Origin of the sequence: Halopseudomonas pertucinogena (genome assembly GCF_014646575.1) — a bacterium.
Classification (GTDB): domain Bacteria; phylum Pseudomonadota; class Gammaproteobacteria; order Pseudomonadales; family Pseudomonadaceae; genus Halopseudomonas; species Halopseudomonas pertucinogena.
The window spans coordinates 1-56,501 of record NZ_BMNN01000003.1 but is presented as its reverse complement, the minus strand read 5'-3'; the positions used below and the strand labels follow the sequence as shown (position 1 = coordinate 56,501).

Here is a 56,501-nt window from a genome sequence, read left to right as displayed (position 1 = left end):
CGCGCGGGAGCTGGGCATGGAGCCGCTGCCGGGCGTGCCGGTGGTGGAGATGCCGATGCGCTTCGTGTTTTCCCGCAAATCCGGGTTTGCCGAGCAGCTCAGGGCCGATCTGGATGCGGCATTCGATCGCCTGCAGGCGCAGGGTGTGGAGCTGGATGTGACCCGACAGCAGGCCGAATAGGGAGCAGACGGGCGGGCGCCCGTCTGCGGCTGGGTCAGCTGCGACGCAGTTGCAGCGTGGACAGGGTGCGCTCGCGCACCTGTTTCAGCAGCTCTGCATCTTCGACCAGGGACTGGCCGTAGGAGGGAACCAGTTCCTTCATCCGCTTCTGCCATTCCGGCGAGGACATGCGATCACCGAAGCAGCGCTCCAGTACATCGATCATGGCCTGCACGGCGGTGGAAGCACCCGGCGAGGCGCCCAGCAGGGCGGCCAGAGTGCCATCCTTCGCGGCGACGATCTCGGTACCGAACTCCAGCTTGCCGTGGCCCTTGGCGTCCTTCTTGATGATCTGCACGCGCATGCCGGCGTTCTGCAGGGTCCAGTCCTCCTCCCGGGCATCGGGGAAGAAGTTGCGCAGCGAGGCGACGCGATTGCTGTGCGACTGCAGGGACTCGCTGATCAGATAACGGGTCAGGTCCATATTGTCGCGACCGACCGCCATCATCGGCGCCAGGTTATTCGGCTTGACCGAGGTGAACAGGTCCAGCACCGAGCCCTTCTTCAGGAACTTGGTGGTGAAGCCGGCAAAGGGGCCGAACAGCAGGGCGGGCTGGCCATTGATGATGCGGGTATCCAGGTGCGGGACAGACATCGGCGGCGCGCCGACCGCGGCCTTGCCATAGACCTTGGAGTGGTGCTGCTCGACGATTTCCGGCTTCTTGCACACCAGCCACTGGCCGCTGACGGGGAAGCCGCCGTAGCCCTGGCTTTCCTCGATGCGGGATTTCTGCAGCAGGGGCAGGGCTCCGCCGCCGGCGCCGAGGAATACGAAGCGGGCCTTGAACACCTTGTCTTCGCCGCTCTGCTCATCCCTGACCGTGACGTGCCAGTAGCCATCGCCGTTCTTGCGCAGGGCCTTGACCGAATGGCTGAGCTGCAGCTCGAAATTATCCAGGGTGGTCAGATGGCGGATCATGTTGCGGGTCAGCGAGCCGAAGTCGACGTCAGAACCATATTCGACGCGGGTAGCGGCGATGGGCTGGTCGGTGGCGCGCTGCTGCATGACCAGCGGCATCCATTCGGCGAGCTGCTGCGGGTCCTCGCTGTACTGCATGTCCGCGAACAGGTGGTGGGCGCTGAGCAATTGCTGGCGCTTGCGCAAGAAGGCAACGTCCTTCTCGCCCCAGACGAAACTCTGATGGGCGGTCGGGTTGATGAACTTGCTCGGAGTGGGCAGGATCTGCTGCTCAACGAGGTAGGACCAGAATTGCAGGGTCACCTCGAAGTTGGCGTTGATCGACAACGCACGGCTGATGGTGATGTTGCCATCATCGGATTCGGGAGTGTAATTGAGCTCACAGTAACCGGCGTGCCCAGTGCCGGCATTGTTCCAGCCATCCGTGCTCTCGTGAGCAACGTGATCCAGACGTTCGACCAGGGTAATGGTCATCTTGGGATCGAGCTGTTTGAGCAACATTCCGAGCGTGGCGCTCATGACGCCACCACCGACAAGCAATACGTCTACTTCTTTTGCTGTCATTAACATGTCGCCTCTTGCAAAAAACTGGGCGTATCATACCCGTTTTATTTCGCCGCGTGTCATTGGGTTTGGATCTATTCAAACGGGTGTTTAAAGGGGCCGGGACCAGGGGACGCTCACGCGTCCCAATCGCCCCGAGGTCGGGGCTCCTACAATAAAAGCGCAACCCATCACGGAACCCCGGCTGTGGGAGCGCCGACCGCGGCGCGATTGGCGTGCGAAGCGCGCCCGGCGAGGCCGCTCCTGATCAGTCCTCCAGCCCCAGCTTCTTCAGCCGGTATCTCAGGGAGCGGAAGGTGAGGCCGAGGCGGCGGGCGGCGGCGGTCTTGTTCCAGCGGGTTTCTTCCAGGGCCTGGGTGAGGGCCTTGCGCTCGATGTCGTCGAGGAAATCCTCCAGCGAATCGATCTGCGTCAGGTCGGTTTCGTCCCCCGGCACCGGGGCCGGACTGAGCTGGATGTCATTGACGGTGATCTCGTCGTTGTCGCACAGGGTGAACGCCCGTTCGAGGATATTCTCCAGCTCCCGCACGTTCCCCGGGAAGCGGTAGTTGCTCAGCAGCTCGGTGCAGTCCGGGTGCACCCTGGGCGGTGGCAGGCCTGCGCGCTCGGCCAGGTGCTGGAGAATGTGGTGGATCATCAGCGGAATGTCCTCCCGCCGCTCACGCAGCGGCGGCACCCGCAGTTCGATCACGTTGAGCCGGTAGAACAGGTCCTGGCGAAAGCGGCCCTCGGCCACTTCCAGCGCCAGGTCCTTGTGGGTGGCGCAGAGCAGCCGCACGTTGACCGGCTGCTCCTGCTGGGTGCCGACCGGGCGCACGGCCTTTTCCTGAATCGCCCGCAGCAGCTTCACCTGCATCGCCAGGGGCAGGTCCGCCACCTCGTCGAGGAACAGAGTGCCGCCGCAGGCCGCCTGGAACAGGCCGGGCTTGTCGGCCACGGCGCCGGTAAAGGCCTCCTTGCGGTGGCCGAAGAACTCGCTTTCCATCAGCTCTGACGGAATGGCTCCGCAGTTGACCGGCACGAAGGGGTAGCCGGCCCGCGGTCCCAGTTCGTGAATGCGCCGGGCGACCAGCTCCTTGCCACTGCCGGACTCGCCACTTATATAGAGCGGCGCCTCACTGCGGGCGAGCTTGGCGATCTGCCTGCGCAGCTGGGCGATCGGTGGCGAGATACCGAGGATGGGGTCGTCCCCCTCCGGATTGCCGGGGGCGTCGGGCCGGCGGGTCAGGCGCAGGGCGCTGTTGACCAGCTCGCGCAGGCGCTGCAGTTCGACGGGCTTGGTGACGAAGTCGTAGGCGCCGGATTTCAGCGCGCTGATGGCGGTGTCCAGGCTGCCGTAGGCGGTGATCATCGCCACCGGGGTGTTCGGGCAGTGCTGCTGGATGTGCCTGACCACGGTCAGGCCCTCGCCATCGGGCAGGCGCATATCGGTCAGGCAGAGGTCGAAGTGCTGGCTGGCGAGCAGCTCCAGCGCCTGGGCCACGGTGGTGGCGCTGCGGGTCTGGATATTCATCCGCCCGAGGGTCATGTCCAACAGTTCGAGGATGTCGGGCTCGTCGTCAATGATCAGTGCCAGTGGTCTGTTCACCGGGTGCTCCATGCGGTCTTGCTGAGGAGCACCATCATACCAGCCGTTTCGGGTGGGCGAAGACTATGCGCATGCAACTACCCTGAGGGTCCGCTCTCCTGTACTCCAGTCTGGCCTGATTGCTCTCGCAGAGTTCCCGTGAAATATACAGCCCGAGCCCGGTGCCCGATGCCTCGGTGGTGAAGAACGGCTCGAAGATCTGGCCTACGTGGCGCTCGTCGATGCCCGGGCCGTGGTCGATCACTTCCAGCGTGGGCAGCTCGGTTTCCGCGCTTTCGTAAAGTCTGATGCGAATACTGCGTGGCGTTCCCGGCTCTCCGCTGTAGCGGAAGGCGTTCTGGCACAGGTTGTTGAGCACCTGGTTGAGCTGGTTGGGGTCGATGCGGGTGAGGATGCCTTCCTTCTCGAATTCGCATTCGATGCGATCGGTGGCGGGGTTGGCCAGCGCGAAGTCGCTGACGAACTGGGCGAGCCAGATGGTCAGGTCCACCAGTTGCGGTTCGCTCTGGCGCCGGCGGGACAGTTCCAGCACCGTTTCGATGACCCGGTTCATGCGTCGCGAGTGCTGCTGGATGATGTCGGTCAGGCGCCGATCCTGTTCGTGACACTGCTCCGACTCGCCCAGCAGCTGCGCGGCGTGGGTGATGGCGCTGAGCGGGTTGCGGATCTCATGGGCGATGCTGGCGGTCAGACGCCCCAGCGAAGCCAGCTTGAGCTGCTGGGCTTGCTGCGCCACCACGGTATTGTCGTCCAGAAAGATGAGCGTGGATTCACTGGCTTCGGCCGGCAGACGCTTGAAGCTGGCCATCAGCTCGACGCCGCCGACGTGATTGCGAAACGGCAGCGCCCGGATCGACGGATTGATCTGCCACTGGCGCAGCCGCTGGTCCAGTTCCGGTGCCAGCCGATCCAGCTCCATGCCGCGGATCACCGGTTTGCCGAGCATCTGTGCGGCGGCTTCGTTGGCCAGCCATACTTCGTGACCCTCGCCGACCACCATGATGCCGGTGCGCATGCGCTGGATGATCAGCTGATTGAGCTTTTCCATGCTCGCCAGGCTGGCAGCGTGCTGCTGGGCCAGGTTCTCGGTATGCCGCAGACTGCGGCTCAGGCGCTGAACGAACAGCGCCACGGCAAAGTAGATGCAGCCGAGTACACCGACCTGCAGATAGCTCTGGCTGATGGAGGGGTTGGACAGGCTGAGAAAGAACGTCAGATAGATCAGCGCCAGACTGGCCAGCGCAGCCAGCAGCTGGCCGATGCGTCCGTGCAGCAGGATATTGCCGGCCGCCACCGGAATGATCAGCAGGTTGCCCAGGCCGCTGGCAGCTCCCCCGGCGGCGTAGAACAGCACCGCCAGCAGGAAGATATCCAGCGCTGCCAGCACGAACAGGTGCACGTCCCGCTTGCCCCTGTGCAGCAGCAGCGCGATGACCACGTTGATGATCAGGTAGATCCAGCTGACGCTTTCGTACAGCTCCGGATTGCGCAGGTCGATGAGGCCGTCGCGCAGGGCCGAGCTGGTCAGCAGGGTAAGGAAGAAGCCCAGTACCACCCGGTAGATATTGTAAATACGCAATATTTTCGGGCGTTGGAAGTCAACAGTATCAGTGGCGTTGTTCCACATCGCGGTGCTCGCTGCAGCAGTACCATTTGTCGTCCTGACGCAGCGCAAGGTTTTCCGGCAGGTGCAGCTGGCACTGGGCACAGCGAACCATCCTTGGTGCACGGGGTGGGGGAGCGCTGTTGCGCCTGCTCGTCTGGGCGGCCTGCCAGCGCCGCCACAGCACCCAGGCGGTGTAAACCAGCGCCAACACGATTAGAAGTCTGATCAGGCCCATGAATACGAGGTGTCCTTGGTTTGTAGAGCCGGTAGTGTATCCCACCCCGGCGATGTGCCAAACAGCCATCGCGCTTCGTTGCGACGGCAGGGCGCTTGATCGACAATATGCCATACGAGAAACAGGAGATTGCCGATGACTGCCAGTGTGCGAATTGTATTAGCCCAGCTCAACCTGCAGGTGGGAGATATCCGGGGCAATCTGCAGCGGCTGATCGATGCCGCCAACCACGCGCGGGATGATCAGCAGGCGGATGTGATCCTGTTCCCCGAGCTGGCCCTGTGCGGCTATCCGCCGGAGGACCTGCTGCTGCGCTCGAACATGCAGCAGCGCATCGAGCAGGCGCTGAACGAGCTGGCCGAGCGGGTGCCGGACATTCATGTAGTGGTGGGTTACCCGTGGCAGCAGGACGGGCGCAGCTTCAACCGCGCCGCCGTGCTGGCAGGCGGGCGGATCGTCGTCACCTACGACAAGCAGAAACTGCCCAACTACAAGGTGTTCGACGAGAAGCGCTATTTCGCCGAAGGCAGCGAGCCCTGCGTGGTGGACATCAAGGGAGTGCCGGTAGCGCTGAGCATCTGCGAGGACATCTGGCATCCGGAGCCGATGCGCACGGCACGGGAGGCCGGCGCACGTCTGATGCTGTGCATCAACGCCTCGCCTTTCCATATGGGCAAGCAGATCGAGCGCGAGGATACCCTGCGCGCGCGCTGCGCCGAAGGCGGCATGCCGATACTCTACGTCAACCAGGTCGGTGGCCAGGACGAACTGGTGTTCGACGGCGGCTCGCTGGCCATGGCCGCCAACGGTGACGTTGCCCTGCGTGCGCCCGCGTTTGCTGAAGGCTTGCATGTAGTGGATGCGACCCTGGAAGGCCAGTCGGTGACGCTGCAACAGGGGCATCTGGAGCCGTTGCCGGAGCTGGAGGCGAGCATTTACGAGGCGCTGGTGGTCGGCGTACGCGACTACGTCACCAAGAACGGATTCAAGAGCGTGCTGCTGGGGCTCTCCGGTGGTCTGGATTCATCACTGACCATGGCGGTGGCGGTGGATGCGCTGGGCGCGGACCGGGTCGAGGCGGTGATGATGCCCTATCACTACACCTCGGAAATCAGCATCCATGACGCAGCGGAGCAGGCAACCAATCAGGGGGTCACCTACCGGGTGCTGCCGATCGCGCCCATGGTGCAGGCGTTCATGGATACGCTGGCACCGGTATTCGCGGGCACCGCAGCGGACACCACCGAAGAGAACCTCCAGGCCCGCTGCCGCGCGGTGCTGCTGATGGCGCTGTCGAACAAGAGCGGTGCGCTGGTGCTGACCACCAGCAACAAGAGCGAAGTGGCGGTGGGTTATTCGACCCTGTACGGCGATATGGCCGGCGGCTTCGATGTGCTGAAGGACGTGCCCAAGACCATGGCCTACCGGCTGGCGGAATACCGCAACACCCTCGGCCCGGTCATCCCCCAGCGCGTCATCGACCGCCCGCCGTCAGCGGAACTGGCCCCGGGACAGAAGGACGAGGACTCACTGCCGCCGTATCCGGTGCTGGATGAGATGCTGCGGCTGTATATCGAGCATGACCAGTCCGCCCGGGAAATCATCGACGCCGGCTTTGACGAGGCGCTGGTGACGCGGGTGCTGGGGATGGTGGATCGCAACGAATACAAACGCCGCCAGGCACCGATCGGGCCGAGGGTGACGCAGCGGGGGTTTGGCAGGGACCGGCGGATGCCGATCACGGCGAAGTGGGGGGTGGAGTAGGTAGTCGGAGTCGGAGCCGCGGGCCTGCCCCCTCTCCCCAGCCCTCTCCCGCGAGGGGAGAGGGGGCAGGGCCGTGCGGGTTGAGACTGTTCGGTAATCCTGCTGCCGGAAAACATGCCGGGTATCCCAGGAGTCCGGCAAGTAAGTCACCTCTCTCCCCTTGCGGGAGAGGGCCGGGGGAGATGGGCAAGCCCTCTGCAAAGAGCTGTCAGTCAAACAACCCGAACGTCAACCGGCTCCAGATAGAGCGCTTCGGCTTCTCATCTTCACGCTGAGGTGCGCGCAGGTCGCGGGGCAGGGCGGCTACGGCGTTCTGGTACTGCTGTTCCATTTCCCGCTCCATCTGGGTCTCGCGGTTCATGGAAGGCGGGGTCAGCACCTTGTCCAGCAGGCCGACGGTCATCGACTCGAGCCAGCCCGCATCCCGCTGGGCAGGCTCCACATGGTGCCGGAACTCGCCGTCTGCCAGGCTTGGGTGATCCGGGTAGTTGGTCTGCAGGGTCAGCAGGGCGTTGTCGGCCAGGTCGTCCATGGCCAGCCGGCGATAGGCCTCCACCATCAGCGCCAGGCCGTCGGCCACGGCAGGGGTCTGCTGGAAGTTCTCGACGATGTAGCGACCGCGGTTGGCGGCGGCCACGTAGGCGCCGCGCTTGAGGTAGTAGTGGCCGACGTGGGCGTCGTAATCCGCCAGCAGGTTGCGCAGATACACCATGCGCAGACGGGCATCAGGGGCGTACCGGCTGTTCGGGTAGCGGCTGACCAGCTGGGCAAACTCGTTGAAGGAGTCGCGGGCCGCGCCTGGGTCGCGACGGGTCATGTCCAGCGGCAGGAAGCGTTCGAACAGGCCGCGGTCGCGGGTGAAGGAGGTCATGCCGCGCATGTAGTAGGCGTAGTCCACGTCCGGATGTTGCGGATGCAGGCGGATGAAACGGTCAGCCGAGGATTTGGCGGCCTCCAGGTCCATGCTCTGGTAGTAGGCGTAGATCAGCTCCAGCTGCGCCTGTTCGGCGAAACGGCCGAAGGGATAACGCGATTCCAGGGCCCGGAGGGAGTCGATTGCCATGCTGTAGTTGTTGGCATCCAGGTTGCGCTGGGCGAGGGCGTACAGCTCCGATTCGCTGAGCGACTCATCCAGAACGTTGGCCTTGTTCGACGAGCAGGCTGCCAGCAATACCAGAACGCTTACCAGCAGTAGATGTTTTATCGACATATGTAGACATCCGGAGGGATGGCCGCCCGCTGTTGCCCGGACAGCCGTCCTGTTATAGTTGGATCCTGTTGCCGGACGCGCCATGCGCCCGCCAGAGAAGCCGTATTTAACCACAGCGTCGAGCCGAAACCAAAAGGGATTGCGTGTCATCTCTGCGCCTCGGCGCCTGCCAGTGAGCCATTGATGCCAGAACGAATCCGCCTGTCTGCCCAGGTCACGCCCGAGAGCGGTGGTCAGCGACTTGACCAGGTTGCAGCCCAGTTGTTCCCCAGCCATTCACGTTCCCGCCTGCAGGGCTGGATAAAGGACGGCAGCCTTACCGTTGACGGAAAACAGATCCGCCCGCGGGACATCGTCTACGGCGGCGAGCTTCTGGAGCTGGACGCCGAACGGGAAGCCCAGGGCGACTGGCAGGCGCAGGATATCAAGCTGGATATCGTCTACGAGGACCACGCGCTGCTGGTGATCAACAAGCCCGCCGGGCTGGTGGTACACCCGGCGGCGGGGCATCAGGACGGCACCCTGCTCAATGCACTGCTGCACCATGCGCCCGAGCTGGCCAGCGTGCCCCGGGCCGGCATCGTGCACCGGCTGGACAAGGACACGACCGGACTGATGGTCGTAGCCAAGACCCTGGAAGCGCAGACCGATCTGGTCATCCAGCTGCAGAATCGCACCGTCGGCCGCGAGTATGAATGCGTGGTGGTGGGCGTGATGACCGCCGGCGGCAAGGTCGATGCGCCCATTGCCCGGCACGGCACCAACCGGCAGAAGATGGCGGTGGTGGCCGGGGGCAAGCCGGCGGTCAGTCATTATCGGGTGATCAGCCGTTTCCGCGCCCATACCCATGTGAAGGTGAAGCTGGAAACCGGCCGTACCCACCAGATCCGGGTGCATATGAGCCACATCCACTATCCACTGGTGGGCGATCCGACCTATGGCGGCCGCCTGCGCATTCCGCCGGGGGCATCCCCCGAGCTGCTGGCGATGCTGCGCGAGTTTCCCCGTCAGGCGCTGCATGCGCGGCGTCTGGAACTGGAGCATCCTGATGATAATCGACCGATGCGCTGGGAAGCCCCGCTGCCGCAGGATATGGTCGAGCTGCTGGCGCTGCTGCGCGCCGATGGTGAGCTGGAAGAATGAAGGATTTCTGGTTGACGGCCGACTGGCCTGCGCCTGACCGGGTAAAGACCTGCGTCACCACCCGCCAGGATGGTTGCAGTCAGGGCCGTTTCAAGGGATTCAATCTCGGTACCCATGTGGGTGACCACCCCCATCACGTGATGGCCAACCGGGCCGAGCTGGCGCGGCTGACCGGCTGCCGGCTGGCCTGGCTGGAGCAGACTCACAGCACCGACGTGGTGGAGGCTGCTCCGGGGCTGGTGGAAGAGGCGGATGCCGTCTGGACCAGCGAGACCGGTGTGGCCTGTGCAGTGATGACTGCCGATTGCCTGCCGGTGCTGTTCTGCAACCGGGCCGGCACCCGGGTGGCCGCGGCGCACGCCGGCTGGCGCGGGCTTGCCGGGGGGATTCTCGAAAATACCGTTGCGGCGCTGGGGGTGGAACCCGACGACCTGCTGGTATGGCTCGGTCCGGCCATCGGGCCCGAGGCCTTCGAGGTCGGGCCGGAGGTCAGGGATATCTTCGGCAGTGCGGCTTCGGCCGATTGCTTCAAGCCGTCGCCGCGGCCGGGACATTACCTGGCGGACATCTACCAGCTAGCCCGGCTGCGACTGGCGGCCATGGGCGTGGAGGCGGTGTACGGCGGCGGCCTGTGCACGGTCAACGACTCGGTGCGCTTCTACTCCTACCGTCGCGACGGCCAGACCGGACGCTTTGCTTCGCTGATCTGGCTTGATCAGGCGACAGAAAATTGACGCAGATCAGTATCTGACCCCTTGAAAGCGCGGAAATAAACCTCATCTATCCTTCATCTGAATGAATCTTGAAGGATGAAATCCCATGCGTATCGATCGCCTCACAAGCGCTCTGCAAGTGGCCCTGTCAGATGCCCAGTCAATGGCTGTGGGACGGGATCACAACCAGATCGACCCCTTGCACCTGATGCTGGCTCTGATCGAGCAGCAACAGGGCTCGGTCCGGCCGCTGCTCATGCAGGTCGGCTTTGACACCAACACCCTGCGCCAGCAGCTGAGTACCGCACTGGACCAGCTGCCTACCATCAGCAACCCCACCGGGGATGTGAACCTGTCCCAGGATCTTGCGCGCCTGCTCAACAAGGCGGATGCGCTGGCGCAGAAGCGCGGCGACCAGTTCATTTCCAGTGAACTGGTGCTGCTGGCGGCGATGGACGACAGCACCCGGCTGGGCAAGATCCTGCTGGGGCAGGGCGTCTCCCGCCAGGCCCTGGAAACCGCTATCGACAACCTGCGTGGAGGAGAGGCCGTGATGGATGCCAATGCCGAGGAGTCCCGCCAGGCGCTGGACAAGTACACCGTAGACCTGACCAGAAAGGCCGAAGAGGGCAAGCTCGACCCGGTGATCGGTCGCGACGACGAGATCCGTCGCACGGTGCAGGTACTGCAGCGTCGCACCAAGAACAACCCGGTGCTGATCGGTGAGCCCGGCGTGGGCAAGACCGCCATTGTCGAGGGGCTGGCCCAGCGCATCATCAATGGCGAGGTGCCCGATGGCCTCAAGGGCAAGCGTCTGCTGTCGCTGGACATGGGCTCGCTGATCGCCGGTGCCAAGTTCCGCGGCGAGTTCGAGGAGCGCCTGAAGGCGGTGCTCAATGAGCTCGGGAAGCAGGAAGGCCAGGTCATTCTGTTCATCGACGAGCTGCACACCATGGTCGGCGCGGGGAAGGCCGAGGGCTCGATGGACGCCGGAAACATGCTCAAGCCGGCACTGGCCCGTGGCGAACTGCATTGCGTGGGTGCCACTACCCTGGATGAATACCGTCAGTACATCGAGAAGGACGCCGCGCTGGAGCGCCGCTTCCAGAAGGTTCAGGTGGACGAGCCCAGCGAGGAGGACACCATCGCCATTCTCCGTGGGCTGAAGGAGCGCTATGAAGTGCACCACAAGGTGGCGATCACCGACGGCGCCATCATCGCTGCGGCCAAGTTGTCGCACCGTTACATCACCGACCGTCAGCTGCCGGACAAGGCCATTGACCTGATTGACGAGGCCGCCAGCCGTATCCGTATGGAGATCGACTCCAAGCCGGAGGAGCTGGACCGCCTGGATCGCCGGCTGATCCAGCTCAAGGTGGAGCAGGAGGCCCTGAAGAAGGAAGAGGACGAGGCGGCGCTCAAGCGGCTGGAAAAGCTCAAGGAAGACATTGCCCGGATCGAGAAGGAATATTCCGATCTGGAGGAGATCTGGAAGGCCGAGAAGGCCGAAGTGCAGGGCACCGGGCAGCTGCAGGAGAAGATCGAACAGGCCAAGGCGGAGCTGGAATCGGCGCGGCGCAAGGGTGACCTGGCGCGCATGGCTGAACTGCAGTACGGGATCATTCCGGATCTGGAGCGCAGTCTGCAGATGGTCGACCAGCACAAGAAGGTCGAGAATCAGCTGCTGCGGACCCGGGTGACCGATGAGGAGATCGCCGAGGTCGTATCCAAGTGGACCGGCATTCCGGTAGCCAAGATGCTTGAGGGCGAGCGGGACAAGCTGCTGCGCATGGAAGAGGCGCTGCACAAGCGGGTGATCGGCCAGCATGAAGCGGTGGTGGCGGTATCCAACGCCGTGCGCCGCTCCCGTGCCGGACTGGCGGACCCGAACCGGCCCAGCGGCTCGTTCATGTTCCTCGGGCCGACCGGGGTGGGCAAGACCGAGCTGTGCAAGGCGCTGGCGGAGTTTCTGTTCGACACCGAGGATGCGATGGTGCGCATCGACATGTCCGAGTTCATGGAGAAGCACTCCGTGGCGCGGCTGATCGGGGCGCCGCCCGGCTATGTCGGCTATGAAGAGGGCGGTTACCTGACCGAGGCGGTGCGCCGCAAGCCGTACTCGGTGATTCTGATGGACGAGGTGGAGAAGGCGCACCCGGACGTGTTCAACATCCTGTTGCAGGTGCTGGAGGACGGTCGCCTGACCGACAGCCAGGGCCGTACGGTGGACTTCCGCAACACGGTGATCGTGATGACCTCGAACCTGGGCTCGGCACAGATCCAGGAGCTGGTGGGAGATCCGGAGGCCCAGCGCGCCGCGGTGATGGACGCCCTGAGCCAGCACTTCCGCCCCGAGTTCATCAACCGGGTGGACGAAGTGGTGGTGTTCGAGCCGCTGGGCAAGGATCAGATTGCCGGCATCGCCGATATCCAGATGCAGCGCCTGCGCCAGCGCCTGGCCGAACGGGACCTGGACCTGCAGCTGAGCGACGAGGCCGTCGACAAGCTCATCGCCGTAGGTTACGACCCGGTATACGGCGCCCGGCCGCTCAAGCGCGCCATCCAGCGCTGGATAGAAAACCCGCTGGCCCAGCGGATACTGGCCGGCGACTTCGCGCCCGGCGCAGTCATCCAGGCGAAGGTGGAAGGGGAGGAGCTGAGCTTCAGCGCCCTCTGATCGACACTCCCAACCCTCGCAAGTGCCATGGAAGGCCGAGTTCCACCTCGGCCAGCGGCGGTCAAGGCAAGCCCGCTGATGTCGAGATGGAACTCGACACTCCCACCCCTCGCAGATGCCATGGAGGGCCGAGTTCCACCTCGGCCAGCGGAGGTCGGACGAGCCCGCCGGTGTCGAGATGGAACTCGACACTCCCACCCCTCGCAGGTGCCATGGAGGGCCGAGTTCCACCTCGGCCACCCGGGTTTGGGATGAGCGTCCCAGTTCTGCGCCGGGTACGGTCTCTTTCTGTGATGCAGTCCCTGTCATAACCCGGCGCCGTTGCTAGGATTCGCGGCACTGAACGGTACGGATATCTCTCCCATGAATCCTCATTCCGGCGACTTTCGTGGCTGGTACACCTCCGGCAAGCTCCCCCACTTCGATGCCCCCGGCACCATCCAGTTCATCACCTTCAGGCTGGCTGACAGTCTGCCTTCCCACATCCTGCGGGAGATGAGGAAGGAGGTCGACCGGTTGCCCGAGGGCCTGCGGTCTGACGCTCTGCGTGTGCAGATGGAGAAGTATCTTGATCAGGGATACGGCAGTTGCGTGCTGTTCCATCCCGAAATGGCCGCTACACTGCAGAGCGCGTTCCAGCACCACGCGGGCCGGCGTTACGAACTGCTGAGCTGGGTCATCATGCCCAACCACGTTCACATTCTGATCAGGCCGAGCTGGTCACTGCCGCGCATCGTCCAGGGCTGGAAAAGCTGGTCGGCGCGCTGGGCGCTGCTGAATGCAGCACGGCTGGAGCTGGCGCTGCCGGTGGGCGGGTTCTGGATGCGTGGCTACTGGGACAGATACATCCGTAACGAGGACCATCTGGCATCCGCGCTGGACTACATACACCAGAACCCGGTCAAGGCGGGCCTGTGCGCCTCAGCCGGGCAGTGGCCATGGTCGAGTGCCTGTCGCGAGAACGCAGTAACCTGAGCAGCTCGACTCAGGGACACGATTTCAGCCACCTGAGAACACCCTCTCCAGCCACCCGTCCGCTGGCAAAACAGGCGGTCAGCAGGTAGCCGCCGGTCGGCGCTTCCCAGTTGAGCATTTCCCCCGCGCAGAACACGCCGGGCAGGCTCCGCAGCATGAGATTGTCATCCAGCGCCTGCCGGTCGATGCCGCCGGCGCTGCTGATGGCCTCATCCAGCGGGCGGGTGCCTTCCAGCGGCACCCTCAGTTGCTTGATGCCGCCGGTAAGCCGGGCCGGGTCGAGCATCTGTGCCTTGTCCAGACGCTCATGCAGCAGGGCGACCTTCAGCGGATCGAGACCGGCGCGCTTGCGCAGGATGCTGGACAGCGACTGGCCCTTGCGGGGCTGAGCCAGCAGCATGGCCAGCTGCTCCTGGCTGCGATCCGGCGCCAGATCCAGTTGCAGCTGCGCCTGACCGTCACGGGCAATCAGCTCCCGCAGCGGCGCTGCGAGGGCGTAGATCAGGCTGCCTTCCAGGCCGTCCTCGCTGAGGATGGCTTCGCCGCGTCGCTGCAGGCACTCGCCCCGGGTGGTCGTCACCGTGGCAGTGACCGGTTTGAGCGGCGCGCCGGCGAAGCGCTGGCGCAGATGCTCGCTCCAGGACACGAGGAAGCCACAGTTGGCCGGCAACAGTTCGCTGACCGTAACGCCCTGTCGGCGCAGGATATCCACCCAGCTGCCGTCCGAACCCAGGCGCGACCAGCTGCCACCGCCCAGCGCCAGCACCGTGGCGGCCGCCTGCAGGTGGAGCGTACCCGTGGGGCTGGCGAGCTCGAGCCGGCCCCGGTCATCCCAGCCCAGCCAGCGATGCCGCGTGTGCAGTTCGACGCCGGCGTCGCGCAACCGTCTGAGCCAGGCGCGCAGCAGCGGGGCAGCCTTCATGTCGGTGGGAAATACCCGACCGGAAGTGCCGACAAAGGTGTCGATGCCCAGCTCATGGATCCATTCGCGCAGGGCCGGGCCGTCCATCCGCTGCAGCCATTGCCCGACCCAGGGCGCCGCCTCCCGGTAGCGCCCGAGAAAGGCCTCGGCGCCTTCCGAATGGGTGATGTTCATGCCGCCGACCCCGGCCAGCAGGAACTTGCGGCCGACCGATGGCATGGCATCGAACAGTGCGACGCGCCGCCCGGCCAGTGCCAGGGTCTCGGCGGCCATCAGGCCGGCGGGGCCGCCGCCTACAACGGCAATCAGGGGCTTCTGGGGGGAGGGTGGGGTCGGCATGCAGGGGGCTCCGGGCAGCGTGGCGCGCGCAGTGTACCGCAAACGCCGGTTAACAAGTCGACACTACAAGAAATGCCCCGGTGGGTTTAGAATCCAGCTCCTTTTGGCCGCGACACTCTGTCGCGTTACCGACGTTGTATGCTCCAATCCTGTGGTTGGAGACTTGTCGAGGAGTCGCTATGAGCGAAAAGCTGGATAATCTGGTCAGCCTGCTGGCGCTGGAGAAGATCGAGGAAAACCTGTTCCGCGGGTGCAGCGAGGATCTGGGTTTCCGCCAGCTGTTCGGTGGCCAGGTGCTGGGCCAGGCGTTATCCGCCGCCAGCCAGACCGTCGCACCCGAGCGCCGCGTGCATTCCGTGCATGGTTACTTCCTGCGCCCGGGGGACGCGCAGCTGCCGATCATCTATCAGGTTGAGTCCCCCCGCGACGGCGGCAGTTTCACCACCCGCACGGTCAGCGCCATCCAGAAGGGCCGGGCGATCTTCACGCTGATGGCGTCCTTCCATGGCGACGAGCCGGGCGCCTCGCACCAGAGCGATATGCCGCAGGTTCCCGGCCCCGAGGGGCTCAAGAGCGAGCTGGAGGTGGCGCTGGAGAATCAGCACATGCTGCCCGAGGCAGTGCGCGACAGCGTGCTGTGCCCCAAGCCCATCGAGATCCGCCGGGTCAATGGCTACAACCCGTTCCACCCGCGCGCCGCCGAGCCGAAGCAGTACATCTGGTTCCGCGCCGATGGTGCGCTGCCGGATGACGATCATCTGCACCGGTACCTGTTCGCCTACGCCTCCGACTTCAACCTGCTGAGTACCGCGGCGCTGCCCCATGCCATTTCCACCTGGTCGCCGCGCTGGCAGGTGGCGAGCATCGACCATGCGGTCTGGTTCCATCGTCCGCTGCGCATGGATGACTGGCTGCTGTATGCGATGGACAGCCCATCTGCCAGCGGCGCCCGGGGCTTCTCCCGCGGGCTGGTATACAACCGCGCTGGCGAGCTGGTGGCCTCGGTGGCGCAGGAGTCACTGATGCGGGAACGCAGGGACGGTATCTGACATGCAGATGCAGGGGTGGATCTTCGATCTGGACGGAACCCTGACCGTCGCCCAGCATGATTTTCCGGCCATCCGTCGGGAGCTGGGTGTGCCTCTGGACGAGGATATTCTGGAATACCTCGGCCGGCTGCCGATTGCCGAGCGGGAGCGCCTGAATCGCCAGCTGGATGATATCGAGCTGCGCCTGGCCCGTGAGGTCGAGCCGGCGCCGGGGGCGGCGGAGCTGATCCGCGAGCTGCATCGGCGCAACGTGCGGCTGGGCATCCTCACGCGCAATCTGCACTCGGTGGCCATGGCCTCGCTGGAGCGGATCGGGGTGCTCGACTGCTTCGATCCGCAAGCCATTCTCGGCCGCAACGACGCGCCACCCAAACCGGCCCCGGACGGCATCCATCAATTGCTGAACGAGTGGAAGGTCGCCCCGTCGGAGGCGGTGATGGTCGGTGATTTCCGCTTCGATCTGGAGGCGGGCAGGGCCGCGGGCTGTCATACCTGTCTGGTACTGGAGGACAACCCCTGGCCGGCGCTGACGGATGTTCATGTGCCGGACTGCCACGCACTGCTGGCGAGGCTGCCCGGCTGAGGGGTGCCTTACATGATCAGCCGCATGGACAGGTCCACTGCCTTGATGTCTTTGGTCAGGCTGCCGATCGAGATGTAATCCACGCCGGTTTCGGCAACGCTTCGCAGGGTCGCTTCGGTGATGCCGCCGGAGGCTTCAAGCTTCGCCCGGCCGGCGGCGATCTCGACGGCGGTGCGCATGTCCGCATGGCTGAGCTCGTCGAGCATGATGATGTCGGCGCCTGCTTCCAGGGCCTGACGCAGCTCCTGCAGGTTCTCCACTTCCACCTCCACCGGTTTGCCCGGCGCCAGGGCGCGAGCCTGATCCACTGCGGCCTGGATGCCGCCGCAGGCGGCGATGTGGTTTTCCTTGATCAGGAAGGCGTCGAACAGGCCGATGCGGTGATTGTGACAACCGCCGCAGGTGACGGCATACTTCTGGGCCAGCCGCAGGCCGGGCAGGGTCTTGCGGGTATCCAGCAGTTTTACCGAGGTACCTTCGACCAGATCGGCAAAGTGTCGGCTGCGGGTCGCGGTGGCAGACAGCGTCTGGATGAAGTTCAATGCACAGCGCTCGCCGCTGAGCAGCCCCCGCGCCGGGCCGGCAAGTTCGCAGAAGGGCTGGTCGGGCTGCAGCGGGTCGCCATCGGCGGCCAGCCAGGTTACCTTGATCGCCGGGTCGACCTGACGGAACACTTCATCCGCCCAGGCGGTGCCGCACAGCACGGCCGGCTCGCGGGAGATGATGGTGGCCCGGGCCTGGCGGTCGGCGGGGATCAGCGCCGCGGTGATGTCGCCACTGCCGATATCCTCTGCCAGCGCCCTGCGCACCTCCTGTTCGATGGAGGACTGAAGATGTTCGAGGGTGATATTCGGCATGGGGTGGCTCCGTTACGGTCATTGGCAGGGCGCCAGTATACTCGAAGCACCGCGCGCCACGAGGGTGGCGATGCGCCCACCCATTCAGGCGAAGTGTGAGCCAGTGCAAATAAAAAACCATCGCTGCTGTCGAATCCTTGAAAGCATGTATACTTCCACTATATTTTTGACGCCATAAAATCGTCACATGGATGCGACACTCTCCTGTGACGCTATGGATTGCTGAGGAGACGGCAATGGCCAAGGATCACAACGTGGTTTCCCTTGCTGCGGTCGGCAACGCCGGACGGCGAACCGGTCCGGAGGTTCGTGGCTCCCTTAACGCGCCTCTGGCGGCGGTCCGCGACCGCGCGCTCACCTTCCTGCGGGTCGGTCTGGGCGAGCTGTTCGATAACGCCGACGACACCCTGTTCGAGAAGGCCGACCGCGCCGGCAACAATGCCGAGCAGAGCATGTTCTTCGATGCGATGCGTCAGCTGCGGCTGCAGCGCCACGCCCTCGAGAAGAGCTGCTGTGACAGCCTCGACCGTCAGTTCAGCGATCTCCAGTTCGGCCGCCAGGCGCCGGCCGCCTCGGCGTCTACCCCCTTCGATCTCGACTCCCTGAGCCTGGTGCAGCCGGACGAGCTCGAGCAGACCGTGGCGCTGGACAGCATGGTCGGGCGGGTGACTTCGCGCAACCAGATTCCGCTGATGCACCTGACCCTGCGGCTCAACAATCTGGTCAGTGGCACCGTTACCGATGCGGCCAACCCCCTGGCTGCGGCCAATATGGTGCAGATGTTTGCCGACAGCTACGCACCGCTGAACCTCGACATCAAGGTGCGGCTGATCATTCTCAAGATGTTCGAGCGGCACGTGTTCAACTCCATCGACTCGCTGTATGCCGACGTCAACGAGCTGCTGGCCAATGCCGGCGTGCTGCCCGACCTCAAGCAGGGCGTCATGCCCCAGCGTCAGCGCAGTGCTGCGGAGCGGCCATCGGCGCCCGGCAGTGCCATGCCATCGTCCCCGGCTGGTGGTCAGGCCGATCAGCAGGTGCTGTCGCTGTTCAGTGAGCTGATCAGCAGCTGGCGCCATACCAGTGGCGACATTGCCCTCAGTGCGCTGGGCGCGCCGACAGCCGCCCCGGTACGCAGCGACGAGCTGCTCGGCATGCTCAATCATTTCAGCAGCCAGGCGGCACAGGGTGCCTCGCTGGCGGACCTGCGCGGGCATATCAGCCGGCAGCTGCAGGAGCAGCAGCGTCAGACCGGCGAGGTACGCAAGCTTGATCGGGTCGATGATGACGTCATCAACCTGGTGTCCATGCTGTTCGACGTGGTGCTGGGGGACAGCGAGCTGCCGTCCGCGCTCAAGGCGCTGATCGGCCGCATGCAGCTGCCGATTCTGCGGGTGGCCATCGCCGACAAGAGTCTCTTCAACCGCTCCTCCCACCCGGCGCGGCGCCTGCTCAATGAGCTGGCCCGGGCGACCATGGGCTGGAGTGATCACGACGACCTGCAGCGCGATCAGCTCCACGCGCTGCTGGAGCGCATGGTGGATCGCATGCTTGCCGAGCAGCATGTCGATGCTGCCTTCTTCGAGCAGATGCACGACGAGCTGGCCGGCTTCGTCCGGCTCGAGCAGCGCCGCGCCGAGCGTCTGGAGCAGCGCACCCGGGATGCCGAGGAAGGGCGCGCCCGGGTCGAGGCTGCCCGCAGCAGATCGGCCAGGGTGATCAACGGTCTGCTGCTGGGGCGCACTCTGCCGGTATTCGCCGTGGACCTGTTGCGCGACCTGTGGAGCCAGGTGCTGCAGCTGGCCTTCCTGCGGGACGGTGAGCATTCCGCGGCCTGGCAGCGGGCGGTGGCGGTGGCCGGACAGATCGTGGAATCGGTGGAAGTGCCCGAGCCGACCGCGCTGGACCAGCGCCGCGTACTCAACGCTGCCGTCTGCGAGGCCCTGCAGGACGGGCTGCGCCTGCTCGGTGAGGAGCACCCGGAAGCATCTCCCCAGCTGCGGCGCTTGCAGGGCCTGCAGGCCGCAGCCCTGGCCGCTGTGCCCGCGCCGGAGGTCCCTGCCGAGCCGGCAGTACCGCAGCCGGTCGTTGCTCCGACGCCGGACAGTGAAATGCTGGTCGCCGAGCCTGCGGCGCCGTACGCGCCGGAGCAGGCGCTGCCCGCCGGTGACGAAATACCGGTGCTGATGGACATGGTGCTGGTCGAGGAGCCGGTGCTGGACGATGTGGCCGAGGCCGAGCAGGTCGAGACCATCGAAGATCTGCCCGGTGTCGACGCGGCGGCCTGGGTGGACAGCCTGCACGCCGGCAGCTGGTTCGAGATCGCGGTCGGAGAGGGCGCTGCCCAGCGCTGCAAGCTGGCCGCGATCATCAGCTTCAGCGGCAAGTACATCTTCGTCAATCGTACCGGCATGAAGGTCGCCGAGTTCAACCATCTGGAGCTGTGCCGCCAGTACGAGGAAGGTCGCATCCGCCTGTTGGCCAACGACCAGCTGTTCGACCGTGCGCTGGAGTCGGTGATCGGCAACCTGCGCCAGCTGCGCGACACCCGCCCGTAAGCCTGCCGGACGGCTGGTTATCCGGTTCGACTTGCAGCAGGTGTCCCGACCGCCCTAGGATAGTGCTTTTGCTGTCGGGGTAGGGATGTCCATGCGGGTTGACACGGCCAGCGGCTGGCTTGACGGGGTGGAGCATTGTCCATCGGCGCATTTCAATGCGCGGCCGGAGGGGGGCGATATTTCCCTGCTGGTCATTCACAACATCAGTCTGCCCCCCGGCCAGTTTGCCACCGGCTGCGTCCGGCAGTTCTTCACCGGCAGCCTTGATCACTCCGCCCATCCCTATTTCGAGCACCTCACCGGTGTGCGCGTCTCGGCGCACTTCCTGATCGAGCGCTGCGGGCGCGTCACCCAGTTCGTTTCCTGCCTGCAGCGGGCCTGGCATGCGGGCCAGTCACTGTTCCAGGGGCGTGACAACTGCAACGATTTCTCCATCGGCATCGAGCTTGAGGGTACCGACGACCAGCCTTTCACCGAGGCGCAATATGACAGCCTCGTCGCGCTCACCCGGGCGCTGCAGCACGCCTACCCGTTGATTACCGACGAACGTATTACCGGGCACGAACACATCGCGCCGGGTCGCAAGACCGACCCCGGCCCCTGCTTTGACTGGTCGGGCTATCTCGGCCGGCTGGCGGGCAATGCACCGACGAATGGAAGGTACCGATGAATTTTCTGGTTCTGTTGCTGGTGGGGCTGATCCTGCTGTGGTCACCCTGGCGCCGGGGGTATCCCCGGGATCTGCTGGCAAGCTGGGTCAGCCGGGCCGTGAACCTGGGGCGCGGCTGGCGCTCGGTGCTGGCGGTGCTGTCGCTGCTGTTGCCGGCGGCTCTGCTGCTGTGGCTGGCACGGGGTCTGGCCTACGGCTTCTTCACCTTGCTGTTGCACGTGGCGCTGCTGCTGTGCTGCGTGGGTCGGCAGGATCCGCTGCGCAGCATGACCGCCGGGTTCGCCGCCGCCTGGCAACGGGATGATCAGGCAGCGGCCGCGCTGGTGGCCGAGCAGCAGCTGGGCGTGGTGGATGAGGACGGTGCCGGGCTGCTGCGGCGAGTCAGTCAGCGCATGGCCGCTGCGAGTCTGCAGGACTATTTCGCGCCGGCCTTCTGGTATCTGCTGCTGGGCCCGCTGGGTGCGCTGGCCTATCGGTTGCTGGAGTTGACTCGACAGCAATGGGAGCATTCCGCCTCGCCACCGGCGGGTATTCTGGTGCATGCGCTGGAATGGATACCCGCACGGCTGCTGGCGCTGAGTCTGGCGCTGGTCGGGCAGTACGATCACACGCTGCGCGCCTTGCGCGGTCAGGCGGCGGTTTGGGAGATTTCCGGCGGGGAGCTGGTGAGCCGCTGCGCTGCGGCTGCGCTGACCCCTCCGGCAGCAGAGGCGGGCATCGCCCTGCTGGAGGAAACCCGTCAGCTGATGATCCGTGCCCTGCTGGCCTGGGCGGTGATCATCGCCTTTCTTTCTCTGCTGGGTTAAAGATCCGACCCCCGGGGCCGATAGAACGGACAAGTGCCGCGGAATACCCCCTCCGCGGAAGTGGACGCAAGGACCAGTCGCAGCAATTGTGACGAGGAGAGACGCTTGAATAGTCTGTTGGCCCCCGCCATGGCTCTGATGAATCGACTCAGTTATGCCATGAAGTTCTGTCTGATAAGCGCCCTGTGCTTCGTTCCCCTGATGGTGGTCAGCGGCATGCTGGTCAGCCAGGCCTGGGACAGGGTGCAGACCTCCCGTCACGCACTGGACTCGATGCAGCTGCTGCGGCAGGTCACCCGTCTGGTACCGGAAGCGGAGCAGCTGCGCGGCCTGGATGTGGCGTCATTCCATATCGGGGTAGGCGAGCAGGGCGCACTGCTCGAGCGCCGCAGCACCGAGGTGCGGCAGCGGCTGATCGACGGCCTGCAGGCACTGGGCATCGACGCCAGTGACCCGGCGGCGGCCGAGCTGCTGCAGCAGCGCGATGAACTGGTCGCCGCCTACCGTGCGACCGGTACTGCCTCCCTGCGCAACCGCGGGCAGATGACCACCCAGGCCCACATCGAGCTGCTGTCACTGCTGAACTTCACCGCGGCCTACAGCGGCCTGTCCCATGACTACGAGCGCAACGTGCGGCAGCTGGTTGACCTGCTGGTGCACCATGCCCCGCAGATTACCTCGACCATCGGCCTGGGACGGGCAACCGGCGCCTATTCCATCGGCCTGGGCTACCTGAACTCCGATGCCAGCCGGGATATGGATACCTACATCGAGGAACTCCAGCGCCTGGGCGTCAATTATGCTCAGGCCCAGCTGTTCCTTCAGCAACCCGGCCTGGAACCCCTGCGGGCACCGGCCGCGGCCAGTGCCGAATCCCTGGCCCAGGCGGTGGAGATCTTCGAGGAGGACATCGTTCTGGCCTCCAGTTATGAAGCCAGCTGGGAAGATTATTTCCGCAAGGTCAGTGGGGTAATGGACCTCACGCATGATTTCAGCGTGGCCATTCTCGATCACCTGCAGGTCTCGCTTGATCAACGCCTCAGCGACGGCAAGCGTTCGATGCTGGTGCTGGTGGTTGCCCTGGCGCTCGTTCTGCTGGTGCTGGTATGGCTCTACCTGGGCTTCTACGTATCGACCCGGCGGACCATCAGTGATCTGTCGCAGGTCATGCGCCAGGTGGCCGCAGGTGACATGACCGGCCGGGTGGTGGTGACCAGTCGCGACGAGCTGGGCCAGTTGGCCACGGAGCTGAATACCAGCGTGCAGCGGATTCAGGAGCTGATCCGGCATGTCAGCCGCACCACCGGGCAGGTCAGTGACCAGTCCGGTCAGGTGGAGGAGATTTCCACCCAGAGCAGTCAGGCGGTGGAGGCCCAGCGTACCCAGATCGAGCAGGTCGCCACGGCGATGAACGAGATGGCGGCGACCTCCCAGGAGGTGGCCCGCAGCGCGGCACTGGCGGCGAACAATGCCGAGCAGGTGAACAACGAGACCCTGACCGGCCGGCGCATGGTGGAAACCTCGGTGGACGGCATCGAGAAGCTGGCCCAGGAGATCGAGAACTCGGTACAGGTGATCAATAACCTGGCCGAGGACAGTGCCTCCATCAGCCGCGTGCTGGATGTGATCAAGGGTGTCGCCGAACAGACCAACCTGCTGGCGCTCAACGCTGCCATCGAGGCGGCGAGGGCCGGCGAGCAGGGTCGCGGCTTTGCCGTGGTGGCCGACGAGGTACGCACGCTGGCCCAGCGTACCCAGCAGTCCACCCAGGAGATCGAGCAGATGATCGCCCGGTTGCAGGAGGGTGTCGGGGCGGCGGTCAAGGTGATGGGCACCAGCCACGGTATGACCGGCGAGGCCGTCGACTCCGCACTCAAGGTGCAGTCGGCGCTGGACAACATCATGCGCGCAGTGACCCAGATCGTCGACCAGAGCCAGCAGATCGCGGCGGCCGCCGAGCAGCAGACCGCCGTGAGCCACGATATCGATCAGAACATCGTGCAGATCAACCAGTCCGGCGAGCGCACCGCCGAAGGGGCGCAGCGCACCGAGCAGGCCAGCGGCCGGATGGCCGAGCTGGTGGTCGAGCTGCAGCAGATCATCAGCGCCTTCAGGGTGTAGGTCTGGGCTTGGGCTTCCACAGCACTTCCGGGGTATCGTCCAGGCGGGCGATGCTCCGGGCCACCACGAACATCAGGTCGGACAGCCGGTTGAGATAGGCCAGCGCCTGCGGGTTCACGGTTTCCTCTGCTGCCAGGGTCAGGTAGCGCCGCTCGGCGCGGCGACAGATGCTGCGCGCCAGATGGGCCTGGGCGATCAGCGGTGATCCACCGGGCAGGATGAACTCCTTGAGCGGCGCCAGTTCACCGTTGAACCGGTCAATCGCCTGCTCCAGTTCAACCACATCCGCTTCCTCGATGATATTCACCCCGGGTATGGCCAGCTCGCCGCCGATATCGAACAGCCGGTGCTGGACCGGTGCCAGCGTTTCGCACAGCGACTGCAGCGCGCTGCCGGTCATGCCGGCCAGCAGAACGCCCAGACTGCTGTTGAGTTCGTCCACGGTACCCATGGCTTCGATGCGGGCGCTGTCCTTGCTGACGCGACTGCCATCGGCCAGGCCGGTGGTGCCGCTGTCGCCGGTACGTGTGTAGAGTTTGCTCAGGCGGTAGCCCATGGGGTCTCCTCGGATTCAGGGGGCCCGATAGCTCAGTTCAGCGGCAGGCCCGATTGATGAAGGTGCGTCTGCAGGCGATGGTACAGGGAATCCAGCACCGGTGTGAGCAGGCCGGCGCTGCGGGCAGAGCGCCAGGCATGGCCGAGAATGAAGTCGATCTCGGTGCGCCGGCCGGCCTGTACGTCCTGGCGCATGGAGGAGCTGTTGGCAGCGGTGGCCTGGATCACGCCACGGATGCGCTGCTCCAGCTCTGCGGCGCCCACGGCCACGCCCTGACTGGCGAGCAGCGCCTGCAGTTCCTGCACCAGCGGGATGAAATCGTCGGCCGCGTGCCGGAGAACGTCACCGTTAGGGCAGTCATGCAGCACTGTCAGCGGATTGATGGCGCAGTTGACGGCCAATTTCATCCACAGCACGGAGAGGATGTCGGGTTGCCATTGCCAATCAACGCCGGCCTGGTCGAGCATGCTGAGCCAGCCGGGTTGCGGGCGCTGTTGCGGATCGCCAACCTGGGTCGGACCACTGCCGGCCCAGACCACATGGTTGTTGTCGCGCTTCCACGCCCCATCGGTCACGCTGGCATAAAGCACGGGCAGGTCAGCAAAGCGCTCGCTGGCAGCCTGCTGACTGCCGAGCCCGTTCTGCAACAGCAGCAGCTGACTGCCGGCGTGCAACCGCGGGGCTATGCCTTCCAGTGCCTCGGCAACCGCCCACGCCTTGGTTGCGACGATGAGACGGGAAATCGGTTCGCCGGCCTCGGCTGTTTCCGCCGGTACGCTGTAGCTCTGCAGCCTGTTGCCCTGTTCCAGTACCAGTTGATGGTGCTCCGCCCGCCATCGTGCAGCGGCCTCTGGGGTGCGCAGGATCAGGCGGCAATCAATGCCGGCCCGTGCGAACCGGGCAGCCCACAACAGGCCGAGGCTGCCGCCACCGAGAATATGCAGCGGTTCAGACAAGCTGGGGGATCCGCACTTCGGTGATCAGGTTGGTGGCATAGGCCTGCTCAAGATGCTGCTCGACCTTCTGCAGCAGCTTTTCCGCGGTGATCTTCGGGTCGTTGCGGCCCAGGGTGCACAGTGCCATGCCGGCGCGCAGGGACAGGTAACCTTCGCTGGTCTTGAATGCCTTCAGGTTCAGCCCGTCGTGCAGGCGGCGAAAACTGTTCGGTTTGCACTCATCCTCGTTGTCGCCCACGGTGCAGACGGCGAACACGCCGGCGTCGACGCGGGCAATCACGTCCATCGGGCGGACCAGCTGTTGCAGGCGGCGGGCAGTGGCCTTGAGCAGCTCCTGCTGCACGGCTTCTCCGAACCGGGTTGTCATGTCGGCCAGGTTCTGCAGCCCCAGCACCACCACGGTGCAGTAGCCACCGCGGGATTCGACACGCTGCAGGGCATCGTCCAGACGCTGCAGCAGATACCGCCGGTTGCCCAGCGCGGTATGGCTGTCGATCAGGTTGTGCTCTTCCAGCAGGGCATTGTTGCTCGCCAGCATCTGGTTCTCGTCCAGCAGACGGTTGATCAGCTGGGTGATGCGGTCGGCAGCGTAGATGCGCGGCAGCAGCTGCTCGCTCATCGCCGACTTGCTGATGAAATCGTCCACGCCGCGGTCGAAGGCTTCGCCAAGCACGTTGTCGCCTTCCCTGGCGGTCAGCAGCATGACGTAGGTGTAGTGGTTGGTCTGCTCGTCACGCTGTCGGATGCGTGTGGTCAGCTGCAACCCGTCCATCTCCGGCATCAGCCAGTCGGCGACCATGACACTGGCAGCACGCTCCTCATGCATGGCCAGCGCGGCCATGGCGGAGCTGGCGAAGCGGATATCCGTATAGCCCGCCTGCGACAGTGCATGGCCGATCACTGCGCTGCTGAATTTGGTATCGTCCACCACCAGAATACTGAGTTGGGGGTTGGGCATGTCTGAGCTCCCTGCTGCCTGTATTATCTTCGACGTCGCTATAATGCCACGACGTCAGGCTATTGTTCTGCCATACCCGTCATAAAATCATCTTTATTTGAGGTTCTGTCATGCCTTCCTTTGATGTGGTGTCCGAACTGGACAAACACGAAGTCACCAACGCTGTGGACAACGCCCTGAAAGAGCTCGACCGACGCTACGATCTGAAGGGCAAGGGCACCTTCGAATTCAATGAAAAGCAGCTGCTGGTGACCATCACCGCCGAGGCCGAATTCCAGCTGGAACAGATGCTGGAGATCCTCCGGCTGAGCCTGACCAAGCGCAAGATCGATGTGCAGTGCCTGGAGGTGAAGGAAGCCTACGCGTCAGGCAAGCAGATGAAGCAGGAGGTGCAGCTGCGCGAGGGTATCGACCAGGCGCTGGCAAAGAAGATCGTGGCGACCATCAAGGAGTCCAAGCTCAAGGTGCAGGCCGCGATCCAGGGCGAGCAGGTGCGGGTGACCGGCAAGAAGCGCGATGACCTGCAGGAAGTCATGGCGCTGCTGCGCGGCGCCAGACTGGACATGCCGCTGCAGTTCAACAACTTCCGCGACTGAGGCGCGGTCAGTCGATCCCCGGCCGCCTGGTGCGGTCGGGGTGCGCATGGCGGATCAGCAGCGCCGCCAGCACAATGGCCGGAACGCCGGTCAGCGCAGTGGTCATGAAGAAGGGAATCCAGCCCATACTGGCCGCCATCACCCCGGTGAACCCGGCGGCGAACTGCCCGGGCAGCGTCATCAGCGAGCTGAACAGGGCGTACTGGGTAGCGGTGTAGGCGGTGTTGGTCAGGCTGGAGAGGTACGCAATGAATACCGATATCGCCAGCCCGCCGGTGACATTGTCCGCAATGATGGCAAGTATCAGGCCATAGGTCTGCGGGCCGATGAAGGCCAGCCAGGCGAACATCAGATTGGTGATGGGCGCCATGAAGGCGGTCAGCAGCAGGATGCGGGCAATGCCGAAACGGGCCACCAGCAGCCCACCCAGCGCCGCGCCAAGCAGCGTCATGCCCAGGCCGAAGGCCGCGGCGATATTGGCGATCTGCGCCTTGGTGAAGCCCAGGTCCAGGTAGAACGGATTGGCCATCACGCCCATGAAGATATCGCTGATGCGGAAGGTCGCAACGAAGGCCAGAATCAGCAATGCGGTCCGGCCGTAGCGCTGGAAGAACTCGGCGAACGGGCAGACGATGGCGCCGATGAACCAGGCGGTGGCCGTGCGCTGCCAGCCGGCGTGGCTGGTCCCCTCCAGATAGTCCGTCACGCGCTGCTCGAAGTGCTGGGTGGCGCTGCTTACCGACACTGCGGGCTCGGCAATGATCAGCGTGGTCAATACCCCGATACCCATCAGCGCCGCCATGCTGCCGTAGGCCAGCGTCCAGCTGTCCACTGACGCCAGGTGCAGGGCTCCGGCGCCGGCGGCGAGCACAGCCACCCGGTAACCGGTGACATAGGTAGCGGCCATCGCTGCCTGGCGGTGGCGGGCTTCGGCCTCGACGCGGTAGGCATCGATGGCCACATCCTGGGTGGCAGAGCCGAAGGCCGCGAGCACCGCCCAGAGTGCGACCAGCGTCAGATTCTCCCGCGGGTCGGTCAGCGCCATGCCGAGCAGCGCCCCGGCGATCACCAGCTGCGCCAGCAGCATCCATGCCCGCCGCCGGCCCAGCAGGCGGCTGAGCAGGGGCAGGGGTGCGCGGTCGATCAGCGGTGCCCACAGCACCTTGATCGAGTGCGCCATGCCGACCCAGCTGAGAAAGCCGATCGCCGCCAGTTCGATACCCAGATCCCGCAGCCAGGCGCTGAAGGTACCACCCACCAGCAGCAGCGGCAGGCCGGCGGAAAAGCCGAGAAACAACATGCCGATGACGCGGGGCTTGAGATAGACCTTCCAGCCTTCTCGGGTGGGATGCGCTGTGTAGTGAATCATCGGGATGTCGTCTCGATCGGGTCCGGCCAGCCATAGCGGGCCATGTTGACGCGGCGGTTGTGGATAATCACCCCTTCGTCCAGCAGACGACGGGCCTGTTCCTGCCCGGCGGGGTGGTCGGCAGGCAATGATAAGCGGCCCTGACTGTTGAGTACACGGTGCCAGGGCAGGGTGGTGTCATCCGGCAGCTGGCCGAGCCAGCGGCCCACCAGACGGGCACCCCGGCCCAGCCCGGCCAGCTGCGCCAGTGTGCCGTAGCTGCAGACCCGGCCCGGCGGTATGGCCGCCAGCACCTGCCAGAGCGCTTCCCTGCGAGGATCCGCAGCAACGGAGCGGGCGCCGGAACGATCAGTCGTGGATAATGTCACTGGTTCTGTTCACACTGCGGATGGTTGTTCATGTTGAAGTCGCGTTTTGTGCTGCTCGTTGCCCTGTTCCCCGCTCTGCCCACCCTTGCCGATACCCTCTGGCTCGATAATGGCGACCGGCTCACCGGTCGGATCGAATTCATGGAGGGGAACCGGCTGATCTTCCATTCCGATGTGGCCGGCCAGGTGGCGGTCGATGTCGGGCGCATTCGTACGCTTGAGAGCGACGGACCGCTGCTGGTCAAGACCGCTGACGATACTAAGCGCGCACGGCGCATACAAGCATCCGATGGGGAAGGCCGGATCACGCTGGTCAACGGCCAGACCCAGCCGCTGGAAGTGGAGCTGGCGAGCCTGCGGCAGATCATGGAGCCCAAGCCGGTGGTGGAGGACTGGATCTGGGACGGCCGGGCGACGCTGTCGCTGGAGCTGGACAATACCGAGTCGAAGCGACGGGACCTGGACATCGACGTCAGCACCGAGGCCCGCCACGGCGACTGGCGCCATGCGCTGTCCAGCGAGTTCGAGCGCGACTACCGAAACGACATCAAGAGCCGTCACTGGTGGGAGACCGACTATACGCTGAGCTGGTTCTTCGCCGAGAAGTGGTTCTGGCAGAACCGTGTCAGCTACATGCGTGACCACATCGGCGATGTGGAGCGGCAGATCCAGATCGGTTCCGGTCCCGGTTACGAGTGGTGGAACAATGCCCTCGGCCGCTTCGAGACCTCCGCGCGTTTCGAGCATCTGCGGCTCGACGGCCGCGATGGCTCGGACAGCCGAACCAACGGTCTGGGCCTGAACTGGGATTACCGGCGCTACCTGTTCGGCAAGCGCTTCCAGCTGGTCCACAACGCCGAAACCATCGTGCCCTATGACGACAACGTGGACTACATGGTGGATGCCGAGCTGGGGCTGCGTTACCTGCTCAACAGCTGGGCATCATTGAGTCTGTTGACCGAATGGGACTACATCAACAGCTCCGATGACAAGAGCCTGAACGAGACCCGCTATACGCTGGGGCTGGGCGTCAACTGGTAGAGGCAGGGACGGGCGGAGTACCCGTCCCACGCTGACTAGAGGCGCAGACCGCCGTCCAGCTCGAGAATGCGTCCGCTGTAATAGTCGTTCTCGAACAGGTAGGCCGCCGAATGGGCGATTTCCTCTGGCTTGCCCATGCGCCGGAGGGGAATGCCGGCGGTCATCTTTTCCAGCGCTTCGGGTTTCATGCTGCCGGTCATCTCGGTCTCGATGAAGCCCGGCGCGATACCGGCGACGCGAATGCCGTAGCGGGCCAGCTCCTTCGCCCACACTACGGTCATCGCTGCCACCCCGGCCTTGGCCGCCGAGTAATTGGACTGCCCCATGTTGCCGGCCCGGGAGATGGAGGAGATGTTGATGATCAGCCCCTGGTTCTCCAGCTCGATCATCTTCGCCGCCACTTCTCGGGTGCAGAGGAACACCCCGGTGAGGTTGACGTCGATCACCGACTGCCACTGGTTCAGCGGCATCTTCTGAATCTCGCCATCCCGTACCTTCAGCAGCAGACCGTCGCGCAGGATCCCCGCATTGTTGATCAGACCATGGATGCTGCCGAAGTCCTGCGCGACCTGCGCGACCATGTCGATCACCTGCTGCTCGTCGGCGACATTGCAGATATAGCTGCGCGCCTCGCCGCCGGCCGCCCTGCACGCCGCTACTGCCTCGTCCAGCCGCTCCTGGCCAAGGTCCACCAGGGCCAGGCGGGCGCCACGGCCGGCGAGATACTCCGCCATTGCCCGACCCAGGCCCTGGCCACCGCCGGTGATGATGATCACGCTGTCGTTCAGTTGCATTCACTGCTCCTTGAATGTGCTTGTTGTCAGGAGCACAAGCATGCAACAACCGCCGGCCATAATGAATAGCCCTGAAACACGAAATCCCGGGCCGGCGTCGGGGTTGAAAGCCGGTGGATGGGCCCCATATAGATTCTTCGAACCTGCTACTGAGGTGTTCATGCCCTTGCTGCGCATATTGCTGTTGGCGTTTCCACTGATCGAGCTGGCCAGTCTGATCATCCTCGGTCAGGCCGTCGGTGTCGGCCTGACCCTGTTGTGGGTGCTGTTTACCGGCATTGCCGGGCTCATGCTCATCCAGCGTAACGGCTGGGGCATGCTGCAGCGCCTGCAGCAGCAGATGCTGGTCAACCGCAGCCCCCAGGCCGTGCTCAAATCCGGCATGTGGGGTGTGCTGGCCGGGGTGCTGATTGCCTTTCCCGGCCTGGTGAGCGATGTGCTCGCCATTCCCTGTCTGATCATGGCGCTGCGTCACCGCGGCGGTGGCGGCGGGCCCGATGGCGGCAATGACGAGGGCGGCCCGCGCACCTGGCAACGGGGTGAGTACACCATCATCGAGGGTGAGTGGCAGGCGGGTGAGTCCCCTGACCGGGATGACCGCTCGCGCCTCTCCGACCGATAAAAAAATTTCCGGCACCCCTTGAAATGCTCTGGATCATCCCCATCAAGGGTTGCAGTCAGATTTACTGTCCCTGCGGGGGCTTTTGAACTGGGGCGCGCTGCGCCCTGCAGGCCGCGAGGCCTGGCTTACTTGGAATGCCGGATTTCCGGCGATTTGCTTACTATTGGGAGACTCAAAACGATGAAAATCCGTCCGTTACACGATCGCGTAGTCGTTCGTCGCAGCGAAGAAGAGACAAAAACCGCTGGCGGTATCGTTCTGCCTGGCTCTGCAGCAGAAAAACCGAACACCGGCGTGGTCATTGCTGTTGGTACCGGGCGCCTGCTGGACAATGGCGAAGTTCGTCCCCTGGCTGTGAAGGAAGGGGACAAAGTCGTGTTCGGCCCCTACTCCGGCAGCAGCACCATCAAGATCGATGGTGAAGAGCTGCTGATGATGAGCGAATCTGAAATCTACGGCGTTCTGGAAGGCTGAAGTCCTGCCCAGTCCGACCACTGAACGAATTCATTGAAGGAAAGTGAAAATGGCTGCTAAAGAAGTTCTGTTTGATGTGTCCGCACGCAACAAGATGCTGGCAGGCGTCAATACCCTGGCCGACGCGGTTAAATCCACCCTGGGTCCGAAGGGCCGCAACGTCCTGATCGAGCGCAGCTTCGGTGCTCCGCTGATCACCAAGGACGGCGTTTCCGTTGCCAAGGAAATCGAGCTGAAGGACCGCTTCGAGAACATGGGTGCGCAACTGGTCAAGGACGTTGCTTCCCGTGCCAACGACGACGCCGGTGACGGTACCACCACTGCTACCGTTCTGGCCCAGGCCATCGTTACCGAAGGTCTGAAGGCTGTTGCCGCCGGCATGAACCCGATGGATCTGAAGCGCGGTATCGACAAGGCCACCGCTGCCGTGGTTGCCGAGCTGAAGAACCTGGCCAAGCCCTGCGCCGACTCCAAGTCCATCGCCCAGGTAGGCACCATCTCCGCCAACTCCGATGAGTCCATCGGCAAGATCATTGCCGAAGCCATGGACCGCGTCGGCAAGGAAGGCGTGATCACTGTCGAGGAAGGTTCCGGTCTGGAGAACGAGCTGTCCGTGGTCGAGGGCATGCAGTTCGACCGTGGCTACCTGTCCCCGTACTTCGTGAACAAGCCCGACACCATGTCTGCCGAGCTGGAAAACCCCTACATCCTGCTGGTCGACAAGAAGATCTCCAACATCCGCGAGATGCTGCCGGTGCTGGAAGCAGTAGCCAAGGCCAGCCGTCCGCTGATGATTGTTGCCGAGGACGTTGAAGGCGAAGCGCTGGCGACCCTGGTCGTCAACAACATGCGCGGCATCGTCAAGGTTGCTGCGGTCAAGGCCCCGGGCTTTGGTGATCGTCGCAAGGCCATGCTGCAGGACATCGCCATCCTCACCGGCGGTACCGTGATCAGCGAAGAAGTCGGCATGAGCCTGGAGACCACCACCCTGGAGCACCTGGGTCAGGCCAAGCGCGTGCAGATCAACAAGGACAACTCCACCGTCATCGACGGTGCCGGTGCCCAGGCTGATATCGAAGCCCGCGTTGCGCAGATCCGCAAGCAGGTCGAGGAAACCACGTCCGACTACGACAAGGAGAAGCTGCAGGAGCGTCTGGCCAAGCTGGCGGGCGGTGTTGCGGTGATCAAGGTTGGCGCAGCCACCGAAGTGGAAATGAAAGAGAAGAAGCACCGCGTTGAAGACGCGCTGCACGCTACCCGCGCCGCTGTTGAAGAAGGCGTGGTACCTGGCGGTGGCGTGGCTCTGGTGCGCACCCTGGTGGCCTTCGAGAACCTGCAGGGCGACAACGAAGACCAGAACGTCGGCATCAAGCTGCTGCGCCGTGCGATCGAAGCACCGCTGCGTCAGATCGTCAGCAACGCCGGCGAAGAAGCCGCTGTGGTTCTGCAGGCCGTTCGCGCCGGTGAGGGCAACTACGGCTACAACGCTGCCACCGGTGAATATGGCGACATGATCGAGATGGGTATTCTGGACCCGGCCAAGGTGACCCGCAGCGCGCTGCAGGCGGCCGCTTCCGTTGCCAGTCTGATGATCACCACTCAGGCCATGATTGCCGAGCTGCCGGAAGAGAAGCCGGCCATGCCCGACATGAGCGGCATGGGTGGCATGGGTGGCATGGGCGGCATGATGTAACAGCCGACCCGGCTTGCCAGGCCGATCAAAAAACCCCGGTACGGTTTCCCGTCCGGGGTTTTTTTGTGGGCGCTGAGTCTGTTCAGCCGCTCAGACGTTCACCCAGTTTCTGACCCATGCGCACCAGACTGCCGGCGCCAAGCTGTTCGTCCCACCGGGCATGGCCCGGCCCGAACAGGACGATGGCAGTGGAGCCCAGCTTGAAACGGCCCATTTCCGCGCCGCGCTCCAGATGCGGTGCGCTGGCGCCGTACACCTCGCTGCGTACCTGCCGGGAGGGCGGTGCCACCAGCCCGGCCCAGACCGTCTCGATCGAAGCGACGATCATCGCACCGACCAGCACCACCGCCATCGGGCCGGCTTCGGTATCAAACAGGCACACCACCCGCTCGTTGCGGGCAAACAGCTCCGGCACATTCTCCGCGGTGGTCTGGTTCACCGAGAACAGTTTGCCGGGTACATGGATCATCTCGCGCAGCGTGCCGGCCAGGGGCATGTGTACCCGGTGATAGTCGCTGGGGGACAGGTAGACCGTGGCAAACTGGCCGCCCTGAAACTGGCTGGCGTGGGCCGGGTTGCCACCCAGCAACTCGAGTACGCTGAAACTCTGGCCCTTGGCCTGGAAGATGCGACCGTGCTCGATGGCGCCCAGCTGGCTGATGGCGCCGTCGGCGGGGCAGAGGATGCTGCGCTCGCCCGGGTCCAGCGGGCGGGCATCGGGCAGCAGCGCACGGGTGAAGAAATCATTGAAACAGGCATAGGCAGTGGGGTCCTGCTCGATGGCCTGGCTCATGTCGACCTGATAGCGCTTGACGAACCAGGTGATGAACGGGTTCTTCACCCAATCCCAGGTGCAGTTGGCCAGGCCGCCGGCCAGGCGTGACAGCAGGTGCTGGGGCAGGAGATATTGGGAAGCGATGAATAGACGATCTTGCATGCGTTGTCAGCCTTGAGTTTCAACAGGGGTGGCGGGGTGGTTGCCCCACTCGGACCAGGAGCCGGCGTAGGCTTTTACCCGGGGGTAGCCGAGAATCTTCGCCGCCAGATAGGTGAAGCCGGAGCGGTGATGGGACTGGCAGTGGGTGACGACCTCCCGGTCGGGCGTAATGCCCAGTGCCGCCAGCTTGCTGGCCAGGTCCTTGCGCAGGCGCAGGCCGCGTTCGGGGTCCATGCCGGCGGTCCACTCGAGGTTGACCGCCCCGGGTATGTGGCCGCCCTTGGCAGCAAATACCCGCTCACCGCGGTATTCCCCGGGCGAGCGGGCATCCCAGATGACCCGGTCGGGGTTGTGAAGATCCGCCAGCAGAGTATCCAGATCGATGGTCACGCTGCTGTCGATGCTCAGTGATGGCTGGGTCGGTTCGACGTGATTGCTCTGCTGTTCCAGCGGCAGTCCTTCACCATGCCAGGCGACCAGCCCCCCGTTGAGATAGCTGTAACGCTCATGGCCGATGCTGTCCAGCAGCCAGATGAAGCGCCCGGCCCAGCCGCCACCCTCATCGTCGTAGACGATGTAGTGCAGCTGGTCATGATGACCGAGGCTGCCAAGGATGTGTTGCAGGTGCTGCAGATCGGGCAACAGCCCCGGTCGCGGCGCGGGGGAGGCGATGCTGCCCGGCGGCAGGTGCACCGCGCCGGGAATGTGTGCCGCAGCGTATTGCTCGGAACGGCTGAGGTCGACCAGGCGAAAACGCGCCGGGTCCAGCTGCGACGGGAGCGCAGATGGCTCCAGCAACAGCGGCAGGGAGGTGTCTGTCATTGTCTGTTCCAATTATTCTCGTGCCGGCGACCGGATTGTCCGACCGCTGACGCTATAATCTCGGCTCAAAATTTTCCGCGGTTGGCCGATAGCAGGGTCTGTGAGACTTCATGCGTGGGTCGGCGTTGTTATCCGATGCAGACTATAACGCGAAAGCGGGTCAGTTGCTGTTCAGGGATTGTCGGTTCTTATGTTGAAAATTGTGGGTTATGTCGTCGTCATCGCCAGCGTGCTGGGCGGTTTCATCATGTCAGGTGGTGCGGTCGCTGCCCTGTGGCATCCCTTCGAGATCATCATCATCGGCGGTGCGGCGCTGGGAGCCTTTCTCGTGGCCAACAATCTGGCGGTGGTGAAGAAGGTGTTTGCCAAGATTCCGCAGCTCATTTTCGGCCATCGCTTCAACAAACCCTTCTACCTCGACGTGCTGGGATTGCTCTATGAAATCCTCAACAAGAGTCGCCGCGAAGGGATGATGGCCATCGAGGCGGATATCGAAGAGCCCCAGGAAAGTCCGATCTTCACCAAGTACCCCGCCATTCTCAAGGATGAGCACATGACCGCATTCATCTGCGACTATCTGCGGATCATGTCCACCGGCACCATGGCCCCCCACGAGCTGGAGGCATTGTTCGACGTCGAGATATCCACCCTGACCGAAGAGCTCAGCGGTCCGTCCCACGCGCTCAACCGGGTGGCGGACGCGCTGCCGGGCTTCGGTATCGTGGCCGCGGTGCTGGGCATCGTCATCACCATGAGCATCCTCGGCGAGGCAGACAATGCAATGATCGGCGAGAAGGTCGGTACCGCGCTGGTGGGAACCTTCCTCGGTATCCTGGCCGCCTACGGCTTCGTCGGGCCGTTCGCCGCTGCCATGCAGCACGATGCCGAAGAGGAGGCCAACACCTACGAGGCGATCAAGATGTGCCTGGTGGCCAGTGCCCAGGGGCTGCCGCCGGCGCTTGCGGTCGAGTTCGGCCGCAAGGCACTGTTCACTGCGGCCCGCCCGAGCTTTGCCGAGCTGGAAGCCTCGGTGAAGGGGCGCTGAGGTGAGCAGCGACCAGCCGATAATCGTCAAACGGGTCAGCCGCCGGGCCGGCGCCCATCATGGCGGCTCGTGGAAGATTGCCTTTGCCGACTTCGCCATTGCCATGATGGCGTTTTTCCTGGTCATGTGGCTGGTCACGGTGGCTACGCCCGAGCAGCTGAAGATGGTCTCGGCGTACTTCAAGGATCCGATCAATTTCGACGGCGGCAGCCCGCATCCCATCGATCTCGGCGGCTCGCCGACCCCGGCGCCGCAACGCACCCTGAACGAGGAAAACCTGATCGAAATCGAGCCCCTGGATGCCGATCAGCCAATGGATATGGCGTCGCCAGTTGAAGAGCAGCAGCGGCCAGACGTGATCGAGCTGCGCGAGCTTGATCTGCTGCTGCAGGAGCTGCAGAACAAGATCGATACCGAGCCGGTACTGCAACGCTTCCGCGAACAGATTCTGATGGAGTTCACCATGGAAGGGCTGCGCATCCAGATAGTCGATGCGGAGAACCGGCCGATGTTTGCCAGTGGCAGTCCCGATCTGCAGCCCTATTTCGAGGATATTCTGCTGGCGCTGAGCGATACCATTGCCAAGAGCCCGAAGAAGATCAGCATCAGCGGCCATACCGATGCCATGCCCTATGTTGGCAGGCGCGATTACGGCAACTGGGAGCTGTCAACCCAGCGTGCCAACGCCGCTCGCCGCACACTGGAGGCGGCAGGCTATCCTCCGCAGCAGGTGGCGCGGGTGGTGGGCTACGCAGATTCGGCGCTGTTCGATGAGGCGAATCCGCTGAACCCGATCAACCGCCGGATCGATATCGTGGTCATGAACCGACGTGCCGAACAGGCACTCCAGCGCGATACCGGTGCCCGGACGGTAGCCGATGAAGTGAAGCCGCAGGCCGCGGAGGAGGTGCCCCGGGAGCCGCCGGAAATGCAGCCTGAGGCAGCGCCGGTTGAGCAGCCACAGCCGCGGAACCTGTTCGATGCAGAGGGCGCCCTGCGTCAGCTGAACACGCCCTGAAACCTTCAGTTGTCCTGCAGGCTCGCCAGGATGTGTCGGTAGCTGTTCATCCGGCCTGGGGAGATGGCACCGCTGGCCACGGCAGCCAGCAGTGCGCAGCCGGGCTCGTGCAGGTGCTGGCAATCGCGGAAGCGACAATGGCCGAGGAAGGGGCGGAATTCGATGAAGCCATCCAGCAGGTCCTCATGGCTGATGTGCATCAGGCCGAATTCGCGGATACCGGGTGAGTCGATCAGATCGCCGCCCTCCGGGAAGTGAAACAGCCGGGCAGTAGTGGTGGTGTGGGTGCCCTTGCCGGTCATTTCCGACAGGGCGCCGACGCGCAGATCCGCGTCCGGCAGCAGGGCGTTGATGAGGGAGGACTTGCCGACTCCGGACTGGCCGACAAAGACGTTCACATGATCCCTGAGTTCCCGGCGCAGCGTGTCGAGCCCATCACCGGCGGTGGCTGACAGGCACAGGGTGCGGTAGCCCAGCGCGGCATAGTCATCCAGCCAGGTGCGAATTTCAGCATGTTCCGGCAACTCGAGCAGGTCGGCCTTGTTCAGTACCAGCAGCGGTTCGAGCTGCGCCTGTTCCGCCGCGACGAGATAACGATCGATCAGATTGCGGTGGGGCTGGGGCAGGGCGGCAAACACGATCACCAGGCGGTCGACGTTGGCCGCCACGGGTTTGAGCTGGCCCCGATGGTCCGGCCGGAACAGCTCGGTGCGGCGGGGCTGCAGGGCGACGATCACACCGCTCTGCTGATTGTCCGCACGCCAGACCACCCGGTCGCCGGTGACCAGCGCCGGCAGGTTGGCACGGCGGTGGCAGCGGCGGACCTGGCCACGTTCGGCACCGTCCAGCGCTTCCACATCGACCTGAACGCCGAAGTGGGCAATCACCAGCCCCTGCTGCTCGCTGCCGAGATCGCCGCCGAGCAGGGTTTCTTCCGCCCGTTCGGCACGTCGCTCGGCACGGGCACTGCGCTCGTCCTGAATCTTCTGGATGCGCCAGCTCTGGCGTCGGGTGAGGTTTCGCTTGGACATGTTCACGCCTTGGGAGATTGCGCCGAAGTTTAGCACGCACAGCGTATACTGATGCCATTACCCTTCACCCTGCAGGAGTCTTCATGAAGCACCCCGACAATCTGATCTGGATCGACCTTGAGATGACCGGTCTGGACCCCGACAAGGACGTCATCATCGAGATCGCCACCATTGTGACCGACTCCCAGCTCAACGTGCTGGCGGAAGGGCCGGCGATTGCGGTGAAGCAGCCCGATGCGCTGCTGGATGGCATGGATGAGTGGAATACCCGCCAGCACAATCAGTCGGGGCTGGTGCAACGGGTCAAGGACAGCGTCATCAGCCCGCAGGAAGCCGAACAGATGACGCTGGAGTTCGTTGCCAGATGGGTGCCGGCCGGGCGCTCGCCGATGTGCGGCAACAGCATCTGCCAGGATCGCCGCTTCCTCTATCGCGGCATGCCGAACCTGGAACAGTTCTTCCATTACCGCAACCTGGACGTATCGACCCTCAAGGAACTCGCAGCCCGCTGGGCACCGGCGGTGCGTGACGGCTTCCAGAAGGAGAGCAGCCACCTGGCAATGGATGATATCCGCGATTCGATTGCCGAGCTGCGGCATTATCGCGAGCATTTCATCAGGTTCTGAAAGCGAGGGACGCCGCCGTGTGTCGGACTAATCCTGGGATTCGGGCGCCCCGGCACGCGGTTGGGTTGCGGTAAAGCTGGTCCGACTCCCTGGACTGTAGGAGCCCCGACCTCGGGGCGATCGGGCTGCGCAGCAGCCCCCGGGTTCAGCTCGTCGCCGAACCTGCACTCACCCCGTGCCGCTGCAATGCCCACTCCACATGCTCACGCACCAGCTCAGACGGATGCTCGAGCCGGCTGCGCAGCGCCTCGATCACCGGAATACTGGTCTGCGCGTTGCCCAGCCCCACTGCCAGATTGCGTAGCCAGCGCTCATGGCCAATGCGTCTGATCGGCGAGCCTTCGGTATTCTTCAGAAACTCCTCTTCCTCCCAGCGGAACAGGGTGACCAGATCTGCCTGATCCAGCTTGTGCCGAGGGCTGAAGTCAGGCTCGCCGGTGTGTCTGGCGAACTTGTTCCACGGGCATACCAGCTGGCAGTCGTCGCAGCCGAATACCCGGTTGCCCATGGGGGCGCGCAACTCCTCGGGAATGGCGCCCTTGAGCTCGATGGTCAGGTAGGAGATGCAGCGCCGCGCATCCAGGACATGGGGGCCGACAAAGGCATCGGTGGGGCAGCGGCTCAGGCAGGCGCTGCAACTGCCGCAGTGGTTGCTGGTGAAGGGTTCGTCCACCGGCAGCGGCAGGTCGGTGTACAACTCGCCGAGAAAGAAATAGCTGCCGGCCTTCGGGTTGATCAGCATGCAGTTCTTGCCGATCCAGCCGAGCCCGGCGCGGCTGGCAAATGCGCGCTCCAGCACCGGGGCACTGTCAACGAAGGCGCGGTAGCCGAACGGGCCGATCAGCTCCCGGATCTGCTCCGCCAGGTGCTGCAATCGCCGGCGGATCATCTTGTGATAATCCCGGCCAAGCGCGTAGCGGGAAATATAGGCCATGTTGCGCTCGCTCAGGCGCCGGGCCATCTGAGTATCGGTCGGCAGATAGTCCATCCGTACCGAGATCACCCGGCGGGTACCGGGCACCAGCTCGGCCGGCCGGCTGCGCTTGGTACCATGACTGGCCATCCATTCCATTTCGCCGTGGAAGCCGGCGTCGAGCCAGTCCTGCAGGTGTTGCTCGTGGGCGCCCGCGTTCGCATCGCTTATGCCCAGCTGCTGAAAACCCAGCTCGGCGGCGATCGACCGGATGCGGTCGGCCAGGGCGGCGTAGTCGGGCGAGGAGTGGGACATCGATTGGGGTACCTGCTGGGTCAGGCGTATAATTGTGCCAGACCTCCGGAGGATTGACACACCCATGCGTCCAGAACTGCCGACCCGCCTGTACAGCGCTGCCGCCACCCGCGAACTGGATGCGCGGATCATCGCTGCGGGTACGCCCGGTATTGAACTGATGCAGCGGGCAGCCGGCGCGCTGTGGCGCGAACTGCGCCGGCGCTGGCCGAACGCAGGCCGGCTGACCGTGCTCTGCGGTTCCGGCAACAATGCCGGAGATGGCTACCTGATAGCGATACTGGCCCGGCGTGCCGGCTGGGAGGTCAGTGCGCTGGCGGTCGCCCCGCCGGAGCGATTGCGCGGCGATGCCGCGCTGGCCTGGCAGCAGGCGGTGGCGGCCGGGGTCAACATCCAGCTCTGGTCCGGTAGCCTGCCGCAGACCGGGGTGCTGGTGGATGCCCTGCTCGGAACAGGGCTGCACAGCGAAGTGCGCGAGCCGTATGTTCAGGCCATTGCCGGCATCAATGCCAGCGCACTGCCGGTGGTGGCGGTGGATCTGCCGAGCGGGCTGAACGCCGATAGCGGCGCTGTTGAAGGCGTGGCGGTCGCGGCCGATCTGACCGTGACCTTCATCGCACTGAAGCCGGGGCTGTTTACCGCGCAGGGTCCGGATCTGGTCGGCGAGCTCTGCTTCGCACCGCTGGCGGAGCTGCCGGAGCATGATATCGTGCCTGCCCTGGAGCGGCTGACGCTGGACGCCTGCAAGTTGCTGTTGCCCGAGCGGCCGAAGGCGGCGCACAAGGGCATGTTCGGCCATCTGCTGCTGATCGGCGGCAACCACGGCATGGGCGGTGCCATCATGCTGGCGGCGGAGACAGCCCTGCGCAGCGGTGCGGGCAAGGTCAGCGTGGCCACCCGCAGCGAACACATCGCGCCGCTGCTGGCACGCTGCCCGGAAGTGATGGCGCATGGGGTGGATGATCCGGCACAATTGGCGCCCCTGCTCGATCAGGCCACTGCGCTGGTGATCGGGCCCGGTCTCGGCCAGAACGCCTGGGCGCAGCAGCTGCTGACACTCGCTCTGGAGCGGGCATTGCCGCGGATTCTGGATGCCGATGCGCTGAACCTCGTCGCCGCGCAGCCGACAACCCTTGGCAGCCAGACGGTGATAACACCGCACCCTGCCGAAGCCGGCCGGTTGCTGGGCTGGCCTACCAGGCAGGTGCAGGGTGACCGCCTGTTCGCTGTCCGCCGGCTGGCGGAACGCCTGTGCTGCGTGGTTGTCCTCAAGGGAGTGGGTTCGCTGGTCGCCGATGCCGATACTGCCAACCTTCCGGGTCTCTGCATTTTCGGCAACCCGGGGATGGCCAGTGCGGGTATGGGGGACGTGCTCTCCGGGCTGGTGGGTGCGCTGCTGGCCCAGAGGATGAATGCCATCGATGCCGCCCGTCTGGGAGTGCTGCTGCATGCCCTGGCCGGCGACCGTGCCGCCGAACATCATGGCCCGCTGGGCATGCTGGCCGGTGATCTGACAGAACACATACGTTATTACCTGAATCTGCGGGATTGATGATGACCCTTGAAGTGCATGTGCAAGGTGACCAGGCCATGGAGCGCCTGGGCGCGGATATTGGTGACGCGTTGGGCTGGCGCGGCAGTATCTGGCTGAGCGGCGACCTGGGCGCCGGCAAGACGACGCTGAGCCGCGGACTCATTCGCGCTGCCGGACATGCGGGCGCGGTGAAGAGCCCGACCTTCACTCTGGTCGAGCCCTACGAGCTGGCCGGCGGCGAGATATACCACTTCGACCTGTATCGCCTGGCAGACCCGGAGGAGCTGGAGTTTCTCGGCATTCGCGACTACTTTTCCGACAGCAGTCTGTGTCTTGTAGAATGGCCCGAAAAGGGGCGCGGGGTGCTGCCGGAGCCGGACCTGAGCATTCGGATCACGGTTGACGGAGATGGCAGGACGCTGCAGATTGAAGGGCATGGACAGCGCGGTCAGGTGGCGAGCCAACGGCTGCACAGCACAAGAGGCAAGACGACGCCGTGACGAAAATCAGAACAATGATGAAGTATGCCGCTGCGTTGCTGGCTGGTGCCAGCATGCTGCTGAGCGGCGTGGTACAGGCGGCCGAGATCAACAACGTCCGCCTCTGGCGGGCCCCTGACAATACCCGGCTGGTCTTCGACCTCACGGGGCCGGCGGACCACACGCTGTTCACCCTGGCAAGCCCGGAACGCATCGTCATCGATATCTCTGGCGCCACCTTTTCTGCATCCACAGGCGGGCTGGCGCTGGACAACACGCCGGTGACCGGACTGCGTTCCGCCCCCCGGGACGGCTCCGACCTGCGGGTGGTGCTGGACCTGTCCCGCGAGGTGACCCCTAAAAGCTTCTCGCTGCCGCCGAACCAGCAGTATGGCCATCGTCTGGTGATCGATCTCTATGACCAGGCGCCGACATCCGCACTGCCGGCCCATGCCGAGCCGAGCGCCACGCCACTGCCGCAGACGCCCACCCGCTCGGTAGCCGAGGCGGGGCAGCGGGACGTGATCATCGCGCTGGACGCGGGCCACGGTGGCGAGGACCCCGGCGCCATCGGCCACAACAAGGCGCTGGAGAAGGATGTGGTGCTGGCCATTGCCCGCGAGCTGAAGAAGCTGATCGATGCGGAGCCGGGCTTCAAGGCGGTGCTGGTGCGTACCGGCGACTACTTTATCCCCCTGCGCAAGCGCACCGAGATTGCCCGCAAGCACAACGCCGACCTGTTCGTCTCGATCCATGCCGACGCCTTTACCCGGTCAAGCGCCTTCGGTGCCTCGGTGTATGCGTTGTCCGACCGGGGCGCCACCTCGGAAACTGCCCGGCTGCTGGCCGACCGGGAAAACCGCTCCGACCTGATCGGCGGTGTCGGCGGGGTGAGCCTGGACAACAAGGACCAGATCCTGGCCAGTGTGCTGCTCGACCTGTCCATGACGGCCACGTTGTCGGCGAGTCTGGACGTCGGCCAGCAGGTACTCAGCTCGATCGGCAATATCACACCGCTGCACAAGCGCCGGGTGGAGCAGGCCGGGTTCATGGTGCTCAAGTCGCCGGATATCCCGTCGATTCTGGTCGAGACCGGATTCATCTCCAACCCGGGCGAGTCGCGCAAGCTGGTCACTCGCAGCCATCAGCAGGCGCTGGCCAGGGCGATGCTCACCGGCATCCGTGGCTATTTCCACCGCAACCCGCCGCCGGGCACCCAGCTGGCCGCGCTCAAGAGCAGCGGCAAGCTGGCCCAGGGCGCCCGCGAGCATACCGTGCAGCGGGGTGATACCCTATCGATGATCGCGACGCGCTACGAGGTGAGCCTCGCGAGCCTGCGCCAGGCCAACAGCCTGCGCAACGATCAGATCCGAGTCGGCCAGGTACTCAAGGTACCGGCCGCCAGCATGTTGGTGAAAAATGACCCCTGATGCGGTCATGGGGTGAAGATGTCCCGAATACAGTTATTGAGCCCGCGCCTGGCCAACCAGATCGCCGCGGGCGAAGTGGTGGAGCGTCCCGCTTCGGTAATAAAGGAACTTTTGGAAAACAGTCTTGACGCCGGGGCCACGCGAATCGATATCGATGTGGAGGAGGGCGGCGTCAAGCTGCTGCGGGTACGCGACAACGGGCGGGGGATCATCGAGAGCGATCTGCCGCTGGCGCTGTCGCGCCACGCCACCAGCAAGATCATCGACCTGGACGACCTGGAACGGGTAGCCACCCTGGGCTTTCGCGGCGAGGCGCTGGCCTCGGTCAGCTCGGTATCCCGCCTGGTGCTGACGTCCTGCGCCGAGGGCGCCGACCAGGCATGGCAGGTCGAGACCGAGGGCCGCGACATGAACCCGCGGGTGCAGCCGGCGGCGCACCCCCAGGGCACCACTGTGGAAGTGCGTGACCTGTTCTTCAACACGCCGGCCAGGCGCAAGTTCCTGCGTACCGAGCGTACCGAATTCAGCCATCTGGAAGAGGTGGTCAAACGCCTCGCATTGTCGCGCTTCGATGTGGCCTTCCATCTCCGCCACAATGGCCGGTCAGTGCTGAGTCTGCGTCCTGCCCACACCGAACAGGAAGCCCAGCGCCGGGTGGCGAGCATCTGCGGGCCCGCCTTCATCGAGCAGTCGGTCACCATCGACCAGGAGCGGGGCGGCCTGCGCCTGTGGGGCTGGGTCGGCCTGCCGACCTTTTCCCGCAGTCAGGCGGACCTGCAGTACTTCTGCGTCAACGGCCGGATGATCCGCGACAAGCTGGTGGCCCATGCGGTGCGTCAGGCCTACCGCGATGTGCTGTTCAACGGGCGCCACCCGACATTTGTGTTGTTCCTCGAGCTGGATCCTGCGGTGGTCGATGTCAACGTGCACCCGACCAAGCATGAGGTGCGTTTCCGTGACGGGCGCATGGTGCATGACTTCCTGTTCAGTACCCTCTATCGCGCCCTCGCCGAACAGCGTCCCGACGGGCAGGGCCCGGCAGCTGCGGAGCTGAAGGGCGGTGAGGTGCTGGATTACAGCGCGGGCAGGACCAGCGGCGGTGGCCTGGAGGCGGGCATCTTTTCCGGCCAGACCCACATGCCACTGCAGGAGCCGGCCGCGGGAGCGGCCGGCTGGGCTGCGCCGGCGCTGACGCGCCCGTCCCCGACGCTGCTGGCCGAAGCGGCGCAGGGTTATGCCGGCCTTTACGGCGGCGAGTCGGCATCGCCATCGCTGCCCACCGAGAGCGAGGCGGGCGAAGTGCCACCGCTGGGCTATGCGATCGCCCAGCTGCACGGCATCTATATTCTGGCGGAGAATGCCGAGGGCCTGGTGGTGGTGGACATGCACGCCGCCCATGAACGCATCACCTATGAACGACTCAAGCAGGCGATGGCCCTGGAAGGCCTGCGCAGCCAGCCCCTGCTGGTGCCGGAGACGCTGGCTGTCAGCCAGCGTCAGGCGGACTGCGCCGAGGAGCACGCCGAATGGTTCGCCCGGCTGGGGTTCGCGCTCCAGCGCATGGGGCCCGAGACCCTGGCCATTCGCGAGATTCCCGCCCTGCTGCGCCAGGCCGACGCCGCCCAGCTGGTGCAGGACGTGCTGGCGGATCTGATGGAATACGGCACCAGCGACCGCATCGAAGCCCATCGCAACGAGTTGTTGGCCACCATGGCCTGCCACGGCTCGGTGCGTGCCAACCGCAGGCTGACACTGGCCGAGATGAATGCGCTGCTGCGTGACATGGAACAGACCGAGCGCAGTGGGCAGTGCAACCACGGCCGGCCGACCTGGACCCGGATGAGCCTGCCGGAACTGGACAAGCTGTTCCTGCGGGGGCGTTGATGGCGCATCCAGCTTCACCGGCGGTGATCTGCCTGATGGGCCCCACCGCCGCCGGCAAGACCGATCTTGCGCTGCACCTGGCAGACCACCTGCCCTGCGAATTGATCAGTGTCGACTCGGCACTGGTCTACCGGGGCATGGATATCGGTACCGCCAAGCCGGACGCCGAGACGCTGCGTCGTTACCCGCACCACCTGGTGGATATCCTCGATCCTGCCGAGGCCTATTCCGCCGCGCGTTTCCGTGTTGACGCGCGCCGACTGATCGACGACATCCTGCAGCGCGGGCGCATTCCGCTGCTGGTCGGCGGCACCATGCTCTATTACAAGGCGCTGCTGGATGGGCTGGCTCAGATGCCCCCGGCCGACCCTGCCGTGCGTGCCAGGATCGAGGCCCTGGCCCGGGAGCAGGGCTGGCCGGCCGTGCACGCCGAGCTGGCGAAGGTTGATCCGGTGGCCGCCGGGCGCATTCACCCCACTGACCCGCAACGCCTCCAGCGTGCCTGGGAAGTGTTTCTGGTCAGCGGTGTGACACTGACCGAATGGCACCGCCGCCAGGCGCTGGAAAATGCCGAAAGCAGCGCGACTGCGGCGGGTAATTTGGCCTATACTACGCACTATGTGGCTGTGGCTCCCCGGGAGCGGCATGTCCTCCATGAACGCATTGCCCTGCGCTTCAGTCAGATGATCGAGCAGGGGTTCATTGCGGAGGTGGAAGCGTTGTATGCGCGGGGGGATCTGGATGTATCGATGCCATCGGTTCGTGCCGTCGGATACCGGCAGGCGTGGGATCATCTCGAGGGGAAGCTCTCACGTGATGAGATGATCGAGCGGGGGGTAATTGCCACCCGGCAGTTGGCGAAGCGTCAGTTCACCTGGTTGCGCGGCTGGCGCGAGGAAATTGCATGGTTCGACAGTCTCGACCCGAAAAGGGCCGACAGGCTCTTGAAACACATCGAATCGATCGCCATATAGCTTTTCAGTTCTGTTGTCGGCAGGTCTCGGCAGCCATCCGGGTCATGATGGTCCGAGCTGCTGGGCTGGCCGGATTTTTTTATTTCAATTCAAGCGGTTTCCATAATGGTTCCCATAAGGAGTGAGGCAATGTCAAAAGGGCATTCACTACAAGACCCTTACCTGAACGTTCTGCGCAAGGAACGTGTTCCGGTATCCATCTACCTGGTCAACGGTATCAAGTTGCAGGGTCAGATCGAGTCGTTCGATCAGTTCGTCATTCTGCTGAAGAATACCGTCAGCCAGATGGTCTACAAGCATGCCATCTCCACAGTCGTGCCCGGCCGTCCGGTGCGTCTGCCGGTACCGGGTGCCGGTGAAGAAGCCGAGGCCGACAACTCTTGATGACACAGGAGGCCTGATTGTTCTTTGAACGCCATGAGGGGGGTGAACGCGCCATTCTCGTTCACCTGGAAAGCCAGAACGAGCAGAGTCGGGAAGACCCTCATGAGTTCCTTGAACTGGTGCGTTCGGCTGGGGCCGAGGTGGTCGATTTTCTCACCATCAGCCGTTATCAACCCAGCCCGCGGTTCCTGATCGGTACCGGCAAGGTAGAGGAGTTGCGTGCGCTGGTAAGGGCCGGGGAAGGGGATCTGGTGATCTTCAACCACGTTCTGACCCCCAGTCAGGAGCGCAACCTGGAACGCGAACTCGAGTGCCGGGTCATCGATCGTACCGGCCTCATCCTCGATATCTTCGCCCAGCGCGCACGTACCCATGAAGGCAAACTGCAGGTCGAGCTGGCTCAGCTCGACCATCTGAGCACCCGTCTGGTGCGCGGCTGGACTCACCTTGAACGCCAGAAGGGCGGTATCGGTCTGCGTGGTCCCGGGGAAACCCAGCTGGAAACCGACCGCCGTCTGCTGCGCGTGCGCATCCGTCAGATCACCCGGCGGCTGGAGAAGGTGCGCAGCCAGCGTGATCAGGCCCGCCGGGCCCGGCGACGGGCGGAAGTACCCGTTGTGTCCCTGGTCGGTTATACCAACGCCGGCAAGTCCACCCTGTTCAACCGGCTGACCGAGGCCTCGGTATACGCGGCCGACCAGCTGTTCGCCACGCTGGACCCGACCCTGCGCCGGCTCGAGCTGGCGGATATCGGTCCGGTGGTGCTGGCCGACACCGTGGGTTTCATCCGCCATCTGCCGCACAAGCTGGTGGAGGCGTTCCGCGCCACGCTGGAGGAATCGAGTCAGGCCGATCTGCTGCTGCACGTCATCGATTCGGCTGATGACGAACGCATGTCGAACATCGAGCAGGTGCACCTGGTACTGGACGAGATCGGCGCCCGGGAACTGCCGACCCTGGAGGTGTACAACAAGATCGACCTGCTGGAGAACTTCGAACCGCAGATCCAGCGGGACGAGAACGGCGTGGCAGTGCGGGTCTGGCTGTCGGCCCAGCAGGGGCTGGGGATGGATCTGCTGCTGCAGGCCATCATCGAGCGTCTGGGTGAGGACATCATTCAGGAGCGTGTGGTGCTCGAGCATGCCGAGGCCCGCCTGCGTGCGCAGTTCTATGCCGCCGGCGCGGTTACCGGCGAGCGCACCGGTGAGGATGGTCGCCAGCAACTGGATCTGCGCCTGCCCCGGGCGGACTTCAACCGCCTGCTCAAGCGCGAGGGCTGGCAGCCGGAAACCTTCCTTGAACAACACACTTTGCAATAATGGATGCCGGTTGCGGTTCGCGAACCGGCCGGTGTTTGCTGTAGCATTGCGCAGATGACTGTGTCGGCAGACGGTGTCGACCGAAGCGGTTTCACAGTTTTGGACAACGGAGAACGCTATGGCGTGGAATGAGCCTGGTGGCGGTAACAATTCGAACAACCAGGACCCCTGGGGGAGCGGTGGCAACCGTGGCGGCGGCGACAACCGCGGCGGCAAGCAGGGGCCACCGGATCTGGACGAGGCTCTGCGCAAGCTGCAGGACAGCCTGAACGGCATATTCGGCAACAAGAAGCGTGCCGGTGGTGGCGGTGGCGGCCGTCAGATCGGCGGCGGCCAGGGCATACCCAAGGGCGTCTGGATCATCGGCGTACTGCTGCTGTTCGTGATCTGGCTGTTCAATGCCATCTACATGGTGGATGAGCAGGAGCAGGCCGTGATTCTGCGACTGGGTGAGTACAACCGTACCGTCGAGTCGGGTCTGCATGTCTACTTCCCGCCGTTTGAGAAGAAATTCCAGCGCAACGTCACCGCGGTCCGTTCTTACCGCCAACAGGGGCAGATGCTGACCGAAGACGAGAACATCGTTGAGGTGCCACTGGCGGTCCAGTACCGGATCTCCAACCTGCAGGACTTCGTGCTCAAGGTCGAGGATCCCGAAACCAGTCTGCGGCACGCGACCGAGAGTGCGCTGCGTCACGTGGTCGGCTCGACGCCGATGCACGATGTGCTGACCGAGGGGCGGGAGCAGATGGGCGTGGCCACCACCGAGCGCCTGCAGCGTTATCTGGACAACTACCAGACCGGCATCACCGTGGTGCAGGTGAACATCGAGAGCGCCCAGGCACCGGCTGAAGTGCAGGATGCGTTTGACGACGTGATCCGTGCCCGGGAAGACGAGGTGCGCGAGCGCAACCAGGCCGAGTCCTATGCCAACAGCGTGATCCCGGAAGCCCGTGGTCAGGCCCAGCGTCTGCTGGAAGAGGCCAACGGTTACCGCCAGGCCATCGTCGCCCGCGCCGAGGGTGAGGCGGAACGCTTCAACCTGCTGGTCAGCGAGTACCGCCAGGCGCCGGAAGTGATGCGCGAGCGGATGTTCATCGAGACCGTCCAGGAAGTGCTGAGCAACACCAGCAAGATCGTTGTGTCGGGTGAGGGCAGCAACAACCTGTTGTACCTGCCGATCGACAAGCTGATGCAGCAGGGCGGCAGCAGCTCGTCCTCATCCGGCAGCAATGTCACATCCAGTACCGGCGCTGAAGCCAATACGCGCCTGCCAGTTCAATTGCAGCAGCAGCGCGATCTGCGTTCGAGGGAGACCCGCTGATGAGTAACAAGTCGATCTTTGGACTGATCATTGCCCTGGTGGTGCTGGTTGTCGGCTGGAACAGCTTCTTCATCGTGTCCCAGACCGAGCGCGGCCTGGTGCTGCAGTTCGGTAAGGTGGTGCGTGATGATGTGCCGCCGGGCCTGCACTTCAAGCTGCCCTTCGTCCAGGAAGCCAAGCTGTTCGACGGCCGGCTGCTGACCCTGGATACCTCCACCCAGCGCTACCTGACGCTGGAGAAGAAGGCGCTGATGGTGGACTCCTTCGCCAAATGGCGCATCGCCAATGTGCAGCGTTACTACACTGCCACTTCCGGCATGCGCTCGATTGCCGAGGAGCGTCTGTCCCGCCAGCTTGAGTCGGGCCTGCGCAACGAAGTGGCGCGCCGTACGCTGCACGAAGTGGTTGCCGGGGAGCGTGACCAGCTGATGGCTGACATCACCGCTGACCTGAACGACAGCGCCCGCCGCGAGCTGGGCATTGAAGTCATCGACGTCCGGGTCAAGGCGATCGACCTGCCGCGAGAGGTGAACCGCAGCGTGTTCGAGCGCATGAGCTCCGAGCGTGAACGCGAAGCCCGAGAGCATCGCGCCAAGGGTCGCGAGCTGGCTGAAGGTATCCGCGCGGATGCGGATCGTCAGCAGCGGGTTATCCTGGCGGAAGCCTTCCGTGAGGCGGAGGAGATCCGCGGTCAGGGTGATGCCCAGGCTGCGGCCATCTATGCCGAAGCCTACAACAAGGATCCGGAGTTCTACTCGTTCTACCGGAGCCTGCAGGCCTACCGCGAGAGCTTCGACAGCAAGTCGGACGTGCTGGTGCTGGACCCGCAGAGCGACTTCTTCCGCTTCTTCCAGGGCTCCCGGCAGCCCTGATCGGAAAGCGACCACACCCGCGGGTGTGGTCGCCTGAAATCATGCTACAATCGCGCAGCCGGGGCATCCCGGCTTTTTTGTGACCGGCCTGCTGTACATGCTGATGGGTGCCGCCTGTCTGTACCTGATCCGCTAACGAATTTAAGGTTTTGAAGATGCCTACTGTTGATCGCTGGCTGTTGCCTGACGGGATCGAAGAAGTGCTGCCTGAAGAGGCGGCCCGAACCGAGGCAGCACGCCGGCAACTGCTGGATCTGTTTTCCCGGTGGGGTTATGACCTGGTCATTACCCCCCACATCGAGTACCTCGAATCCCTCCTGACCGGTTCCGGTCATGACCTTGATCTGCAGACCTTCAAGATGACCGACCGGATGTCGGGACGCATGCTCGGTCTGCGTGCCGATATCACGCCCCAGGTTGCACGCATCGACGCTCACACCCTGGGTGCGGAAGGGCCGAGCCGCTTGTGCTACTGCGGCAGCGTGCTGCATACCCTGCCGCGCCCGCTGTCCACCGCGCGCAGCCTGATTCAGCTGGGCGCCGAGCTGTACGGGGATGCGTCCAGTGCCAGCGATATCGAAGTCATTTCACTGATGCTGGAGACCCTTGCTGCCAGCCGCGTGACCGGTGTGCATCTGGATCTGGGCCATGTCGGCATCTACCGTGGCCTGGTGCAGGCCGCGGAGCTGGATGAGACGGCCGAGCGTGCGTTGTTCGGTGCGTTGCAGCGCAAGGCCGGTGACGAGGTCCGCGAGATCACGGCGCAGATAGAGCAGCCTGAGCTGGCCGCGATGCTCAGCGGTCTGGTCGACCTGGCCGGGGATATCGACGTGCTGGAGCGTGCCCATGAACTGTTCAAGGGTGCCCCCGAGCATATCCTGACCGCGCTGGATGAGCTGGTGGAGATCGCCCGGGTGATCTCCACCCGTTATCCGTCGGTGCCGCTGTATTTCGATCTCGCCGAGTTGCGTGGCTACTACTACCATACCGGAGTGACCTTCGCGGCGTTCATCCCCGGCACCGGTCAGAGCATCGCCCAGGGCGGCCGCTACGATGATATCGGGCGGGACTTCGGTCGCGCTCGCCCGGCGACAGGCTTCTCCACCGACCTGCGCCTGCTGGTTGCATGGGGAGATATCGAAGCGGACAGCCGCAACCATGGCATCTGGGCGCCGCACAGTGACCAGCCCGGCCTGCAGACCAGGGTCGCCGAGCTGCGCGCCGCCGGTGAGCGGGTGATAATGGCGCTTCCCGGGCAACTGGACAGCGACGCTGCAGCGCTGGGCTGCGATCGCATCCTGCGCCATGAAAACAACGGCTGGCAGGTTGGCGAGCTGGAATTCTGATTTTCCGGCCCGCCGGGTCGGTTCATATTGATGAGGCAAGAGCTGAACATGGGTAAGAATGTTGTCATCCTGGGCACCCAGTGGGGTGATGAGGGCAAGGGCAAGATCGTCGATCTGCTGACCGATCAGGTCGCCGCCGTCGTGCGTTACCAGGGCGGGCACAACGCCGGCCACACGCTGGTGATCGACGGCGAGAAGACCGTGCTGCACCTGATCCCCTCGGGCATCCTGCGCGACAACGTCATGTGCTACATCGGCAATGGCGTGGTGCTGTCCCCGGAAGCCCTGATCAAGGAAGTGACCGGCCTGGAAGCCAGAGGCGTACCCGTGCGCGAGCGGCTGCGCATCAGCACCGCCTGCCCGCTGATCCTGCCTTACCACGTAGCGCTGGACCAGGCCCGGGAAAACGCCCGCGGTGAAGCCAAGATCGGCACCACCGGCCGCGGCATCGGCCCGGCCTATGAAGACAAGGTGTCCCGTCGCGGCCTTCGCGTCAGCGACCTGTTCCACCGCGAGCGTTTCGCCGCCAAGCTGGGCGAGGTGCTGGATTACCACAACTTCGTGCTGAAGAACTACTACAAGGTCGAGCCGATCGACTTCCAGAAGACCCTGGAAGATGCGCTCGAATTCGCCGAGTGGCTGAAACCGCTGGTGTGCGACGTAACCGCGAAGCTGCACGAGCTGCGCCGCAGCGGAGCCAACATCATGTTCGAGGGGGCACAGGGCACCCTGCTGGACATCGACCACGGCACCTATCCCTACGTGACCAGCTCCAACACCACCGCCGGCGGCACATCCACCGGCTCCGGTGTCGGCCCGCTGTACCTGGATTACGTGCTGGGCATCACCAAGGCCTACACCACCCGTGTCGGCTCCGGTCCGTTCCCGACCGAGCTGTTCGACGACATCGGCGAGCGTCTGGCCACCCGTGGTCACGAGTTCGGCTCCACTACCGGTCGTGCCCGCCGCTGTGGCTGGTTTGATGCGGTGATCCTGCGCCGCGCCATAGAGATCAACAGCATCAGCGGTCTGTGCCTGACCAAGCTGGACGTGCTCGACGGTCTGGACTCGATCAAGATCTGCGTGGGCTATCGTGACGCCGACGGTCAGATGATCGAGGCACCCAGCGATGCCGACAGCTACACCGACCTGGAACTGGTGTACGAGGAGATGCCGGGCTGGACCGAGTCCACCCTGGGCGTGCAGAAGCTCGAGGATCTGCCAGCCAACGCCCGGGCGTACATCGCCCGCATCGAGGAGCTGGTGGGCGCGCCGATCGATCTGATCTCCACCGGTCCGGATCGCAACGAGACCATCATCCAGCGGCAGATCTTCTGAGCTGATGTGATATGAAAAAGCGCCCCGCGGGGCGCTTTTTTGTGCTCAGAACGGCCAGAACAGGGGTATGAAGATCACCCCCAGCACCCAGAAGATCAGGTTCAGCGGCAGGCCTACCTTGATGAAATCGGTGAAGCGATAGCCGCCCGCGGTGTAGACCATGGTGTTGGTCTGATAGCCCACCGGTGTGGCGAAACTGGTCGACGCGGCAAAGGTCACGGCGATCAGGAAAGGGGTAGGGTCGACGTCGAGCATGTTCGCCGTGGTCATGCCGATGGGTGTCAGCAGTACCGCCGCTGCGGCATTGCTCATGAACTCGGTCAGCAGCAGGGCCATGAGATAAAGCACGGCCAGCACCACCAGCGGGCCGAACCCGCTCACCAGGCCGATGGTATTGGCTGCGATGAACTCCGCAGCGCCGCTCTGGCTCATGGCGACCCCCAGCGGCAGCAGGCCGGCAAGCAGGATGATGATGCGCCAGTCGATGGCGTCGTAGACCTCATCCGCTTCCAGGCAGCCGGCCAGCGTCATGGCCACGGCGCCGATGAGAGCGGTGATCGAGATGGGCGCCAGGCCAATGGCCGAGGTGGCAATCACCAGCACCATGGTCGCCAGCGCAAAGGGGGCGCGCCAGCCCATGGGCCTGTCCTGATCGCGCTGACTCAGGACGATCACGTTGTTGTCCTTGCGCAGGGACGCCATCTCGCTCTCCGGCGTGAGCAACAGCAGCACATCGCCCACGTTCAGGCGGACATCCTTCAGCTGCTTGCGCAGCACCTCACCGCGCCGATGCACGGCAAGCACGGTAGCGCTGTGCTGCCAGCGCCGGTCGAGCATGGCCAGGCTGCTGCCGATCAGACGCGAGCGGGGCGCTATCATCACCTCGGTCAGCACCTGCTGCGTGCCTTCTTCCAGGGTTCGCTGCTTGAGCTGAAACTCCGGGTTGATCTCCAGCCCGGTCTGGTTTTTCAGCTCGTCCAGCTTGGACCAGTCGCCCCGGGCAATGAGGATGTCGCCCTCCTCGAGGACCTGCGAGCGGGGCGACCAGACCTTTTCCTCCCCCCGCAGCAGTTCGAGGACGTAGACGCCATATTCCTCTCCCAGCTTGGCTTCGCCGACCGAGGTGCCGATCAGCGACGAATCGGCCATGACCCGCAGCTCGGTGATGTACTTGCCCAGCTCGTAGTGCTCGACCAGTTCGGTGGCCCGCGTATCCGGCAGCAACCAGCGCCCGAAGGTGAGTAGATAGAAGCAGCCGGCGAAGAAGCAGATCACCCCCAGCGGAGTGAACTCGAACATGCTGAAGCCCGGATGCCCCAGATCCCTGGCCATGGCATTGACCAGCAGGTTGGTGGAAGTGCCCACCAGCGTGCAGACACCGGCCATCTGCGAGACATAGGAAAGGGGAATCAGCGCCTTGGATGCCGACATGCCGATGCTGGCGGTGGCGGTCATCACGATCGGCATGAAAACAGCGACCACGGCGGTATTGTTGACGAAGGGCGCCACCACGGCCAGCACGCCGAACAGGATCAACAGGAACAGGAACGGCGATCTGGCATTGCCCAGCAATCGGCCGATACCCGACAGCGCGCCGCTGTTCTGCAATCCGGCCGCCAGAATGAACATGGCGGCCACCGTTACCGTCGCCTGGTTGCTGAAACCGCTCAGGGCCTGGCCGGGGGATACCAGCCCCAGGATAGCCAGGCCGGAAAGCACCAGTAGCGCCACTGCATCAATACGAAGTTTTTCCGTGGCAAACAGCAGGATGGCGACGCCTGCAATGCCGAGCACCAGCGCAATTTCTATTGTCATCAACGACTTCCCTGACCCGGGGTGTTTTTATCCGAAGCGATTGCACAATAACGCGATTGTCGGGCTTTGATCCAGCGAAGCGGCAGAAGTTGCCAAAGGGCAGTGCGCAGCTTGTTGCACACGTCGGCTGTGGATAAGTCTGTGGTTATCCTCTGCCAGAGCAGGCGGGACGGCGCCTGCAGGAAACCTGCGCAGCTTCTGGTCAGGTGTGCGCAACAAGTTGCGCACTTTAATGCCAAGTCGTTCACAAGCTGGCCGGTGCGAAAAGAATACGGAGCGGTAGAAATTCGTAACGTATTGAATTTAACCATTTATTTTTAAGTGGCATGGGGCTTGCTCTTGTTCAGGCTCACACAGGGAGCCACCAACCGGTTCCTTCAAACCCCGTGGCAAGGAGAGCAAGATGCCAACACCAGCGTACATGACCATCGAAGGCACCAAACAGGGCCTCATCACCGCCGGCACCTTCACCGAGGATTCGGTCGGCAACATCTTCCAGGAAGGTCATGAAGACCAGATCCTGGTTCAGGCTTTCGATCATCAGGTCATCATTCCCCGCGACCCGCAGTCCGGTCAGCCTACCGGCCAGCGCGTACATAAGCCGCTGATGATCACCAAGGTCTTCGACAAGTCCTCCCCCCTGCTGTTTAACGCCCTGACCTCCGGCGAGCGTCTGAACAAGTGCCGTCTGGAATGGTATCGCACCTCCGCCACCGGCACCCAGGAGCACTACTTCACCATCGAACTGGAAGACGCCATCATCGTCGACGTGCAGTCGCGCATGCCCAACTGCCAGGATCCGTCGCTGTCGCACTTCACCCACCTGGAAGATGTGTATTTCACCTACCGCAAGATCATCTGGACCCACGAAGTGTCCGGAACTTCCGGTTCTGACGACTGGCGCACACCGATCTCCGCGTGATTCTGTGACAATCGTCCACCACTGGCCGGGTAACCGGCCGGTGGTTTTCACGTTATCGCGAGAAGAGGACAGCGGATGTTCGCCCCCGCCAACGCAGCACACTTCACCCTGACCCTGCCGGGCATCGACCACGACTTCAAGGTCCTGGGCTTCCGCGCCCGCGAGGCGATCAGCCAGTGCTACCGTATCGAACTGCAACTGGTCAGCGACCAGCCCGATCTGGACCTGGAAGCCCTGCTGCAGCACAACGCCTGGCTGGATCTCGGTAACGGCACCGGCCTGCACGGGCTGATCCACCACGCCGCCATCGGCGAATCCGGCAAACGCATGACCCGCTACCGGCTGGAGCTGGTACCGCACCTGCACTATTTGTCCCTGCGCCACAACCAGCGCATCTTCCAGCACCTGTCGGTACCGCAGATCATCAGCCGGGTACTCGACGACCACGGCATCCAGAGCGACGCCTTCCAGTTCCAGCTGGGCAGCGAGTATCCCGAACGGGACTACTGCACCCAGTACGACGAGAGTGACCTGCACTTCATCCAGCGCCTGTGTGAAGAAGAGGGCATCCACTACCACTTCCGCCACAGCCAGGACGGCCACTTGCTGGTGTTCGGCGACGACCAGACCGTATTCCCGCGCCTCGCCCCGGTCAGCTTCGACCAGGGCAACGGCATGGTCGCTGACGAGCCGGTGATCAAGCGCTTCGGCGTAAGACTGGAAACCCGCACCAGCCGCGTCACCCGCCGTGACTACGACCACAACAAAGCCCGCCTGCAGCTGGAAAGCCAGGCTCGGGCCGAACAGCTGCCCGACCTGGAAGACTACGACTACCCCGGGCGCTTCACCGACCGCACCCGCGGCAAGCAACTGGCCCAACGCAGCCTCGAACGCCACCGCAGCGACTACCACCAGGCCACCGCCCACAGCGACCAGCCGACCCTGCGCAGCGGCCACTTCCTCGAACTGCAAGGCCACCCAAGAACCAGCTGGAACGACCTCTGGCTGATCACCGAGCTCCACCACGAAGGCAAACAGCCGCAGGTTCTAGAGGAATCTGTCACCGATCTATCAGGACCACTCTGGTTTTCTCCCTCTCCCCTCGTGGGAGAGGGCTGGGGAGTGTGCAAACCGGCAACATAGGTAACAGATCAGACCGGCAACATGGGTTACACAAGTTACGGTATGGGCAAGGAGGACCAGCCCATGCCCTGGCAAGAGACTTGT

50 protein-coding genes and 1 pseudogene (1 of these 51 running past the window's edge) are annotated in these 56,501 nt (G+C 64.1%); 33 read left to right on the top strand and 18 right to left on the bottom strand.

Features of this window, described 5'->3' with window-relative positions; genetic code table 11:
- Positions 1 to 181: the final stretch of a substrate-binding periplasmic protein gene (locus tag IEW63_RS08140; protein WP_188636130.1), read on the top strand. 569 nt of this gene lie to the left of the window's left edge; only the last 181 of its 750 coding nucleotides appear in the window; the start codon falls outside the window, past its left edge; its stop codon occupies positions 179 to 181.
- 34 nt (positions 182 to 215) lie between these two features.
- Here IEW63_RS08140 and mqo read toward each other — a convergent pair whose 3' ends face one another.
- From mqo to IEW63_RS08120, 4 genes are all read right to left on the bottom strand, one after another.
- Positions 216 to 1,703: a malate dehydrogenase (quinone) gene (gene mqo, locus IEW63_RS08135; RefSeq protein WP_188636360.1), complete on the bottom strand. Its 1,488-nt coding sequence runs from the start codon at positions 1,701 to 1,703 to the stop codon at positions 216 to 218.
- Between the two features lie 247 nt (positions 1,704 to 1,950).
- Entirely contained in the window at positions 1,951 to 3,291 is a 1,341-nt protein-coding gene (locus IEW63_RS08130) for a sigma-54-dependent transcriptional regulator (RefSeq protein WP_188636129.1), read from the bottom strand.
- Positions 3,292 to 3,325: 34 nt separating this feature from the next.
- Positions 3,326 to 4,918 (bottom strand): sensor histidine kinase, encoded by a 1,593-nt coding sequence (locus IEW63_RS08125; RefSeq protein ID WP_188636128.1) that lies wholly within the window; start codon positions 4,916 to 4,918, stop codon positions 3,326 to 3,328.
- Positions 4,899 to 5,132 carry a PP0621 family protein gene (locus IEW63_RS08120; protein ID WP_188636127.1) on the bottom strand — a complete coding sequence of 78 codons (234 nt, stop codon included), beginning with the start codon at positions 5,130 to 5,132 and terminating at the stop codon, positions 4,899 to 4,901. Before IEW63_RS08120 ends, IEW63_RS08125 begins: the two co-directional genes overlap by 20 nt.
- A gap of 135 nt (positions 5,133 to 5,267) precedes the next feature.
- Here IEW63_RS08120 and IEW63_RS08115 point away from each other — a divergent pair, with 135 nt between their 5' ends.
- On the top strand, positions 5,268 to 6,896 hold the full coding sequence (locus IEW63_RS08115) for an NAD+ synthase (RefSeq protein ID WP_188636126.1): 1,629 nt from the start codon (positions 5,268 to 5,270) through the stop codon (positions 6,894 to 6,896).
- Positions 6,897 to 7,104: 208 nt separating this feature from the next.
- On the opposite strand, the gene IEW63_RS08110 is transcribed toward IEW63_RS08115, so the two are convergent.
- Positions 7,105 to 8,106 carry an outer membrane protein assembly factor BamD gene (locus IEW63_RS08110; RefSeq protein WP_188636125.1) on the bottom strand — a complete coding sequence of 334 codons (1,002 nt, stop codon included), beginning with the start codon at positions 8,104 to 8,106 and terminating at the stop codon, positions 7,105 to 7,107.
- A 183-nt stretch (positions 8,107 to 8,289) separates the two neighbouring features.
- Between IEW63_RS08110 and rluD the strand changes: the two genes are divergently transcribed.
- The 4 genes from rluD (at position 8,290) to IEW63_RS08090 (ending at position 13,614) form a co-directional block, all read left to right on the top strand.
- On the top strand, positions 8,290 to 9,249 hold the full coding sequence (gene rluD, locus IEW63_RS08105; RefSeq protein ID WP_188636124.1) for a 23S rRNA pseudouridine(1911/1915/1917) synthase RluD: 960 nt from the start codon (positions 8,290 to 8,292) through the stop codon (positions 9,247 to 9,249).
- The gene (pgeF, locus tag IEW63_RS08100; RefSeq protein WP_188636123.1) at positions 9,246 to 9,983 is read left to right on the top strand and encodes a peptidoglycan editing factor PgeF; all 738 of its coding nucleotides are present in this window, start codon (positions 9,246 to 9,248) and stop codon (positions 9,981 to 9,983) included. Before rluD ends, pgeF begins: the two co-directional genes overlap by 4 nt.
- 85 nt (positions 9,984 to 10,068) lie before the next feature.
- Positions 10,069 to 12,639: an ATP-dependent chaperone ClpB gene (clpB, locus tag IEW63_RS08095; RefSeq protein WP_188636122.1), complete on the top strand. Its 2,571-nt coding sequence runs from the start codon at positions 10,069 to 10,071 to the stop codon at positions 12,637 to 12,639.
- Positions 12,640 to 13,002: 363 nt separating this feature from the next.
- Entirely contained in the window at positions 13,003 to 13,614 is a 612-nt protein-coding gene (locus IEW63_RS08090; protein ID WP_188636121.1) for an REP-associated tyrosine transposase, read from the top strand.
- Between the two features lie 10 nt (positions 13,615 to 13,624).
- Here IEW63_RS08090 and IEW63_RS08085 read toward each other — a convergent pair whose 3' ends face one another.
- Entirely contained in the window at positions 13,625 to 14,875 is a 1,251-nt protein-coding gene (locus IEW63_RS08085; protein ID WP_188636120.1) for a TIGR03862 family flavoprotein, read from the bottom strand.
- A 179-nt stretch (positions 14,876 to 15,054) separates the two neighbouring features.
- On the opposite strand from IEW63_RS08085, the gene tesB reads away from it, so the two are divergent.
- Positions 15,055 to 15,924, top strand: coding sequence for an acyl-CoA thioesterase II (tesB, locus tag IEW63_RS08080; RefSeq protein WP_188636119.1), 870 nt, complete (start codon positions 15,055 to 15,057; stop codon positions 15,922 to 15,924).
- Between the two features lies 1 nt (position 15,925).
- Positions 15,926 to 16,507, top strand: a complete 582-nt coding sequence (locus tag IEW63_RS08075; protein WP_188636118.1) for an HAD family hydrolase — start codon at positions 15,926 to 15,928, stop codon at positions 16,505 to 16,507.
- An 8-nt stretch (positions 16,508 to 16,515) separates the two neighbouring features.
- Here IEW63_RS08075 and nadC read toward each other — a convergent pair whose 3' ends face one another.
- Positions 16,516 to 17,364 carry a carboxylating nicotinate-nucleotide diphosphorylase gene (gene nadC, locus IEW63_RS08070; RefSeq protein ID WP_188636117.1) on the bottom strand — a complete coding sequence of 283 codons (849 nt, stop codon included), beginning with the start codon at positions 17,362 to 17,364 and terminating at the stop codon, positions 16,516 to 16,518.
- Positions 17,365 to 17,600: 236 nt separating this feature from the next.
- Here nadC and IEW63_RS08065 point away from each other — a divergent pair, with 236 nt between their 5' ends.
- From IEW63_RS08065 to IEW63_RS08050, 4 genes are all read left to right on the top strand, one after another.
- Complete coding sequence (locus tag IEW63_RS08065; RefSeq protein ID WP_188636116.1) at positions 17,601 to 19,922, top strand: DUF1631 domain-containing protein; 2,322 nt, start codon at positions 17,601 to 17,603, stop codon at positions 19,920 to 19,922.
- Positions 19,923 to 20,013: 91 nt separating this feature from the next.
- Positions 20,014 to 20,592 (top strand): 1,6-anhydro-N-acetylmuramyl-L-alanine amidase AmpD, encoded by a 579-nt coding sequence (ampD, locus tag IEW63_RS08060; protein WP_188636115.1) that lies wholly within the window; start codon positions 20,014 to 20,016, stop codon positions 20,590 to 20,592.
- Positions 20,589 to 21,398, top strand: coding sequence for a regulatory signaling modulator protein AmpE (gene ampE, locus IEW63_RS08055; RefSeq protein WP_188636114.1), 810 nt, complete (start codon positions 20,589 to 20,591; stop codon positions 21,396 to 21,398). Before ampD ends, ampE begins: the two co-directional genes overlap by 4 nt.
- A gap of 105 nt (positions 21,399 to 21,503) precedes the next feature.
- The gene (locus IEW63_RS08050; protein ID WP_188636113.1) at positions 21,504 to 23,519 is read left to right on the top strand and encodes a methyl-accepting chemotaxis protein; all 2,016 of its coding nucleotides are present in this window, start codon (positions 21,504 to 21,506) and stop codon (positions 23,517 to 23,519) included.
- Here the strand turns inward: IEW63_RS08050 and IEW63_RS08045 are convergent.
- Genes IEW63_RS08045 through IEW63_RS08035 form a run of 3 tightly spaced genes read right to left on the bottom strand, consistent with a single transcriptional unit; the run spans position 23,509 to position 25,989 of the window.
- On the bottom strand, positions 23,509 to 24,075 hold the full coding sequence (locus IEW63_RS08045; RefSeq protein ID WP_188636112.1) for a cob(I)yrinic acid a,c-diamide adenosyltransferase: 567 nt from the start codon (positions 24,073 to 24,075) through the stop codon (positions 23,509 to 23,511). The genes IEW63_RS08050 and IEW63_RS08045 overlap by 11 nt on opposite strands.
- Positions 24,076 to 24,107: 32 nt before the next feature.
- Positions 24,108 to 25,031, bottom strand: coding sequence for a 2-dehydropantoate 2-reductase (locus tag IEW63_RS08040; RefSeq protein ID WP_188636111.1), 924 nt, complete (start codon positions 25,029 to 25,031; stop codon positions 24,108 to 24,110).
- Positions 25,024 to 25,989 (bottom strand): GGDEF domain-containing response regulator, encoded by a 966-nt coding sequence (locus IEW63_RS08035; RefSeq protein WP_188636110.1) that lies wholly within the window; start codon positions 25,987 to 25,989, stop codon positions 25,024 to 25,026. The genes IEW63_RS08040 and IEW63_RS08035 overlap by 8 nt, the downstream gene beginning before the upstream one ends.
- Positions 25,990 to 26,099: 110 nt before the next feature.
- On the opposite strand from IEW63_RS08035, the gene IEW63_RS08030 reads away from it, so the two are divergent.
- Positions 26,100 to 26,585 carry a YajQ family cyclic di-GMP-binding protein gene (locus IEW63_RS08030; protein ID WP_188636109.1) on the top strand — a complete coding sequence of 162 codons (486 nt, stop codon included), beginning with the start codon at positions 26,100 to 26,102 and terminating at the stop codon, positions 26,583 to 26,585.
- A 7-nt stretch (positions 26,586 to 26,592) separates the two neighbouring features.
- Here IEW63_RS08030 and IEW63_RS08025 read toward each other — a convergent pair whose 3' ends face one another.
- Both IEW63_RS08025 and IEW63_RS08020 read right to left on the bottom strand, forming a co-directional pair.
- The gene (locus IEW63_RS08025) at positions 26,593 to 27,954 is read right to left on the bottom strand and encodes an AmpG family muropeptide MFS transporter (protein WP_188636108.1); all 1,362 of its coding nucleotides are present in this window, start codon (positions 27,952 to 27,954) and stop codon (positions 26,593 to 26,595) included.
- Positions 27,951 to 28,322, bottom strand: coding sequence for an MGMT family protein (locus tag IEW63_RS08020; protein WP_188636107.1), 372 nt, complete (start codon positions 28,320 to 28,322; stop codon positions 27,951 to 27,953). Before IEW63_RS08020 ends, IEW63_RS08025 begins: the two co-directional genes overlap by 4 nt.
- A 30-nt stretch (positions 28,323 to 28,352) precedes the next feature.
- Between IEW63_RS08020 and IEW63_RS08015 the strand changes: the two genes are divergently transcribed.
- Positions 28,353 to 29,363 carry a DUF481 domain-containing protein gene (locus IEW63_RS08015; RefSeq protein ID WP_188636106.1) on the top strand — a complete coding sequence of 337 codons (1,011 nt, stop codon included), beginning with the start codon at positions 28,353 to 28,355 and terminating at the stop codon, positions 29,361 to 29,363.
- Positions 29,364 to 29,398: 35 nt separating this feature from the next.
- Here the strand turns inward: IEW63_RS08015 and IEW63_RS08010 are convergent, their stop codons facing one another.
- Positions 29,399 to 30,157: an SDR family oxidoreductase gene (locus tag IEW63_RS08010; RefSeq protein ID WP_188636105.1), complete on the bottom strand. Its 759-nt coding sequence runs from the start codon at positions 30,155 to 30,157 to the stop codon at positions 29,399 to 29,401.
- A gap of 160 nt (positions 30,158 to 30,317) precedes the next feature.
- Between IEW63_RS08010 and IEW63_RS08005 the strand changes: the two genes are divergently transcribed.
- From IEW63_RS08005 to groL, 3 genes are all read left to right on the top strand, one after another.
- Positions 30,318 to 30,779, top strand: a complete 462-nt coding sequence (locus tag IEW63_RS08005) for an FxsA family protein (protein WP_188636104.1) — start codon at positions 30,318 to 30,320, stop codon at positions 30,777 to 30,779.
- A gap of 180 nt (positions 30,780 to 30,959) precedes the next feature.
- On the top strand, positions 30,960 to 31,253 hold the full coding sequence (locus IEW63_RS08000) for a co-chaperone GroES (RefSeq protein ID WP_105643190.1): 294 nt from the start codon (positions 30,960 to 30,962) through the stop codon (positions 31,251 to 31,253).
- Positions 31,254 to 31,302: 49 nt separating this feature from the next.
- The gene (groL, locus tag IEW63_RS07995) at positions 31,303 to 32,946 is read left to right on the top strand and encodes a chaperonin GroEL (RefSeq protein ID WP_188636103.1); all 1,644 of its coding nucleotides are present in this window, start codon (positions 31,303 to 31,305) and stop codon (positions 32,944 to 32,946) included.
- An 82-nt stretch (positions 32,947 to 33,028) separates the two neighbouring features.
- Here the strand turns inward: groL and asd are convergent, their stop codons facing one another.
- Entirely contained in the window at positions 33,029 to 33,883 is an 855-nt protein-coding gene (gene asd, locus IEW63_RS07990) for an archaetidylserine decarboxylase (RefSeq protein ID WP_188636102.1), read from the bottom strand.
- Between the two features lie 6 nt (positions 33,884 to 33,889).
- On the bottom strand, positions 33,890 to 34,705 hold the full coding sequence (locus IEW63_RS07985) for a rhodanese-like domain-containing protein (protein ID WP_188636101.1): 816 nt from the start codon (positions 34,703 to 34,705) through the stop codon (positions 33,890 to 33,892).
- Positions 34,706 to 34,895: 190 nt separating this feature from the next.
- Between IEW63_RS07985 and motA the strand changes: the two genes are divergently transcribed.
- On the top strand, positions 34,896 to 35,750 hold the full coding sequence (gene motA / locus IEW63_RS07980) for a flagellar motor stator protein MotA (RefSeq protein WP_188636100.1): 855 nt from the start codon (positions 34,896 to 34,898) through the stop codon (positions 35,748 to 35,750).
- Between the two features lies 1 nt (position 35,751).
- Positions 35,752 to 36,768: a flagellar motor protein MotB gene (gene motB, locus IEW63_RS07975; RefSeq protein ID WP_188636099.1), complete on the top strand. Its 1,017-nt coding sequence runs from the start codon at positions 35,752 to 35,754 to the stop codon at positions 36,766 to 36,768.
- 5 nt (positions 36,769 to 36,773) lie between these two features.
- Here motB and rsgA read toward each other — a convergent pair whose 3' ends face one another.
- Positions 36,774 to 37,799 carry a small ribosomal subunit biogenesis GTPase RsgA gene (rsgA, locus tag IEW63_RS07970; protein WP_188636098.1) on the bottom strand — a complete coding sequence of 342 codons (1,026 nt, stop codon included), beginning with the start codon at positions 37,797 to 37,799 and terminating at the stop codon, positions 36,774 to 36,776.
- An 83-nt stretch (positions 37,800 to 37,882) separates the two neighbouring features.
- Here rsgA and orn point away from each other — a divergent pair, with 83 nt between their 5' ends.
- The gene (gene orn, locus IEW63_RS07965) at positions 37,883 to 38,425 is read left to right on the top strand and encodes an oligoribonuclease (protein ID WP_188636097.1); all 543 of its coding nucleotides are present in this window, start codon (positions 37,883 to 37,885) and stop codon (positions 38,423 to 38,425) included.
- A 145-nt stretch (positions 38,426 to 38,570) separates the two neighbouring features.
- Here the strand turns inward: orn and queG are convergent, their stop codons facing one another.
- A complete protein-coding gene (queG, locus tag IEW63_RS07960; protein ID WP_188636096.1) occupies positions 38,571 to 39,653 on the bottom strand; it encodes a tRNA epoxyqueuosine(34) reductase QueG in 1,083 nt (360 codons plus the stop codon).
- A 64-nt stretch (positions 39,654 to 39,717) separates the two neighbouring features.
- Here queG and IEW63_RS07955 point away from each other — a divergent pair, with 64 nt between their 5' ends.
- The 11 genes from IEW63_RS07955 to IEW63_RS07905 all read left to right on the top strand — a co-directional run bounded on the left by IEW63_RS07955 (position 39,718) and on the right by IEW63_RS07905 (position 52,537).
- Entirely contained in the window at positions 39,718 to 41,205 is a 1,488-nt protein-coding gene (locus IEW63_RS07955) for an NAD(P)H-hydrate dehydratase (protein ID WP_188636095.1), read from the top strand.
- Positions 41,205 to 41,687 (top strand): tRNA (adenosine(37)-N6)-threonylcarbamoyltransferase complex ATPase subunit type 1 TsaE, encoded by a 483-nt coding sequence (gene tsaE / locus IEW63_RS07950; protein ID WP_188636094.1) that lies wholly within the window; start codon positions 41,205 to 41,207, stop codon positions 41,685 to 41,687. The genes IEW63_RS07955 and tsaE overlap by 1 nt, the downstream gene beginning before the upstream one ends.
- A 14-nt stretch (positions 41,688 to 41,701) precedes the next feature.
- A complete protein-coding gene (locus tag IEW63_RS07945) occupies positions 41,702 to 43,096 on the top strand; it encodes an N-acetylmuramoyl-L-alanine amidase (protein ID WP_188636359.1) in 1,395 nt (464 codons plus the stop codon).
- Positions 43,097 to 43,114: 18 nt separating this feature from the next.
- The gene (gene mutL / locus IEW63_RS07940) at positions 43,115 to 44,980 is read left to right on the top strand and encodes a DNA mismatch repair endonuclease MutL (RefSeq protein ID WP_188636093.1); all 1,866 of its coding nucleotides are present in this window, start codon (positions 43,115 to 43,117) and stop codon (positions 44,978 to 44,980) included.
- Entirely contained in the window at positions 44,980 to 45,954 is a 975-nt protein-coding gene (gene miaA, locus IEW63_RS07935) for a tRNA (adenosine(37)-N6)-dimethylallyltransferase MiaA (protein ID WP_188636092.1), read from the top strand. Before mutL ends, miaA begins: the two co-directional genes overlap by 1 nt.
- Before the next feature lie 129 nt (positions 45,955 to 46,083).
- Positions 46,084 to 46,338 carry an RNA chaperone Hfq gene (gene hfq, locus IEW63_RS07930; protein WP_188636091.1) on the top strand — a complete coding sequence of 85 codons (255 nt, stop codon included), beginning with the start codon at positions 46,084 to 46,086 and terminating at the stop codon, positions 46,336 to 46,338.
- Between the two features lie 17 nt (positions 46,339 to 46,355).
- On the top strand, positions 46,356 to 47,657 hold the full coding sequence (gene hflX, locus IEW63_RS07925) for a ribosome rescue GTPase HflX (RefSeq protein ID WP_188636090.1): 1,302 nt from the start codon (positions 46,356 to 46,358) through the stop codon (positions 47,655 to 47,657).
- A gap of 118 nt (positions 47,658 to 47,775) precedes the next feature.
- Positions 47,776 to 48,981: an FtsH protease activity modulator HflK gene (gene hflK / locus IEW63_RS07920; RefSeq protein WP_188636089.1), complete on the top strand. Its 1,206-nt coding sequence runs from the start codon at positions 47,776 to 47,778 to the stop codon at positions 48,979 to 48,981.
- The gene (gene hflC, locus IEW63_RS07915; protein WP_188636088.1) at positions 48,981 to 49,853 is read left to right on the top strand and encodes a protease modulator HflC; all 873 of its coding nucleotides are present in this window, start codon (positions 48,981 to 48,983) and stop codon (positions 49,851 to 49,853) included. The genes hflK and hflC overlap by 1 nt, the downstream gene beginning before the upstream one ends.
- A 155-nt stretch (positions 49,854 to 50,008) precedes the next feature.
- Positions 50,009 to 51,199, top strand: a complete 1,191-nt coding sequence (locus IEW63_RS07910; protein ID WP_188636087.1) for an ATP phosphoribosyltransferase regulatory subunit — start codon at positions 50,009 to 50,011, stop codon at positions 51,197 to 51,199.
- A gap of 48 nt (positions 51,200 to 51,247) precedes the next feature.
- The gene (locus IEW63_RS07905) at positions 51,248 to 52,537 is read left to right on the top strand and encodes an adenylosuccinate synthase (RefSeq protein WP_188636086.1); all 1,290 of its coding nucleotides are present in this window, start codon (positions 51,248 to 51,250) and stop codon (positions 52,535 to 52,537) included.
- Positions 52,538 to 52,582: 45 nt separating this feature from the next.
- Here the strand turns inward: IEW63_RS07905 and IEW63_RS07900 are convergent, their stop codons facing one another.
- On the bottom strand, positions 52,583 to 54,352 hold the full coding sequence (locus IEW63_RS07900) for an SLC13 family permease (RefSeq protein WP_188636085.1): 1,770 nt from the start codon (positions 54,350 to 54,352) through the stop codon (positions 52,583 to 52,585).
- Positions 54,353 to 54,755: 403 nt separating this feature from the next.
- On the opposite strand from IEW63_RS07900, the gene IEW63_RS07895 reads away from it, so the two are divergent.
- Positions 54,756 to 55,274 carry an Hcp family type VI secretion system effector gene (locus IEW63_RS07895; protein WP_090539346.1) on the top strand — a complete coding sequence of 173 codons (519 nt, stop codon included), beginning with the start codon at positions 54,756 to 54,758 and terminating at the stop codon, positions 55,272 to 55,274.
- Between the two features lie 75 nt (positions 55,275 to 55,349).
- A pseudogene (gene tssI, locus IEW63_RS07890) lies at positions 55,350 to 56,396 on the top strand (type VI secretion system tip protein TssI/VgrG); the annotation flags it as partial.
- Between the last annotated feature and the right edge of the window lie 105 nt (positions 56,397 to 56,501).

Excerpts from the sequence above, each read along its gene's own strand:
- mqo (WP_188636360.1), bottom strand. The coding sequence starts at position 1,703 with ATGACAGCAAAAGAAGTAGACGTATTGCTTGTCGGTGGTGGCGTCATG.
- IEW63_RS08125 (WP_188636128.1), bottom strand. The coding sequence starts at position 4,918 with ATGTGGAACAACGCCACTGATACTGTTGACTTCCAACGCCCGAAAATA.
- IEW63_RS08120 (WP_188636127.1), bottom strand. The coding sequence starts at position 5,132 with ATGGGCCTGATCAGACTTCTAATCGTGTTGGCGCTGGTTTACACCGCC.
- IEW63_RS08115 (WP_188636126.1), top strand. The coding sequence starts at position 5,268 with ATGACTGCCAGTGTGCGAATTGTATTAGCCCAGCTCAACCTGCAGGTG.
- IEW63_RS08110 (WP_188636125.1), bottom strand. The coding sequence starts at position 8,106 with ATGTCGATAAAACATCTACTGCTGGTAAGCGTTCTGGTATTGCTGGCA.
- rluD (WP_188636124.1), top strand. The coding sequence starts at position 8,290 with ATGCCAGAACGAATCCGCCTGTCTGCCCAGGTCACGCCCGAGAGCGGT.
- pgeF (WP_188636123.1), top strand. The coding sequence starts at position 9,246 with ATGAAGGATTTCTGGTTGACGGCCGACTGGCCTGCGCCTGACCGGGTA.
- clpB (WP_188636122.1), top strand. The coding sequence starts at position 10,069 with ATGCGTATCGATCGCCTCACAAGCGCTCTGCAAGTGGCCCTGTCAGAT.
- IEW63_RS08090 (WP_188636121.1), top strand. The coding sequence starts at position 13,003 with ATGAATCCTCATTCCGGCGACTTTCGTGGCTGGTACACCTCCGGCAAG.
- IEW63_RS08085 (WP_188636120.1), bottom strand. The coding sequence starts at position 14,875 with ATGCCGACCCCACCCTCCCCCCAGAAGCCCCTGATTGCCGTTGTAGGC.
- tesB (WP_188636119.1), top strand. The coding sequence starts at position 15,055 with ATGAGCGAAAAGCTGGATAATCTGGTCAGCCTGCTGGCGCTGGAGAAG.
- IEW63_RS08075 (WP_188636118.1), top strand. The coding sequence starts at position 15,926 with ATGCAGATGCAGGGGTGGATCTTCGATCTGGACGGAACCCTGACCGTC.
- nadC (WP_188636117.1), bottom strand. The coding sequence starts at position 17,364 with ATGCCGAATATCACCCTCGAACATCTTCAGTCCTCCATCGAACAGGAG.
- IEW63_RS08065 (WP_188636116.1), top strand. The coding sequence starts at position 17,601 with ATGGCCAAGGATCACAACGTGGTTTCCCTTGCTGCGGTCGGCAACGCC.
- ampD (WP_188636115.1), top strand. The coding sequence starts at position 20,014 with ATGCGGGTTGACACGGCCAGCGGCTGGCTTGACGGGGTGGAGCATTGT.
- ampE (WP_188636114.1), top strand. The coding sequence starts at position 20,589 with ATGAATTTTCTGGTTCTGTTGCTGGTGGGGCTGATCCTGCTGTGGTCA.
- IEW63_RS08045 (WP_188636112.1), bottom strand. The coding sequence starts at position 24,075 with ATGGGCTACCGCCTGAGCAAACTCTACACACGTACCGGCGACAGCGGC.
- IEW63_RS08035 (WP_188636110.1), bottom strand. The coding sequence starts at position 25,989 with ATGCCCAACCCCCAACTCAGTATTCTGGTGGTGGACGATACCAAATTC.
- IEW63_RS08030 (WP_188636109.1), top strand. The coding sequence starts at position 26,100 with ATGCCTTCCTTTGATGTGGTGTCCGAACTGGACAAACACGAAGTCACC.
- IEW63_RS08025 (WP_188636108.1), bottom strand. The coding sequence starts at position 27,954 with ATGATTCACTACACAGCGCATCCCACCCGAGAAGGCTGGAAGGTCTAT.
- IEW63_RS08015 (WP_188636106.1), top strand. The coding sequence starts at position 28,353 with ATGTTGAAGTCGCGTTTTGTGCTGCTCGTTGCCCTGTTCCCCGCTCTG.
- IEW63_RS08010 (WP_188636105.1), bottom strand. The coding sequence starts at position 30,157 with ATGCAACTGAACGACAGCGTGATCATCATCACCGGCGGTGGCCAGGGC.
- IEW63_RS08005 (WP_188636104.1), top strand. The coding sequence starts at position 30,318 with ATGCCCTTGCTGCGCATATTGCTGTTGGCGTTTCCACTGATCGAGCTG.
- IEW63_RS08000 (WP_105643190.1), top strand. The coding sequence starts at position 30,960 with ATGAAAATCCGTCCGTTACACGATCGCGTAGTCGTTCGTCGCAGCGAA.
- groL (WP_188636103.1), top strand. The coding sequence starts at position 31,303 with ATGGCTGCTAAAGAAGTTCTGTTTGATGTGTCCGCACGCAACAAGATG.
- asd (WP_188636102.1), bottom strand. The coding sequence starts at position 33,883 with ATGCAAGATCGTCTATTCATCGCTTCCCAATATCTCCTGCCCCAGCAC.
- IEW63_RS07985 (WP_188636101.1), bottom strand. The coding sequence starts at position 34,705 with ATGACAGACACCTCCCTGCCGCTGTTGCTGGAGCCATCTGCGCTCCCG.
- motA (WP_188636100.1), top strand. The coding sequence starts at position 34,896 with ATGTTGAAAATTGTGGGTTATGTCGTCGTCATCGCCAGCGTGCTGGGC.
- rsgA (WP_188636098.1), bottom strand. The coding sequence starts at position 37,799 with ATGTCCAAGCGAAACCTCACCCGACGCCAGAGCTGGCGCATCCAGAAG.
- orn (WP_188636097.1), top strand. The coding sequence starts at position 37,883 with ATGAAGCACCCCGACAATCTGATCTGGATCGACCTTGAGATGACCGGT.
- queG (WP_188636096.1), bottom strand. The coding sequence starts at position 39,653 with ATGTCCCACTCCTCGCCCGACTACGCCGCCCTGGCCGACCGCATCCGG.
- IEW63_RS07955 (WP_188636095.1), top strand. The coding sequence starts at position 39,718 with ATGCGTCCAGAACTGCCGACCCGCCTGTACAGCGCTGCCGCCACCCGC.
- tsaE (WP_188636094.1), top strand. The coding sequence starts at position 41,205 with ATGATGACCCTTGAAGTGCATGTGCAAGGTGACCAGGCCATGGAGCGC.
- IEW63_RS07945 (WP_188636359.1), top strand. The coding sequence starts at position 41,702 with ATGATGAAGTATGCCGCTGCGTTGCTGGCTGGTGCCAGCATGCTGCTG.
- mutL (WP_188636093.1), top strand. The coding sequence starts at position 43,115 with ATGTCCCGAATACAGTTATTGAGCCCGCGCCTGGCCAACCAGATCGCC.
- miaA (WP_188636092.1), top strand. The coding sequence starts at position 44,980 with ATGGCGCATCCAGCTTCACCGGCGGTGATCTGCCTGATGGGCCCCACC.
- hfq (WP_188636091.1), top strand. The coding sequence starts at position 46,084 with ATGTCAAAAGGGCATTCACTACAAGACCCTTACCTGAACGTTCTGCGC.
- hflK (WP_188636089.1), top strand. The coding sequence starts at position 47,776 with ATGGCGTGGAATGAGCCTGGTGGCGGTAACAATTCGAACAACCAGGAC.
- hflC (WP_188636088.1), top strand. The coding sequence starts at position 48,981 with ATGAGTAACAAGTCGATCTTTGGACTGATCATTGCCCTGGTGGTGCTG.
- IEW63_RS07910 (WP_188636087.1), top strand. The coding sequence starts at position 50,009 with ATGCCTACTGTTGATCGCTGGCTGTTGCCTGACGGGATCGAAGAAGTG.
- IEW63_RS07905 (WP_188636086.1), top strand. The coding sequence starts at position 51,248 with ATGGGTAAGAATGTTGTCATCCTGGGCACCCAGTGGGGTGATGAGGGC.
- IEW63_RS07900 (WP_188636085.1), bottom strand. The coding sequence starts at position 54,352 with ATGACAATAGAAATTGCGCTGGTGCTCGGCATTGCAGGCGTCGCCATC.
- IEW63_RS07895 (WP_090539346.1), top strand. The coding sequence starts at position 54,756 with ATGCCAACACCAGCGTACATGACCATCGAAGGCACCAAACAGGGCCTC.